The sequence below is a fragment of the Pollutimonas subterranea genome (assembly GCF_002849655.1).
Taxonomy (GTDB): domain Bacteria; phylum Pseudomonadota; class Gammaproteobacteria; order Burkholderiales; family Burkholderiaceae_B; genus Pollutimonas; species Pollutimonas subterranea.
The window spans coordinates 229,848-285,986 of the sequence record NZ_PDNW01000004.1; the positions used below are offsets into that span (position 1 = coordinate 229,848).

Consider the following 56,139-nt stretch of genomic DNA (forward strand, 5'->3'; position numbering starts at 1 on the left):
TTCTGCGTATGCATATACTGATCGAAGCTTCCTTCGGCGAACTTGAACCAAAGGTTTTGATCGGCACGGAACTTCTTGAAGTCATCGTAGACCTTCTTCCAGTTCTGGTTCTTGGCCGAAATATCATCGAAGAGACCCATGGATTCTTTGAAGCTTGCGTCCATGATGGGCTTGGAGAAGCGGTGTAGTTTGGCGCCGCCAGCGACCAACTGCTTGAGCGCATCCGGGTTTTCTGCATCGTAGACGGACTGCATGGTGATGTGTCCCACAGCCGACGCCGCTTCGATGATTGCCTTGTATTCGTCGGGAAGCTGCTCGAAGGCTGATGTATTCACGAATAGATCAACTTGCGCCGAACCTTCCCACCAGCCCGGGTAATAGTAATGAGGCGCTACCTTGTTCAGGCCTAGTTTCATATCGTCCAAGGGCCCCACCCACTCGGCAGCATCAATGGTGCCTTTCTCGAGTGACGTATAGATGTCGGACCCGGGTATCTGTTGGGGTACCGCACCGAGGCGTTGAAACACTTCCCCGGCCAAGCCTGGAATGCGAATCTTCAGCCCCTTAATGTCATCGAGCGTCTCGATCTCTTTGCGAAACCAACCTCCCATTTGGGTGCCGGTGTTGCCCATCGGAAAATTGATGATGTTATATTTCTTATAGAACTCGCGCATTAGTTTCAGTCCGTTGCCTCGGAACATCCACGCCGTCATTTGCCTGGAATTCAAGCCAAACGGAATGCCCGATCCCAGCGCGAAAGTTTCGTCTTTGCCGACGAAATAATAGGGCGCGGTAAAGCAGCACTCTACCGTTCCATTCTGCACGCCGTCCAATACACCAAACGCGGGCATAAGCTCGCCTGCGTGATGCAATGAAATTGTGAATTTTCCGCCTGACATTTCCGATACAAGCTTGGTGAACTTCTCTGCGGCAGTGTGGTGCGCTAGTAGCGAAGTGCTATAGCTTGTTGCCATCCGCCAGCGCAAGGTGGTTTGCGCCTGAACCGCTGGCGCACCGATAACCGCAGCGGATGCAATGCCCAAGCCTGCCCTCTTTATGAATGTACGTCTCTGCATGTCTTCTCCTTCCTTATGGTGGGTAACGCTATCGAATTAGTGGCCTGATCAGCCGGGTTTGGGTACCTCGAAGCCGTCCATCATGTCCATGGCCGGGGCCTCGTATCCAGACCTGTCTACGTTCAGTTCTATGCTGTTCAGATCGCCTGTCGGAGCCCGATCCAGGTTATTGGTGACCAGTTCCGGAAAAACGATGACCATAACCAGCATGACGACCTGCAACAAGATGAACACCAAGGATCCCTTGTAGATTTGCCCGGTAGTGACCTTGCCGATGCGTCGTTTGGTCACCAGGTCGGTGTAGTCAGTCTTGGGAGCAACGCTACGCAGATAGAAGAGTGCGTAGCCAAATGGGGGCGTCAGAAAAGACGTTTGGAGGTTCATCGCCAGCATGACGCCAAACCAGACCAGGTCTATGCCCATTTGCTCCGCGACAGGCGCCAGGATGGGAATGACGATGAACGCAATCTCGAAGTAATCAATGAACATGCCCAGGACAAATACAAGCAGGTTCACGGCAATCAGGAAGCCGACATATCCGCCTGGCAAGCTGTCGAACAGCTTGCCGACCACTTGTATGCCATCGACGGCATTGAAGGTAAAACTGAAGATGGTCGCTCCGATGACGATGAACATGACAAAGATCGTAAGCAGTGCGGTGTGATCCAGCGCTTGCCGTAACAGCTTCCATCCAAGGCTGCGCCGGGCCAGCGCCATCACAAGAGCACCCGTGGCGCCCATGGCGCCCCCTTCGGTGGGCGTGGCGATGCCCAGGAAAATGGTACCCAGCACAAGAAACACGAGCACCAGCGGGGGAATCAATACGAACACCACCTGTTCTGTCAGCTTCGATAGCAGTTGCGCGCGCATCAAACGATTTGTGATCGCGATGGCCAGGGCAACGACGGCCCCGATCACCATGGACGAGATAACCAAACCGGCTGGCTCCGCGACATGATCCGTTCCACTGATCACACTCATGAAAGGCTCGTGTACCAGAGACCATACGTATCCGGCGGCGCCGGCAATGCCAAGGACAACGAGCAGCGACTTATGCCCACTCGCTCCGTCGTCCTCTTTGTAAATGAGAGCCTCTGGGGGAAGTGCTGTCACCCAGTTAGCACGGAATACGGCCAAGCCGATGATGAACACGGCATATAGCAAGATCAGTAGCAGGGCTGGAATCAAGGCACCTGCATACATGTCACCAACGGGGCGGCCCAGTTGATCGGCCATCACGATCAGTACGAGCGATGGTGGCACAACCTGCGCAAGGGTGCCGGAGGCACTGATGACGCCCGTAGCGATACTTCTGTTGTACCCATAGCGCAACATGATGGGAAGGGATATCAATCCCATCGAGATCACTGCGGCGGACACGACGCCGGTCGTGGCGGCCAACAACGCCCCGACCAGTATGACGGCAATGGCAAGGCCGCCGCGAACGCGCCCGAACACCTGCCCTATCGTCTCCAATAAGTCTTCAGCCATGCCGCTGCGTTGCAGGACGATACCCATGAAAGTAAAGAAGGGAATCGCAAGCAGTGTGTCGTTGCTCATGATGCCAAATAAGCGCAGCGGCAAGGCTTGGAACAAAGAAAGCGGGAACAGGCCGATCTCGTTAGCTAGCCATCCAAACCCCAAGCCTGTCGCAGCCAGGCTAAAGGCAACAGGGAAACCCGTTAGCAGGAAAAATATCAGTCCGCAAAACATCAGCGGCACAAAGTTATTGACCAAGAACTCCATTACCTTTGCTCCCGTGTTTCATTGGCGCTTTCCGAGGCTTTGGAGTGGCCTGGCGTTTGTACTTCCGGTATATCTTCCAGTTCGGGCTCAGCGATGGGGTCCGGGATAAGGCCCATGATGAATGCGGCACGCTTGATCAGCTCTGACGCGCTCTGCAGCAGCAATAAAACCATCCCTATGGGCACCAATGAATAAACTGGCCAGCGTATAAGTCCGCCCGCATCCGGCGACATCTCTCCACTAACCCAGGCATTTACCAGCAAGGGCCAAGAGAGACCGATCAATATGCAGCAAAGCGGGACGATAACGGCCAGGATGCCGACGATGTCTATCGCTGAGCGGGTTCGAGGCGATAAGCGACCTGACACGAAGTCTATGCGCACGTGGGCATTTCTTAGAAAGGCATACCCTGCGCCGAGCAAGAAGATCCCTGAGAACAAATACCACTGGATCTCGAGCAAGCCGTTTGAGCTAATGGAGAAAGCCTTGCGCATGATTGCGTTGCCGGTGCTGATCAACACAGCCACGAGCACGAGCCACTTGACCGCAGTGCCAACCTGCTCCGAAAGCTTGTCCATCCAATGTGAGAAGATCAATAAGGAGTTCATGGGGTTTCCTATGCTTTCTTGTTCACCCAGTACTTGGGTTCTTCTCCGTTCAGTACGCGGACGATTTCAGCAACGGATTTAGTTCGCAGTTCTTCCTCCGACTCGACCGAATAGAACGCAGCGTGCGGCGTAAGCATAAGATTCCGTGTACGCGAAATAGCTTGCAGATCCTGGGGCGGCTCCTGTTCCAGCACGTCCAGCGCAGCGCCCGCGATGCGGCCTTCGTCTAACGCCTTGAGCAATGCCTTGGTATCGATCAATCCACCACGCGCGGTGTTGATCACGATGGCGCCGGGCTTTATCTGGCGCAGTGCCGCGTCGCCGATCATGTGTTGCGTGTGTTCATTAAGCGGCACGTGAAGCGAAAGCACGTCGGCTTGCGACAATAACTCTTCCAGTGCTACCTGTTTAACTTCGTGAGCGCGTGCGGCATCGGCAGAAAGAAATGGGTCATATACGATGATCTCGAATTTGAAGGTCCGCGCCCGTTTTGCCACCGCTTGCGCGATGTTTCCGAACCCTATCAAACCCAATTTGCAGCCCGCGTTACGATGAATAGGCGTAAGCCCTTTAAGATTCCACAGACCTTGCCTAGCTTGCGTGGCCCCTTGATCAATGCCGCGCCGCAAAGCCAGCATTAGCGCCAGCGTGTGGTCCGCGACCTCGTCAATGCAATAGTCCGGAACATTCGTGACCTTGATGCCTTTTTGCGTCGCCAAGCCGACAGGAACGGTGTCCACGCCTATGCCTGAACGGGCAATGATCTTGCATTTTTGCATTCCGTTAACCATGTCCTCGGAGAGCCGCGTGTAGCAGTTAAGCACTGCATCGGCATCGCGCAGCAGTTCCTGGAGTTCTTCAGGCGCTTTGCCCTGGCCGTATATGACATCGGCATGCCCATCGAGCATTGCAAGCTCTATGCTTAAATCGGCTGACACCGAGTCTGTAATGACTACCTTTGGTTTCATTGGCTTTCCTGCTGTGTATGTGTGTTTTTCATGGCGGCCTCAGGGGTCCAGATAACTGGTGCGTTCTTTGGGTGGGTGGGCCAAAAAGGCCTCTTCGCTGCGTTCGCACCACCCATCTCTTTTGGATATGCCGCCTACCAGCAGATATACCGTCAAGAGAGTGTGTTGCCGTTAGCCTATCTAAATGTTGCATGCTGTCTTGAAAAAAACAGGAAATGTGGCACAACATGCTACCGGGCCCACAATCTCCAGGCTTCCCCGTCTAACTGGCCATTAAGGCATCTTTAACGAATGCACTTGCTTGGCCTTATGCAGTGCATTCCTCGTTATTGGTAGTTCCGATCCAATATCGCCTTTGCAATGTCGGGACTCACACCTTTCAGGTATTTTTCCAGAACCGGCTTCGCAAGCACAGTCATCTTGTCAGTCTCCTCTGCGGGAAAAGTATCCACAATCAGTCCGTCCGCTTTCATTTCAGAAAGCATTTTTTCCTCACTGCCTCTGTTTGCTGTGCGCTGATAATCACGCGCCTCTACAACGGCAGTGCTGATAATTTCTTTTTCCTTCGGAGAAAGCGACTGCCACACCTTCTGGCTGCCCACAATCACATGCGCTCCATAGGCGTGTGCGGTCAGTGTCATATATTTCTGAACCTCATTCAGCTTTGCCATATGGATAGTGCCAATCGGATTCTCCTGGCCATCGACCGTATTGGTTTCCAGGGCGGTGTACAACTGGTTCCATGACATCGGAATAGCATTGGTATTCAAACTCTTCAAGAAATCCACACTGCTTGGGCTCTGTTGAACACGAACTTTCAGGCCTGCCATTTCAGCTACTGTCTGAACCCGGTGCTTATTATTGGTTAGATGTCTGAATCCGTTTTCAAAGTAGGCAAGACCAATCAATCTCTTTGTATCGAACTCCTTAAGAATTTTCTGGCCAATCGGGCCATCAAGCAGCTTGTCCGCCTCTTGAGGCGTCGTCACCACACCAGGAAAATCCAATACTTGTAAATCCCGCACAACAGAAGACATCGGTGTGCTGGACAACATGACAAAATCCTGAAGCCCGCCCTGCGTCGCACCGATCTGCTGAGCCTCACTGCCCAGTTGACCGGCAGGGTAGATTTTGATTTGAATCCGTCCGTCTGACCTTTCAGCCACAAGCTCCGCAAACTTCAGCGCGCCTTGCCCCAGCGGAGACTCATTCGTCGAAAGGTGTCCAAATTTCAGTGTGCGCTGCTTGACTTCGTCAGTCGCCGCGTACGCAGAAAAGCCAGTTGCGGTCAAGGCCGTAGTAACTAGCAAGCTCATTAAGTTTTTATAGTTCATTCCTATCTCCATTTAATTTATTACATCAACCACGAAAGGGGAACCAGCACAAGATTGGGAAAAGCAATCAACAACAGCAATACTGTTATCTCCGCAAGAAGGAAAGGAAGCACGCCACGAGCAACGCCCGTAAATTCGGCTTTGGATACTGAAGCGACGACGTTAAGAACATTACCCACAGGCGGCGTAATCAGACCAATCGAAACAGCCATGATGAACAGCACGCCGAAATAAACAGGATCAACCCCCGCCTGTTGGGCAACGGGGAGCATGATCGGTGTCAGGATGAGGACCATCGGCGTGAAGTCCAGAGCCATACCAACCACCATGACAATAACGATCATTACCAATACCAGCAGCCTCGGATGTTCCAGGAAGGGCTGCAGAAGCCCACCAAGCTGCTCAGGCAGGTTGGCAACAGTAATGAGCCAACCAGAGACAAATGCGGCAGATACCAGCAGCATTACGATGGAGGTAGTTTTAGCCGCATCAATGAGACACTGATAGAGAAGCACTAGTGTCAACTCTCGGTAAATGAATACGCCTACTGCGATGGCATACACGACAGCTACAACAGCTGCTTCCGTTGGAGTGAAAACACCGAATCGCATGCCGCCAACGATAATGACGGGCAGCAAAAGCGCCCATATACCTTGTGTCAAAGCAGACTTCACCTCGTTCAGCGACATACGCGGGACTGGAGCCTCGGTGCTCTTGCGACTCAACCACCACCACACCAGCGCCAGTGACCCACCCATCATCAAACCAGGCACAATGCCGGCCAGGAAAAGTTTGGTGATCGAAACGGTCCCCACCACCCCGAACATGATCAGTCCGATGGAAGGAGGAATAATAGGCGCAATGATGCCACCTGCAGAAACCAGCCCCGCAGCTCGCTCAAGACTGTAACCAGCGTTGCGCAACATAGGAACGAGCAGCGCCGCCAATGCCGCGCTGTCTGCTATAGCGGAGCCCGATAAGCTCGCCATGACGATGCTTGCAATGATTGCCACATAGCCGATGCCACCACGCAGATGACCAACCATCGCGATCGCCATGCCGACGATACGGCGGGAGAGGCCTCCGGCGTTCATCAACTCGCCGGCAAGTATGAAAAACGGAACAGCCAGAAAGATAAAGTTATCTATGCCGTTAATCATATTACTGGCAACAATCTGAGCATCAAATATGTCCAACTGCAACATGATGGCCACAGCTGCCAAAATGAGTGCCAGGGCAATAGGGACGCCGATCAGCATGGTCGAGAGCAATGCCCCGACAAAAATAAATATAGTCATTTAGAGACCTTTAAGGAGGGTGTGGTTTAGATCCGGAAGCAGCGTCGACAATGTTCGTACACAACAAACATTGAGCGCGTGCCTTAAACCACGCCTTCGACTACATCGCTCGGGTTACGCACAGGTCGTTTCCAGACAAGGAAAAACAAATTTTTCAGAATCACGGTCAAACATCCCATGCTACCCACGACACCTGCGACATAGATCCATGAAAGCGGATAAGGGACAGCTCCAAGCGCATACACTCCTGCATTGAGTTCAGCCTGAGCCCAACTGCCGCACAGAAGAAGGGTAAAGGCGAAGCACATCAACACATGGCTGACAATCATGCAGCTTTTTCGTGCTCTCGGACCCAGTGATTTCAACAAGATATCGGTACCAAGATGGGTGCCCTCTTGCATCGCGAGAATCGAGCCGATGAAGACCATCCAGATGAAAATGAAACGCGCAATATCCTCCGACTCCGCAATACCTGAATTAAAGCCATAGCGCAGTACAACATTCACGAACACCAGGGCAACCATGATAAACATGCTGCCCGCGAGTATCGCGTGCGTAAACAATCTGAGAGATTTAGCAGTTTTAGCTTGAGTCATGAGGTCTCCTCCAACTACTCACCGGTTCAAAGTTTTTGCCTCAGAGGCCCAGATAACCGGTGCGTTCTTTGGGTGGGTGGGCCAAAAAGGCCTCTTCATTGGGCTCGCAGCCCCAACCCGGGGTGTCGGGTACCAAAATTTCCCCGTTGCGGACTTGCGGTGCGTAATTAAACAGTTCGTCGTCCCAAGCCAGGCGGTCGATGTCGTACTCCATGATGCGCAAATTCGGCACTGCCGCCGCAAAGTGCACGTTCATCATGCTTGCAAGATGGCTATAGAAGTTGTGCGGAGCAATGTTGATATCGAACGCTTCGGCGGTATTGGCCACTTTCATCGACTGCCATACGCCGTTCCAAACGGCATCGATGATGGCGACATCCACGGATTGCTCGCGGAAGTAAGGTAGAAACTGGCGCACGCCGAACAAGGTTTCAAGTCCGCTAATGGGACAATGACTTTGCTGTCGTATATAGGCGAGCGCTTCGGGGTTATAGCTGTCCAGCTCGACCCATAGGAAGTCGAAGTCCTTCAACGCTCGTATCATGCTAACGTACCCTTCCGTTCGCGCGTTGAAGTTCAGGTCTATCATCAAGCGTACATCCGGGCCCGCGCCGTCTTGCAGCGCTTCCAGGTGCGCGCGCACACTATTGATAAGCTTCCTGTCGATCGTCAATGATGGCGCGTACGGCGCGCCAAAGCCGGTCATCCATTGCCGCACGGGGCCATCGCCGTGCATGAACATATTCGTCTTAACGGCCGAATGGCCCGCAAGGCGCGCGTCTTCACCTGCTTTTTTTACGCCGTCCAAATCTACAATCGCCGGCTTGTAATGTGTGGGATGGCTAATGCGCCACGTTGCGCAATGAGACCAGTAGATAGGTATGGCGTCCCGGTGTTTACCGCCAAGCAATTGATAGCAGGGAACGCCTAGCGACTTGGCCTTGGCATCGAGGAGCGCGTTTTCGATCGCCCCCAGCGCCTCGGCGCTTAACCCATAAGGGGCTGGCCGCATTGTCGCGGCGATGGACCCATAGAGCATCTCGTGGTCATCGACCGATTTGCCGATAAGCTGGGGTGCATAACGCTTAATGACATCACCCAAACCTGCGGGGCCGAATGCTTCATCAAATTCACTCCAGCCAACGATGCCAGTATCCGTCGTGATCTTTAGAAAATGATAATTGCGCCATCCCGCATCGCACGCCAAGGTTTCCACACGCTCGATCTTCATCCCAATGCTCTCCAATTGCTAAATCTTCTTTGGTTGTTTCGTTAACAATTAACCGTTAACTATTAACCCGAGTATGATTAACACGTTGAAAAGTGTCCACCGGGGTTTACCCGCGCTTTACTCATAGCGGTAAATCGCCTGTGTATTTACACCAAAGAACTGCCGGTCGATACAATAGCGTTGACTTAGGGTAGCGATCATGGAATCAACAGGACAAAGAGGTCATATGGCCATTGATAAAAGAAGTCTCGAACAGCAAGCGGCCGACTGGCTTCGCGACGCGATCATCGATGGCAGATTTACATCGGGAATGAAATTGACCGAGATAGGGCTTGCCACGGAGGTCGGGTTGTCGCGTTCTACTGTCCGGAGCGCTCTGCAACGGCTTGGCGCCGATAGTTTGGTCGTTCAGCGCCCTTACAGCGGCTGGGAAGTGGCGCCCTTGTCGCCCGAAGATGCCAACGAGCTTTACACTTTGCGGCATTGCCTTGAGGGGATGGCGGCGAAGCTCGCAGCGAGGAACATCGATGAGCTGGGAAAAAAGGCGCTACTAAGCGCACTCAAAGAGCTGAAGCGCGTTAGCCTTTCCAACGACCGTCGAGCTATTGCCGAGGCCGATTTAAACGTGCACAAAACTATATGCATGGTGGCCAACAACAAACGGTTGACTGCCCATCTAGAACTCTTGAACCAATCTATTCTTATCTACGTGATGTCCACGAATCTCGCGATGGCCAGCCCTGCGAAGCTGATCGACGAGCATCAAGACCTCGTCGACGCGATTGTTAGCGGCGATGTCGAGCGAGCAGAACTGCTGGCGAAAGAGCATGTCGTGAACGCAGAGGCTTACATTATCGAAAACCTGGCCAAAAAAGCAGGATAAACAAGGGGTTTAAAAAGAGCGAATAAGAAGCGGCTTATTGCGCCCTCCGATCGAGTTTCATCGGTTCGACAGCGCCCGGGTCGCGGTTGTTGCGCGCTGGCGGTATCGGGGCTTCTTTGCAGACTCCATCCTTCTTTGCCGAACTACCGAAGGCCTAGTGTAGTGCTTCATTCTATTTAGAGCTTAAGCTGCGGTTGGCACGAACGACCTTTTGAAGGATATCGCGGGCCTTGGCGGTCCAGATAAACGGCTTGGGATTTTCATTGTGATGGGCGACATAATCATCAATGGCAGCAGTCAACTGCAGCACACTGGGAAAGACGCCGCGACGCAGACGTTGAACAGTTATGTCGCGAAAGAAGCGCTCCACCACATCGAGCCAGGACGCCGAGGTCGGCGTGAAGTGGACATGAAAACGCGGACGCTTTTGCGTGGCGTAGTTATCGCACACCAGATGCAGGTCCTTGCCCTTGGGTGTTTGGCGGTTGATCCGCTTGAGAAAGTCGTTCCAGCGTCTTCTGTTCGTCGGCTGCCAGTACCAGTGTGGTTGCGCAGGTAACCCTCGCTTCCTTGCCTGTTTCGACTTACAAGCCTACCTACTAGACGGTCCCCCAAGATGGTAGAATTGTGCGCACTCAAAACCGGGATGAAAAATGAAACAAGTAAACGTCGTAATTTGGTCGGACTTTGTGTGCCCATGGTGCTGGATCGCCAAGCGAAGGTTCGAAAAAGCACTTGCCGGACTGGCCGACCAAGTTGAAGTCGTCGTCACTACAAAATCCTATCGGCTTGCGCGGGGCATAGAGCCAATGGACTACAAAGCTGCGCTCTATCAAAAGCTCGGTGGCCCCGCCGCTGCCGACAGGATGATGGCGGCGGTAAGTGACAACGGGGCCATGGAAAACTTGGCATACAACTTCACCACCATGCGTTTCGGCGACACCAGTGCGGCACACACGGCGATCAAGAGCATTCGTTCACCAGTGCTCGCTCAAGACATGACCGAGCGTGTTTACAAGGCTGTCACCACGGATGGACTGGACATCTTCGACAGGGAGGTGCTCGTCTCTTTGGCCAAAGAAGTCGGCCTCACTGACACGCGCTTTGATTTTGATTCCCCAAAAATTAGGTCCGAGATTGAGCGCAACGAACGGGAAGCGAACCAGATCACAAACGGCGTGCCGTTGTTCCTCTTCAACAACAAGCTATACCTATCTGGCGCACAAAAGGTTGCCGTGTTCGAGAAGGCGCTTCTTGAAGCGGCTACCGATGTACCGACGGTGCTGAACGCAAGCGAAGGCGAAAGCTGCGGGATTGACGGCTGCCAGCGCTAGGTCGCCGAGCAGCCAGCCAAGCCCTTGCCCCCCGTTCCAACGTTTGAATACGGGGTGCGGCAGGCGCCTTTTCAGGTTTTCTTTGGTCGCATCAAACCGATCCGGCGGCAACGAAAATACTCTGTACTACTGGGTAGATTTTTTACTGGACGATTGGCTTTCTTATCCTTTAAAAAAGAATGACCGGCATAGATACGCTTTATTCGTAAAGCGCGTGGAGTCTGCGTTCCGTAGAGAACAGAAGAGTCGGCGACAGCTTTATGCTTTAAGTTCCGGCGGGCTTATGGTTAGCGGCACACCGCCATAACGCCGATTTTTGTCAGCAAACACCGAGTTGCCGCGCCGCTCAGTCGAAGCCGCAATTGGCCAGCATGCCCTCACGCTTCATGACGACCATTCCCATACGATACGCTGTGTTCACCGTAGTTGTGGAACCAGGTGGTTCAAGGCGCAGCAGGCTACGCCGCACTTGAACGTGTGCGCCTGGCGCTACGTGATTGCGTGCCGGAGGAAGACGCTGGGTTGCAAGACACCGAAGCATCGACCACACAGTATTTCAGCTGGCCGCCGGCACACGGCAAAAAGGTTTGATACAAATCAAATGCAGGCGTTATCCGACATGAGAACATGGTTATAAGACGAGATAGTATCGTTTAACCTGATCCTTCGTGCCGCGCAATGAGTCAAAATCCCGCCCCCAACACAAGCGCGAGCTTTCCTGGTCCAGGCCAGCGCGGCGACGAGCGCCGACGTCCCGCCAAGTCCCGGCCTGTCACCTTCGCCGGCATCCGGGCCATCGGCGTCAGCTCCATCCATGACACGCTCAGCAGCCGAAGCCACTCCAAGGATTTCGCCCATGCGCGCAGCGATTATCTGCGTAGCCGCGTCCTCATCGTCGGCATAATCTTCGCGCTTCTTACACCGCTATGGGTAGCCATCGACGCCGCCGTGCTACCGTCTACGACCCTGACTTATACCGTTCCCGGCCGAATCTTCCTGATGACCGGGCTTCTCGCCACCCTGGTCTTGGCCACGTACAGCCGGGCACGGCCACTGCGGGTACGCATCTCCGCGGGACTTCTCATTGCCTTGCCGGCAGCGTTCTACGCCTTGGTGCTGATCGCCTTGCCGCCAGGCCAGGCCGGTGACCTCGTGGGATACGGCTTCATTCCCTTCCTGTTGGTGGCCACCTTAAGCATTTTCCCCTTTACGCTGGCCGAATCGGCACTGGCGGGACTCGCCTTGACGGCGCTGCATATCCTCTCGCAGTACGTAACAGGCATATGGATGACTCCTGGCGGCTGGGAGCAAATGTGGCTGTTAAGCGCATTGTTCGTCGTGTCGCTGGCGGCAAATTATTTTCACCTGGGCCTGTTGCTGCGTCTTTACCGCCAAGCCACCCACGATTCACTGACAGGCTTGCTGAACCGCGGCGCACTTTCCCATGCCTTGCAGCAGATTGACGGCGTCGATGCAAGACCGCCCATGTCGCTGCTTATGATCGATCTGGACCATTTCAAGAAAATCAACGACAAGCATGGCCATTCCGTGGGCGATCATGTCTTGCAGAAATTCGCCTCCATCTTGCGCGAAGCCGTACGTAACGCCGATTTGGTAGCCCGTTATGGCGGCGAAGAATTCGTTGCCATACTCATCGGTGCTACCAGTGAGGAATCCTTGGTCGTGGCCGAACGCATACGCGTACAGACCCAAAACGCAACAGTGCTCGATAACGACGGAACGCCCGTATCGTTCACGACCAGCATCGGCGTGGCCTGCTTCCAGGATGGCGAAACATTCGACGACGTGGCAAAACGCGCCGACGACTATCTGTATGATGCCAAAATGCTTCGGCGCAATTGCGTGGTGGGTGGCAACTGAAAGGTTTTTTCGTTCCGAGTCCCAGTATAATCGCCGCTTATGGTGACATTCTCGATCGGACAATGGCGAGCATGGGCGCCGGAAATGCGCGATGCGGAAAGCTGGATGCAGTGGGCCAATGCCCCTTACTGCCCATTGGCCGACTACGAGTCGCCCGAGCTCAATTTCCTCACTCCCATGCAGCGGCGCCGTCTAAGCCCGATGGCCCGGATGGTGTTCGATTGCGCCTGGCCATTGGCCGACCACCGCGCACCCATGCCTCTGGTCTTCGCATCACAACACGGCGAGACAACGCGCAGCTTTGCGCTGCTCCAAGCGATGGGCCGTCACGAAGGCTTGTCGCCGACATCCTTCGGGCTGTCGGTACATAACGCCGTCGTAGGAATGTGGTCAAAGATCCGCAATGACAACACAAAGTCCATTGCGCTATCGGTGAATGCCGACGGTCTTGAGCAAGCCTTTATGGAGGCCGCCTTTCTTCTGCGACGAGGCGCGCGCGCCGCCATGGTTGTGTTGGCCGAAGAGCGTCCGCCGCCTGCCTACATACCCTGGATCGTCGATGTACCATTTTCCTATGCCGTCGCCTTTCGCATAGAAAGGGGTGCCCAATGGCGTCTTGAAAAGCACCAGGACGAATCCGGCGTCCCCCAGCTTTGGCCCAACGCCCTGAATTTCGTGCGGCATCTGTGCCTGGGTTCGGCTGAATTGAAAAACACGAATGGTGACCAACACTGGCTCTGGACGCGAACTTCCTGAGCGCATCAATGATTTTGGCCATTGGCCGCACAGTCTTATCAGTATCACTCAAGGAGAATCCGTGGATCTTTTCATGCAGGCAGCAATAGAACAAGCCAGACTGGGCCTGGCCCAGGGCGGCATCCCAATCGGATCCGTCATTGTGCACGATGGCCGCATTATCGGCCGCGGACACAATAGACGCGTGCAGAAAGGCAGCGCCATCCTGCACGGCGAAATGGATGCGTTCGAGAATGCCGGGCGCCAGCCGGCGGGAATCTACCATGAGTCCGTGCTCTACACGACGCTGTCGCCCTGCGCCATGTGCAGCGGAGCCATCCTTCTGTACGGCATCCGCCAAATAGTCATTGGCGAAAACCAGACTTTCATGGGTGAAGAGGCGCTGTTGCGATCACGCGGCGTACAGGTGGACGTGCTCCAGGATGCCGACTGTATTCATATGATGCGCACATTCATCGAGGCCAGCCCGGAACTCTGGAATGAAGACATAGGCGTCGAGGACTCCGACCATCCTTTGTAGCGCTCCAGGTATTGGTCAACCTTCCAACAATTCCTCCAAGCGTCTCAAATGGAAATCCGTATCACCCAACAGAAAATCCATGTGCGTCAGGCGCTTGAAATAGTCGCCAACCTCCAGCTCGGCCGTCATGCCAATTCCGCCATGCAATTGCACGGCGCTTTGGCCAATAGAGCATCCCGCCTGGGCCACCGACACCTTGGCCAACGACAGCAATCGTCGGCGTTCGGCGGCATCGCTTTCGCCCAGCGCCGTGGCGGCAACATAGGCCATTGAGGTTGCCAACTCTTTATGCAGCAGCATGTCGGCCAGGCGATGCTGCAACACCTGGAAGTCCGCCAACGGCCGCCCGAACTGACGGCGCGTCTTCAGGTATTCGGCCGTGATCTCCACCAGGCGATCCATGGCACCGGCAGCGTGCGCGCACATTGCCGCAACACCGTGATCCATGGCGCTGGCCAAGGCGTCATCGGCTGCCTGGCCTTGAGCAATCAGCGCAGCCTCGTCTACAACAACGTGATCCAGCTCGACATCCGCGCAGCGATAGCCGTCCATGGTGGGAAAATCCTGGACGGCCATCCCTTGCGCATCGGCGGGGACCAGGAACAGCGCCGTTTCCCCATTCAGCACCGCACTGACGACCAGCTTGCCTGCGCTGGCACCTTGCCATACAAGCTTCTTCCTGCCGTTTAGCGTGTAGCTCCCGGCCTCGTGCACCGCGTGCGTCGTGGCGGGGCGGCATGCATTACGCTGGCCGGGTTCAAGATACGCGACGGAGCACACCAAAGAGCCCGACGCCATGAGGGGCAGGCATTCTGTTTTGATTTGCTCGTTGGCGCTGTTTAGCACCAGGGCCGTTGCCATCACCGCGCTGGGAATGACCGGCTCGGAAACCAGGCCTTTGCCCAATTCGAGATGAACTGCCACGAGCGTCGCCGGCGATTCGCCGAAACCTTCGTATCGCTCTGGTACCAGTAGGCCTGCGACCCCAAGGTCGGCCAGCGACTGCCAGGCCTTCTGGTCAAGCGCCGATTGTCCGGCACGCTCGCGCCGTTGCTCGACGCCCCAACTGTCGCTCACCAGTCTGCGCAGGCTGTCCGTCAGCATGCGCTGCTCGTCGTTATACGTGAAATCCATTTCTTGTTTCCTGTGGAATGTAGGAGAAACCGCTATCGATACATGGACCCGCGTGACTAAGACCCAAGGATCATCTTCGCGATAATGGTCTTTTGCACCTCGGTCGTCCCCCCATAAATACTGGTTTTACGCATATCGAAATAGCCTGCTGATGCCGCCGCGGCGAATTCGGCGCCAGGTCCGGAAAATGCAGCGTCCGCCTCCATCCAGACGGGATCGTACGGCCAGGTATCGACGCCCATCACTTCCATTTGCAGCATGGCCAGGTCCTGCTGGATTTCGGATCCTCGTATCTTCAGGATAGAGGCCTGCGGCCCGGGTCCCTGATCGCTGTTAGCGGCCACTCGCAGCAACAGCATTTCGAGCGCGACGATGTCAATTTCTATGCGCACGATTTTTTCTTTCAAGCGGGCGTTCCGAATGGCTGGCTCGCCGTCGATCAGCGTTTGGGCCGCAAGCGTCTTGAGTATCTGCAGCTCGCGATGGCAATGCCCTATGCCGGCAATTCCGGTTCTTTCATGGCCCAAGAGATATTTGGCGTAGGTCCATCCTTCGTTCTCGTTGCCGACCAGATTCTCGAAGGGCACGTTTACATCGTCAAGCCACACCTCGTTGACATCGACGCCACCGTCCAGCGTACGGATGGGACGCACGGTAACGCCAGGCTGGCGCAAGTCAATCAGCAATAGCGATATTCCCCGCTGTGGCTTGGCTTCCGTATCGGTGCGGGCAAGGCAGAACATCCAGTCGGCATACTGCCCCAGCGTCGTCCAGGTCTTCTGGCCGTTCACGACATACCCGTCGTCGGTGCGCGTGGCGCGTGTCTTCAACGAGGCGAGGTCGGACCCGGCGCCGGGTTCGGAATAGCCCTGACACCACCAGTCTTCCACCGTGAGCATTCTGGACAGGAAGCGATCCTGCAACGACTTGCTGCCGTATTTCATTAATACCGGGCCTATCATGCCCAGGCCAAACGGTAAAAGGCGAGGTGCGCCGCCCTTGGCGCATTCGATTTCAAAAATCAGCCTCTGCAGGGGATTCCAGCCTGTACCGCCAAACTCAACGGGCCAATTTGGAGCCCCCCAGCCCTTGGCGGCCAGCACACGATGCCACCGTATGTAATCGTTCTTGTCCAGTCGCTGGTGCCGGAATACTTTTGTGCGAATGTCGGCTGGCAACTCCGCCTGCACAAACTCACGAACCTCGTGCCGGAAGGCAATTTCCTGCGCGTTCCACGTCAAATCCATAGCAGATCTCCTTTTGATTGGAATCTACCAAGTTAAGTGGGTCTTCCACAATATCGCATTGCGAAAGCCTGTGTTCATCTGTCGCGAACCGACCCACTTATACGCTGGCAAAAGTCACCCTTAAGTAAAACAGAATTGCCAAGGGAAAGCTTTGCAGTGAGACTTGTTCATCCGTCGAGGCGGCTCACTGATATCGATAAAACTGGAGACAAGCCCATGAAACTGAAGTCTATTTTTTTCCTCGCCGGCGGCCTTATGGCCGTCGCCACCGCGCAAGCCCAGGCACCATGGCCCGCACAGCCCATAAAACTGATCGTCGGCTATTCTCCTGGCGGTCCGGTCGACACCAGCGCACGTACCTTTGCCAAGTATCTGGGCGACGAACTGAAGCAGCCGGTCATCGTCGAAAACCGCACCGGCGCCAGCGGTATGATTGCCGCCGAATCGACCTCACGAGCGCAGCCCGATGGCTACACCATCAACTTTGTGGCCAGTCCTACCCTGACCATCACACCGCTGATCCAGAAGAACGCCAAGCTGGATCTGGAAAAAGACTTCACGTACATCGGCAATATCGCCGATTACACCAACGTACTGGTGATCAACAAGGATGTTCCCGTAAAGAACATCCAGGAACTCGTTGCGTATGCCAAGAAAAACCCGGATGCGGTCTCCTTCGGCTCGGCCGGCGTGGGAGCCTCCAACCATCTCTCGGCCGAGTTGCTTAAGCAGAAAACCGGAACCGAGATGCTGCACGTGCCCTACCGCGGCAACTCGCCCGCCATGATCGATGTCATAGGCGGAAAGATCACCTACATGTTCGACATCACCAGCACAGCGATCCCGTATATACAAAGTGATAAAGTGCGCGCGTTGGCCGTAACTTCGCGCGAACGCAACGCCGGCCTTCCCGACGTACCCACCATGATAGAAGCTGGGGTAAAAGACTACGCGGTAACTGGCTGGTATGCCTTGATCACACCCAGCAAGCTTCCCGCCAACATCCACGAACGCCTGGAAACCGCATTGAACACTATCGCAAAAAACCCGGAGTTTGAAAAGACCATGAAGGCAGGTGGATATACGATCAACGTCAGCAATGGTGCGGACCTGCTGGCTAAAGCGAAGCGCGAATACGCCATGTGGGACGATGTGATCCAGAAAGCCAAGATCCAGACCAACTAGACGAAGTTTAGCCGGGCCTGACTAGCAGGCCCGGTTCCAGCGATCCGATTCCCCTCATTCGATCTTGATATCGGCTTCCTGGATGACCTGCGCCCATTTCTTGATCTCGTTATCCAGGAACCGGGCAAAATCCTCAGGTGTGCCGGGCATGGGCTCGGCGCCCGCAGCAGCCATGGCCGGGCCAACCGCCGGATCGTTCAAGATGGCGACCAGGTCCTGGTTGAGCTTTTTGACGATATCCTGACGCGTGCCCTTGGGCGCCATCAACCCGGTCCATGAATACGCTTCGTAGTCCGGAACGCCAGCTTCGGCAATGGTCGGCACGCCCGGGGCCAATATCGAAGGCTCTGGATTACCCACCCCGAGGGCCTTTACGTGGCCGGACTTGATGAACGGCAAGGCAGAGGGGGCATCGGCAAACATAAGCTGTACCTGGCCACCGACCAGATCCTGCATGGCCGGCGCACTGCCTCGGTACGGAATGTGCAGCAGCTTGACGCCTGCCAGTTTATTGAAAAGTTCGCCCGCCAGGTGCGTACCGCCGCCGGTTCCCGATGAGCTGAATGACACTTTGCCCGGATTCTCCTTGGCATAGCTGATCAATTCCTTGACGCTCTTCACCGGCAGCGACGGGTGCGCGACCAGGATGATGGGAAACCGTGCCACCGAACCCACCGGCTCGAAATCAGCCTGTATGTCGTAGCCCAAGTCTTTACGCAGGCTAGGCAATACAGCATGGTGGATGGCGGGAAAGAAGAAGGAATAGCCGTCCGGCTTTTCCTTGACGGCATACCTTGCCGCTACGATCCCGCCGGCGCCTGCGCGGTTGTCGACCACTGCGGACTGGCCCCACTTCTCGCCCAAGGGCTTGGTGACGAAGCGGGCCGACGTATCAACGGGGCCGCCCGCCGGGAACGGCACGATGAAATTGACGGCGCGGCCGGGCCAGGCCGCATCGGCCGCCCATGCCGCTGACATGGGCGACGCCAATGCCAGCATGCCCAGGCCCATGCCGGCCAGTATATGGCGGCGATTGAGTTTGATATTGTTCATTGATTGTCTCCTGCACTGGTTGATGAGGTCTTAGGTTGCCCGCTGCGCCAGGCCCAATTCCTCGAGTATTTCATCGGTATGCTGGCCAAGCAAAGGAGGAGCCATCCGGTACTGGATGGGCGTTTCCGAATACCGTATGGGACTGGCCGTCGTGGGCGTCGTGCCCGCCAACGGATGCGGCATGGTTCTCCAGATTTCCCGCGCCTTGACTTGCGGATTTTCAAAAACTTGCTCTATCGTGTTGATGGGGCCGCAAGGCACGCCCACTTCCTGAAGCGCGCCGATCCAGTCGTCCCGGGTGCGTGTCTGCATAATGGATTCAAGCTCCTTGATAAGCTCCACCCGATTGATCAGACGCTGGCTATTGGTGGCATAGTCAGGATGCACCGCCAGGTCGGGCCGGCCCATGGCCTGGCAATAGGCGCGGTACTGGCTATCGTTGCCCGTGGCAACGATCAGGTGGCCATCGCTGGCTGCAAAGACTTGGTAAGGGACCACATTTTGATGCGCATTTCCCGCGCGCTTGGGGGCAACCCCCGAGGTCATGTAGTTCAGGTTCTGGTTTGCCAGCATGGCCACATGACAGTCCAGCAAGGCCAGGTCGATATGCTGTCCCAGGCCGCTGCGGTTGCGTTCCTGCAGCGCGCCCAGTATGGCGACCGCGGCATACATGCCAGTGATGATGTCGGTGACGGCCACCCCCGCCTTTTGAGGACCGCCGCCTGGCAGGTCGTCGCGCTCGCCGGTGATGCTCATCAGGCCGCCCATTCCCTGGATCATGAAGTCGTAACCCGGCAGGCTGGCCAGAGGACCGGTCTGGCCGAAACCGGTAATGGAGCAATAAATCAGGCGCGGATTGATCTCCTTGATGGTTTCATAATCGAGCCCATACTTCTTGAGCCCGCCCACCTTGAAATTTTCAACCAGAATATCGCAACGCGCCGCCATTTGCCGAACCAGCTCGGCACCCTCGGGACTGGCAATATCGATGGCGATGGAACGCTTGTTTCGATTAGTGCTTAGGTAGTAAGCCGCTTCGCCGGTATCGACGCCATTGGCATCCTTCAGGTAGGGCGGCCCCCAGCCCCGGGTATCGTCGCCCATGCCTGGGCGCTCTACCTTGATGACGTCAGCGCCGAGATCGGCCAGGTTCTGACTGCACCAGGGACCCGCCAATACCCTGGACAAGTCCAGCACTTTGATGCCGTCCAGGGGTGCCAAACGTTCGTTCATTGCTTTACTCCTGCGATTCCATTGCTTAATACCACGATGTCGCGCTCTGCGACGCGGGCCTGGAAATGGACGGTACCAGAAACGCCGGGCCAGATCTCGACCTGCAAGGTTTCGCCTGGGAAAACAGGCGCCGAAAAGCGGGTGTTCATATAGAGCAGGCGATTCGGATCGTAATCGCAAAGCGTTTTTATGATGGCATGCATTGCCACGCCGTAGGTGCACAGGCCATGCAGGATCGGACGCGGGTAACCGGCGTTCCTGGCCACTTGGGGATCAACGTGCAGAGGGTTGGGGTCGGCATTAAGCCGGTATAACAGCGCGGCCTGCGGCAAGGTGGGCAAGGCGCACACGTGATCCGGCGGCGTGGCCGGCACTTTAGGTAAGGGTTCGGGTGCGGCGTCGCCCGTCCCGAAACCACCGTCGGCACGGCAAAAAGTGGTCTGCTGTACGGTGGCAAGCAGCGCGTCGTCGGCGGCATCGTGGATGTTTCGTTCCACCACCACCAGCGCCCCCTTGTCGGCGCCCTTGTCAATCACATGGGTGACCCGGCTACGCCCTATGACCTCGCCGGCAGCGGGGAAAGGCCGATGAAAAGTCATGCGCTGCTCGCCATGCACCAGCTTTACCCAATCTATACCGGCCTTGGGGTCTTGCATCCAGAAGCCCGGATAGCCCAGTACGGCCGCCATCCCGGGAAAAACCTTGAGGCCTTTTTCGTAGACGTATGCCAGCTGCGCTTCGTCCATCGGGTCGTACCCCAGTCCGACGCCCAGGGCATAGAGAATGACGTCCTTCTCGGTGTAGGCCTGGCGCACATCGGCGAACTTCCAGGCCTTGATCAGATCGTAGTCCAGTGCCATGGCCGCCCCTTAGATAGGATCCCAGCCGATGACTTCCGGCGAACGCTCCAGCTTGTAGAAATCATTCTTCATGGCGGGCACGGCAATTTCGGCGATATCTTCAGGTGTCCAGCCCGTTGACATATGCACCGAGCGCACGGGCCGCGGCTGGCTGAACAACATGATTTCATTGGCCCGCACCGCAAAGATTTGCGCCGTGACTTCGCTGGCGGCGTCGCTGCCCAGATACACCACCAGTGGCGCGATCTTGCCCGCTTCCATTTTTTGCAGCTTGAGCACACGCGCTTTTTCTTCCGGCGTGTTGGCGGGAATGGAACTTGTCATGCTGGTCCAGGCAAATGGCGCTATGCAATTGGACCGTACATTGAAGCGCGACATATCGAGCGCGATGGATTTGGACAAGCCGACAATGCCCATCTTGGCTGCGGAATAGTTCGCTTGGCCGAAATTGCCAATAAGCCCCGAAGTGGACGTCATGTGCACGTAGGCGCCGGACTCCTGCTCGCGGAAATACGGCGCCGCCGCCCGACTGACGTAAAACGAGCCATTTAAATGTACGTCCAGTACTTGCGACCATTCCTCCTCGCTCATTTTGTGGAACAACCGATCACGCAAGTTTCCGGCGTTGTTCACGATGATGTCGATCTTTCCATACAGGTCAATGGCATTCTGGACGATATGCTCGGCGCTTTCCCGCGTGGCCACGCTGTCGGTATTGGCGACAGCGTGGCCGCCCGCCGCCTTGATCTCGTCGACTACCGCCTGGGACGCCTCCGCGCTGATATCGTTAACCACGACGCGCGCACCGGCCGCCGCCAATGCCAACGCTATGCCCTTGCCTATGCCGCCGCCCGCTCCGGTCACCACCGCTACCTTGCCCGCTGCCATCTCGCTCATTTCGTTGCTGCTCCTGTGTCTGGTTTTTCCTGTCATTCACGGTAGAGGAATTCGATCGCCGCTTCAACTCTGTTTTCAGAAAGAGCGCCTTAACGGGCGGTTAAGAGCCCATAATTACTTAACGATCGCAAAACACAGGCCTAAGTAAAACGAGATTCCCGTTGTGGCCAGGCAGGCCGACAATAGACGTCCAACGTTTGGAGGAGATACAAGCATGTCGGACGCAATATCAACTCCGGCTGCAGGCGCCGATAAGCATTATCGCGAGCAGCTGGAACACGGTAACTTCCTGATTCAACGCTGCCTGTCATGCACGCAAGGAATTTTCTACCCACGCATGATCTGCCCGCATTGCGGCTCGGATCAGCTCGAATGGTTCAAGCCTTCGGGCCAGGGCGTGGTCTATTCCACGACGGTAGTGCGGCGCAAACCTGAACATGGCGGCGACTACAACGTTGCGCTGATTGATCTGGCCGAAGGACCACGCATGATGTCGCGTGTCGAAGGCTTGTCGCCCGATACCGTTTCCATCGGCATGTCGGTATCTGCCCGGATCACCGAAGGTGAGGAAGGCAAGATGGTCGTATTCACGCAAGCGGAGACAAACCAATGATAGACAAGAAACTTCGCGGTGCCGTCGCCATTGCGGGCGTGGGCCAGGCCGGCCTGGGACAGGCGCATGGCTACACCGAAATGGAAATCCTGGTTCAGGCGGCACAACGAGCCGTAGCCGACGCAGGTCTTACCATGCAGGATATCGACGGCATTGCCACCGCCAGCGTAACAGCGACCATGTGGGCCATGCCCGTCATCGAGCACCTGGGCATCAGGCCAACCTTTATCGACAGCACCATGCTGGGCGGCTCCAGCTTTGTTGCCCACCTCATGCCCGCGCTGCAGGCGCTGGAGTCCGGCCAATGCAATGCCGTATTGGTCTGCTATGGCAGCACCCAACGCACCTCCACCATCGGGCGCGCTGAAATCGCCAACGCCCGGCGCAAACTGGATCCACAGCCCTACGAAGCGCCCTACAACCCGTTGAACCCATTAAGCTCGTATGCCCTGGTGGCCGCACGCCACATGCATCAATATGGCACCCGGCGCGAACACTTGGCGGAAGTCGCAGTGGCGGCGCGCCGCTGGGCCCAAATGAATCCGGAAGCGACCCAGCGCGACCCCCTGACGATCGAGGAAGTCCTTGCGTCGCGCATGGTGTCGGACCCCTTGTCGGTACGGGACTGCTGCCTGGTCACCGATGGGGCGGGCGCCTACGTGCTGGTGCGGGCGGACAGGGCCAAAGACCTGAAGCAAAAGCCCGTCTATGTGTTGGGCAGCTCCACGGCCGTCTGGAACCGACAAATATCGTCCATGGCCGACCTAACCGTGACGGCCGCGCAGCAGTCCGGGCGCATCGCCTTCGAGATGGCCGGACTCGCGCCCAAAGACATTGACGTGGTGGAGCTCTACGATGCCTTCACCATCAACACGATCCTCTTTCTTGAAGACCTGGGCTTCTGCAAGAAAGGCGAAGGCGGCGATTTCGTGAGCAACGGCGGCATCGCGCCCGGCGGTCACCTGCCCGTGAATACCAATGGCGGCGGGCTGTCATGCATCCACCCCGGCATGTATGGCGTGTTCATCATGATTGAAGCCGTCAGGCAGCTACGCGCCAGCTGCGGTGAACGGCAAGTCGCTAATGCGAAGACCGCCGTGGTGCATGGCAATGGCGGCACGCTCTCCAGCCAATCCACGGCCATACTGGGCACACAAGCGGCACTTTGACTTGAAACCATACTTAGGACGAACAGAAATGATCCCCACCAGATTCTCGCAAGTTCTTGCCGCCCTCGCATTGGCCATTCCCTTTTCCGCGCATGCGGCATGGCCCGAGAAACCCATCACCATCATTGTTCCAGCCGCCCCTGGCGGAACAACCGATATGTCCGCCCGGCTGATCAGCGAGAAACTGGCCGAGAACCTCGGGACATCCGTCGTGATCGAGAACCGTGCCGGAGCGGCCGGCATCATCGGCTCGCAGGCCCTGGTACGAGCCAAGCCAGATGGCTACACATTGATCATGGGCAATATAGGCCCTAACGCCATCAACTACAGCATGTACAAAGACCTGCCGTATACGCCCGACGATTTCGCGCCCATTACCCTCGTCATCTCGGTCCCCAATGTACTGGTCGTTAATGCCGAATCGCCGGCGAAAAGCGTCAAGGATCTCATCAAGATCACCAAAGACGCCCCACAGGGAGGCACCTTCGGCAGCTCCGGCGTCGGCCAGTCGCCGCATTTGTCAGGCGAAATGTTCAAGCAGCGCGCCGGCATCGACGCGGCACATGTCGCGTACAAGGGCGCCGGGCCTGCCGTTACGGCATTGCTGGGCAATCAGTTCGACTTCATGATCGACAACCTGCCCAGCTCGCTTTCCTTCATCCAGGCCGGCAAGTTCCGTGCATTGGCCGTAACCAGCGATAAGCGCGTCCCGGAACTTCCGGACGTCCCTACCATGGCCGAAGCAGGCGTCTCGGACATGGTCGTCACGGCGTGGTTCGGTTTGCTGGCTCCCAAGGGTACGCCCCAGGATGTCATCGATAAAATCTACACCGGTGCCAAGGCGGCGCTGGAATCCCCCGACATCCAGGCACGCTTCAAGCAGATGGGCGGCACCGCGGGCGGCAACACCCCTGCGGAGTTCGGTGAATTCATTGCCGCTGAACGTGCTCGCTGGGAGACAACCGTCAAGGCCGCCAATTTGTCCGCAGGAAACTAATTGATGATTAACAAGATCAAATCGTCACTGGCCGAAGCCGTGCAAATCATCCCTGACGGTGCAAGCGTGCTGATCGGCGGATTCGGCGATGCCGGCATCCCTTTTGAACTCATCGATGCTTTGCTGGAGCACGACACAAAAGACCTGACCGTGGTCAGCAATAACGCGGGCGCCGGAGACCGAGGCATTGCTGCATTGATCGCGGCGGGACGCGTGCGCAAGGTCATTTGTTCGCATCCCCGCCCGCCCAAGGCCGAAGTGTTCGCCCAGGCATATCGGGCAGGAAAGGTGGAACTGGAGTGCGTGCCGCAAGGCACCCTGGCCGAGCGCATGCGTGCCGCGGGCGCCGGCTTGGGGCCATTCTTTACGCCCACAGGTTATGGAACACGGGTCGCCGAAGGTAAGGAAACGCGCGTCGTCGACGGCAAAGGGTATGTGCTCGAACAGCCATTGTCCGCCGATTTCGCACTGGTCAGGGCCTTTCAGGGCGACCGCCTGGGCAACCTTACCTACCGGCTTGCCGCCCGGAACTTCAATCCGGTCATGTGCATGGCGGCGCGTCACACCATTGCGCAGGTCGATGTCATCGTCCAGGCGGGAGACATTCCCGCCGAGCAGGTCATGACACAGGCTATCTTTGTTCAATCCGTCGTTCTGGCAGACAAGAAACATGACTGAGCTCATTTCACTGAATCGCATTCAGATTGCCCAACTGGTGGCGCAAGATATACCCGACGGCTCCACCGTCAACCTTGGCATAGGCATGCCTACCCTCGTTGCCGATTACCTGCCCGCAGACCGCGAGATCCTGATGCACAGCGAAAACGGCATACTCGGCATGGGTCCGAAAGCGGAGGACGATGACATAGATCCGGACCTGATCAATGCCAGCCGGGTTCCGGTCACACTGTTGCCCGGGGCATCCATCACCGAGCACACCATATCGTTTGCGATGATGCGCGGCGGCCACCTCGATTACTCGGTGCTCGGCGGCTTCCAGGTAGCCCCCAACGGCGACTTGGCCAACTGGATCACCGATGCGCCTGATGCCATCCCTGCCATAGGCGGGGCCATGGACCTGGCCATAGGCGCCAAGCATGTATTCGTCACCATGGATCACACCACCAAGCAAGGCGAACACCGGCTGCTTGAACAATGCTCGTACCCACTGACTGGGGTGGGCGTGGTCGACACCGTGTATACCAATCTCGCCATCGTCGATGTCCATGACGGCAAGTTCACGGTGCGGGCCATGGTCGAAGGCCTCGCGCTTGAAAATTTGCAGAAACTGACGGGTGCGCCGCTACACGCATCGCCGCAGATAAAGACGATTTCATTGACGAAAGAAGGAGTACCCACGCTTGTGTAGACCATAACAGCAAGAAGGGCCGCTACAGGCATGCCCTTCACCCACGGAGACAGGCTATGAATAAAGTGAAAACCATCCACCGTGTCGTTGCCATCGCGGCACTCGCAACTGGCGCGCGCCAAGGATAAAAGATTTTTTATCACCATCACGGTAATGCTGGAACTCGAGTGGGTACTGCGTTCCCGCTATCAATTCGACAAGCCATCGGTGACAGCAGCTCTGGACGCATTGATGACTGCGGCGGAACTCGAATTCCAACATGAATCCGCCCTAGAGAAAGCGATCTGGTTCTTCAAACAGAAGGGCTCACCCGATTTTGCGGACTGCCTGCACGTCGCCCTGGTCCGACAGGCCGCACAAGTACCTTTTCTGACTTTCGACAGGCAAGCTTCAAGCCTTGATGGCGCTACTCTTCCCGGCTGAACTAATCAGTCAGTACCGCCGCGTCCGCGCTCCAGTCCCGGTGTCTCGAAAACCGCTGCAGCTCCCGCTCCACATCGATGCCAAACGGTTCCAGGGCCTTTGCGAGCGCGTGCGCATGGCGCTTCAGGGCGTCGTCGTCCGGCAGCGGGCCCCGGCTCGCGATAATGACCCGGTTGCCCGCGCGCAAATTGAAGAAATCACCAAACACGGCGGCATAGGTAGCCGATTCCCGTTCGTACATCGTGGATCGGGTAAAGGTGTTGGCAACCAGCACGCCGTCTGGTGAAAGAATGGCATGCACCTGTTGAAAGAACTCGCGGGTGAGCAGATGGGGCGGAATGTAGTCGACGTCGAACGCGTCGAGCATCACCATATCGTAGGTCCGGCCTTCGCGACGCGCCTGTTCGATAAAGGCCCGCCCATCATCCACGAACACGCGCTGTCGCGGCCCTTGCTTATAGCCGAAGTAGCGCTCGGCCACCCGCAGGACGGCCGGGTCGATCTCCACCGTATCGATCACGGCATCGGGCAGTATCTTTTCCAGGGCAAGCGGAATGGTGGCGCCGCCCAATCCCACCATCAATACATTGCGGGGATCAGGCTTCACGAAAAGGGCGCTCGTCATCATGCGCGTGTAGTCGAACACCATTTTTTCGGGCGCGCTCAGATCGAAACAGGTTTGCCGACCCCTGTCCTTGATTTTCTCGAAGTTCATGCAGCGCTGGCCGTACTCGTCGATGACCAGGACAGGCGCGAATTCTGAGGGTTCGGTATGAACGAGCCGCGGGGCCAGCGAGCCCGATAGCGAATAGGTGACCAACACCGCGGAGCACGCGGCCAAGGCCAGCCCGAGCAAGGCGGCCCATCGAAAACGGCGGGGATCAAGTTTCATGATGTCTCCAGATCAATACCCTATCATGCCTTCGAAACTTTGATCATAGGCCAGCTACGTTTATGACTCATGTACCATGCCTAGCGGCTGGCTGAATCAGCTCGTACTTTTTGATGAACAATGAATGTGGGAAGGAACCGTCAGATGGAATTGTATGAGGACCCCGCATTTTTTATGCTGCTTACGCAAAGCTATTGTCGCCTCGTCGGGCAATCGCTGGTGCCGGAAGGAATGAACCCCATCGTGGCGGCCCGATGGCTATATGAAGACGCGCCGTTCGGTGTCCTTGCCCATACAGCGGATGCGGACCCCGTCTTCATGTACGGGCAATAAGGCTGCGCAGAAACGCTTCGAATATACCTGGCAGGAATTAATCCGCCTGCCCTCGCGCTTATCCGCTGAAGCTCCCAACCGCGAAGAAAGACAAGAATTCCTGGACCGCGTCAAGCGCGATGGCTTTGCATGCGGCTACCGCGGCGTACGCGTCACGAAGTCCGGCAAGCGATTCTTGATTGAAGACGCCACGCTTTGGCAGCTATGCAGTGAGAACGATACTTTCTACGGACAAGCCGTGATCATTCCACGTAGTACTGAAATGTGAACGTACGCTAGATAACCCACAGGCATAACCAAATATCTTTATATTCGTTTCGAATTAATCACAAGGCCATTAGACTCTATTGGAATATAAACCTGGATCAAGAAACGAAACCATGAGCCGCATCACCATTCAAACCGTAGACACCGTTCACGCCGACGCCAAGGAACGCCTGGAAGTCGCGCAGAAAAACAATGGCTTCCTGCCGAACCTGATAGGTGTGTTGGCCAATGCCCCGACAGCGCTTGAAACATACCAGGTAGTGGGCGCGATCAATGCACGCACCGGATTGTCAGGTGCCGAACGCGAAGTCATCCAGATTACCGCGGCAACGCTTAATGGTTGCGGATTTTGTGTGGCAGGCCATACCGCCATCGCGCGCAAGAAGCTCGCCATGCCCGAAGAAGCCATTCAAGCCCTTCGCAACACCCAGGCGTTGAGCGACCCGAAACTCAATGCGCTGGCACTGTTCACGGTGGCCGTCATGGAAAATAAAGGCGAGGTTTCAGACACCGAGCTGAACGATTTCCTTGCGGCCGGCTACACCCAGGCCAATGCGTTGGAAGTGGTGCTGGGCGTCAGCCTGGCAACGTTATGCAATTACGCCAACAATCTGGCGAAGACACCCATCAATGAAGAGCTGCAGGCCTACGCCTGACTGCAACAACGACCCAGCATAGAGCAAGGAATCCCGTCGTGAGCCTTACCGACCCAGCGGCAACACTAATTGAAGCCATCGCGGCGCACGTCAAGTCCGACCTCGCACCCTTAGCGAGCGCGATTGATCAAGACGGTTTGTACCCGATCGATTATCTGCGCCGCCTTGGCGACCTGGGCGGTTTCGGCGCAAGCATCCCGCGCGAACATGGCGGATCAGGCCTGAACATGGCCGCCCAGATCAGAATCACTACCGAAGTGGGGCGCGAATGCGGATCCACGGCCTTCCTAGTGTGGTGCCAATCGAGTTGCGCCGCTTATTTGCTGGCTTCGCCGAACCAGGCCGTGCGGGATCGTTATTTGACACCGGTCACTCAAGGCAGCCTATTGTCTGGCACCGGCATGTCCAATGCGGTCAAGCACTTGGCCGGCATCGAGAAGATCCACCTGGCAGCGCGTCGCGATGGCGACGACTATATTGTCAGCGGGTCATTGCCGTGGGTATCGAATGTCGGCGCCCAGCACCTGGCCATCGTAGCCGCCTCGGTTGAAGATGAAGGCTATGTGATGTTTGCCGTGCATGGCAGCGCCGATGGTTTGAGCCTGCATCCCTGCCCCGAATTTTCCGCCCTGGAAGGCACGCAAACGCTGAACCTGCGCTTCAAGAACGCCAGGATTCCCGCCGACAATGTGCTGGCCCATCCTTCCCAGTTTGCGAAATATATCGCCGGCATCAAGCCAGGCTTTATCCTGGGCCAGACCGGCATGGGCTTCGGCGTGACCGAAGCTTGCCTGAAGACCATACGCGAAAGCAACGCCACCACCGCCCACGTCAATGTGTTCCTGGACGACCAGGGGCAGGAACTGGCCGCCGAGCTGGAGACGCTCAAGGCACAGGCCGCCACACTGGGGGAACAGGCACAGACCGGCAACGCCCCCATTCTAGACGTCCTCAAGCTGCGGGCGCGGACCTCCGAACTCACGCTTGCCGCGGCCAACTCGGCCGTCCTGCATGCGGGCGCAAAAGGATACCTGATGCGTCATCCCGCTCAACGCCGTCTGCGCGAAGCGGTGTTCGTGGCCATTGTCACGCCCGCCCTAAAACACTTGCGTAAAGAGATCCATGACCTCGAGCGGGCCGCCGCCCAGAACCGAACCACGGATGTGCTCGAACAGGAACAAGCGCTTCAGGTCGAGGCCGCACAGTGAAGCAATGGATGTGCGGCCCCTGCGGCATGATTTATGACGAAACACTCGGCATGCCGGAAGAAGGCATCGCACCCGGCACGCTGTTCGAGGACATCCCCGACGACTGGGCATGCCCTGACTGCGGCGTGACCAAGGCCGACTTCTTCGTGATACCTGACTAGGACAGACCCTTGACTATTTCCACGGCAGTGGACAGGCCCATTGTCCTGAACGCCCACGACATTGCGCTCAGCTATAAGCGCCCCGACCAGGCGCCCAACACGGTCCTCCAAAACTTCTCGCTGCAACTCGCAGCCGGAGAAGTCGTGGCTATCCTGGGTCCCAGCGGCGTCGGCAAGTCATCGTTGCTGCGAGTGCTTGCCGGGCTGCAGACCTCCGACCGCGGCATGGTCCATATCAACGGCGAGCCGCTACGCGGACCGCATCCGCGTTTAAGCTTCGTCTTTCAGGACCCAAGCCTACTGCCCTGGCTGACGCTGGAAGAAAATGTGGCCTTCGGCCTGGATTTCAAGCACCAGCCGGCACTCGGCAAGGAAGACAGGAAAATGAGAGTGCGTGCTGCCATTGAGGAAGTGGACCTGCAAGGGGCGCGCGAGCGCTACCCCGCCGAACTATCAGGCGGCATGGCGCAACGCACCGCCCTGGCACGCAGCCTGGCGCGCCAGCCCGAAATGCTGCTGCTGGATGAACCCTTCAGTGCGTTGGACGAAGTCACTCGCAGCGAAATGCAAGCGCTTTTGCTGCAGATCATCGCCAGGCACCAGGCCTCGGCCATTCTTGTCACCCATGACATAGACGAAGCCCTGGTTTTGGCCGATCGCATCCTGCTTATAGGGCAGTACCCGGGTCGCCTGATTGGAGAGTGGTCCATAGCGCTGCCGCATCCCCGCGATGCGTTGACGCCGTCCCTCACCCGCATACGTATCGAAATCATGCAGTCGCTGCGCGACGCGCGCAGCGCCCACTAAGTTAAAGAACCTCGTTTGGAATAAAATCTTGAAAAAATCCGATACGCATGACGCTTCATTGGAAGCGCGCCGCCAGTTCATCAAGCTCTCCACATTGTTCACGGCCATGGGCGCCCTGCCTTTACTGAACATGCACAACGTTGCCAGGGCGGCCGAGCCCGATGCCCCTGTCCGTATCGGCTACCTGGCCATCACCGATGCCACACCCTTGCTGGTGGCACACCACAATGAACTGTTCCAGGCGCAAGGACTGCCGGTTGAAAAGCCCCGTTTATTCCGTAGCTGGGCGCAAATCGTCGAAGCATTCCTGGCGGGACAAGTCAACGTCATCCACCTGCTTTCACCCATGACCGTATGGGCGCGCTACGGAAGCCAGTCGCGCGCCAAAGTCGTTGCCTGGAACCACATGTCCGGATCAGGCCTGACCGTGCAGCACGACATCAACGACATCGCGGACCTGGGCGGCAAGACCGTCGCCATTCCATTCTGGTATTCCTTGCACAATATCGTGCTCCAGCACCTGTTGAAGAGCAAAGGCCTGGAGCCGATCAGCGACGGCGATGCGGGGCCCGGCCAGGTAAAACTGGTGGTCATGTCGCCCTCGGACATGGTGCCCGCACTGGCCAACAAGCAGATCGCCGGATATACCGTCGCGGAGCCGTTCAATGCCTCGGCGGAAGTGCTGAAGATCGGCAAAATTTTGCGCTTCACAGGCGATGTGTGGAAAGACCACGCGTGCTGCGTCGTGCTGATGCATGAGCAGGACCTGGAACAGCGGCCCGAGTGGTCACAGAAAGTCGTCAATGGAATCGTCCAGGCGCAGGTGTGGATCCAGGACCACCGCCAGGAAACGGCCCGGATTCTGGCCAGGGACAATCCCCAGCGCTACACGCCCCATTCATACGAGGCATTGGCACAAGTGCTGATGCCCGAACTGATGGACACCGCGCAGTACGAGGCGTCGGGCGCTATCGTGAATACCGGCTGGAAAGAAAAACGTATCGATTTCCAGCCCTACCCCTTCCCGAGCTATACGGAAGAACTGATCCGGAAACTCAAGACCACGCTTGTGTCCGGCAAAAACGACTTCCTGCAAGACCTGGATCCCGCATTCGTGGCACGCGACCTCGTTGACGACCGGTATGTAAAAAGAGCCATTGCCGACAATGGCGGCATGGCTGCGTTCGGCCTGCCTGATTCGTTTACCCGTCAAGAAACCATCACGACCTGAAAACAGGCCCGCGAGCCGGGCCCATTTCAAAAAGCCCAATCATGAAAGCACTGAAACAGACGCCACTGAGTACACGAGCCGTTCTAGGCCTGGGAGGCCTGCTGGCGGTCATTGCGCTATGGGCGTTCGGAACGCACTGGCTTCAAGGGAGCATCGCGCTGGCCGGCCTGCTTAGCCCGGGCGAAACGTTCAAAAGCTTGTACGAGCTGTTGGTGCAGAACCAGTTGACCCTGCACACGCTGACCAGCATGAAGCGCGTGCTTATCGGCCTGGGCCTGGCACTGATGCTGGGTGTACCCATAGGACTTGCCATCGGAACCTCGCGCGCGCTGGAGAACTGCACAGGCAGCGCATTCCAGTTTCTGCGCATGATTTCACCGCTGTCATGGATGCCTATTGCCGTCATGGTATTTGGCATCGGCGATGCACCGATCTATTTCCTGCTTACCTTCGCCGCGGTCTGGCCGATTATCCTGAATACCGCAGCCGGCGTGCGCCAATTGGATCCCAAATGGCTGATGCTGGCGAAAAGCCTTAGCGCGACGCGCCGGGAAGTCCTGTTCAAGATAGTGCTGCCCGGCGTACTGGGCCATATCCTGACGGGGGTACGCCTTGCCATAGGCATCATCTGGATCGTGCTGGTACCGTGCGAAATGCTGGGTGTCAGTTCAGGTTTAGGCTATTTCATCCTGGACACCCGCGACCGCCTGGCGTATTCGGAATTGATGGCAGTGATCGTGCTGATCGGTGCGCTGGGGTTCATGCTCGATGGCCTGGCCCAGAAACTTCATCAGTATTGGACCCATAGCAAGTGAAGGGCCCCTGACGGTCGCAGGCTAGGGGTAACGAACAGGCTTGCCCGGAAGATCGGGCAAGGGAATGAATTCGGTTTCGCCGGGTACCTTATCAAAGCGCTGGGCGATCCAGTCTTCTTTTGCCTGCTCGATACGGTCCGCCGAGCTGGAGACAAAATTCCAGGTAATGTAGCGCGGCCCGTCCATCGGTTCGCCGCCCAACAGCATAAACCTTGCAGGCTCAGCGCCCCAGGCACTGAGCGTAACGCCAGCGCCCGGCTTCAATACCAGCAAGCGGCCGGATTCAAAAAGCCCGTCCTTGCCCAGGTCGAGCGTGCCTTGCACCACATAGATAGCCTGCTCGGGGTAGTCAGCGGGAACATCCAGCTTGGCGCCCGGCGCCATACAGACGTCGACCTGAAAGAGGTCCGATAAGGTCGGCACCGGCGAACCGCGTCCGAAAAAACTTCCAGCGATAATGCGTGCCGATACGCCGTCGCCCTCTTCCATCGGCAGCTCGTCCTTGCCGGCATGCAGGAAGTCCGGCTCTTTTTCTTCGTGCGCTTCCGGCAAAGCCACCCAGCACTGCAATCCGAACAACGACGACTCTTCCTGGCGCAGCTCATGTGAGGTACGTTCAGAGTGGACGATGCCGCGGCCCGCCGTCATCCAGTTGACCTCGCCCGGCCGTATGGCTTGCACGGTGCCCAGGCTGTCGCGATGCATGATCTCGCCATCAAACAAGTACGTGACGGTGGCCAGGCCGATATGAGGATGCGGCCTGACGTCAAGCCCTCGCCGTGGCGAGAAAACGTGAGGCCCCATCTGGTCGAGGAAGACAAAGGGTCCGACCATGCGTCGCTCCCGGGATGGCAGCGCGCGCCTGACTTCAAAATTATCCCCCAGGTCGTGGCTGCGAGGAACGACAACGACCTCCAACGGACTGTCGGGAAGTAGCGGATCTGACATGGCGTCGCCTCCTGGATGCGATGGGACAGATCCAACAATCATACGCCTCTTGATCCTCATGCATCTCCAGCCATGCTGTCGATCGCACAGACAATCTGGACACCAGAGCGCTCCCGACACAACTGGCTACAGTGGCACGTTGACGTGGCACGTCAGCCTTCTATATCATCGGGCTCTAGTAATTACTTTTGGAGCACCGCCGTGAAAGGATTTGTAGACAACATCGAAAAGCTCACAACGGATAACGACAATTTTCGAAAGGTGCTGTACACAGGCCAGTACATGCAGCTAGTGCTCATGACCCTTAAGCCGGGTGAAGAAATAGGCGCGGAAGTTCACGAAGACCACGATCAGTTCTTCAGGGTCGAAGAAGGCAGCGGCGAAGTCATCATCGACGGCCAAAGCCGCGCCATCAAGGACGACGACGCGGTCATCGTGCCGGCCGGTGCGCGTCATAACGTGGTCAACAACGGCGACCAGCCACTTAAACTCTACACAATCTACGGGCCGCCCGAACACCGCGATGGCGTTGTCCATGCCACCAAGGCGCAAGCCGATGCGTCGGACGAACACTTCGACGGAAAAACGACCGAGTAATTCAACAAGGTTGCAGGAACGTTACAGCTGAAAGGCCGGGCCCCCATGGTGCCCGGCCTTTTAACGTGGCAACCAAGGATTGATAAGCGTAAGACCCAGGCCATCGAAATCCTTGATGTTGCGCGTAACAAGCACCAGGTCATGTTCCAGCGCGGTGGCCGCCAGCAGGCTGTCAATGGCGGGCAATGGGCGCCCTGCCGCTGCCACCATCCGACCCCACCGATCAGCCACGGCAATATTCACAGGTAGAACGCGCCCAATGAAGAAGGCCGTGAGTTCAGTCTCGAGCCAATCCACCAGCAGCTGACGCCGCTCGATATGAGAAACGCCTTCAATCCCTTTCCGGATCTCACCGAACGTCAGGGCACTAAGATACAGCGTCGACGCTGGCCTGGCTGTAAACCATGCGAGTACGTCCGGGTTTGGCGCCTTACGTTTAAGTTCGGAGAGCACATTGGTGTCTACGAGATAGCTCAAAGCTCCACCTCGCGCGTGAGGCTCTTGTCACGCTCAAACTCCAAATCGTCCATCCCATGCATGGGCGAGCGGCGCATGAAGTCGACAAGCGAGCCATCCATCTGAGTCAAGCGATCAAATGTCGCACGGGAAATAACGACCGCCACTGACTTACCATGCGAGGTAATCTCTTGCGGCTGCCCTTGGGCCCGCTTGATCACCTCGGACATTTTTGCTTTCGCTTCCTGTATTTGCCAGCTCTGCATGACGGCACCCCCCTAATCTGACTACTCTGGTCATATTATACGATGTGTGTGACGCTTAATAGGATGCTTCAGGCAACGACCGCAACAGCCTTGACCTGGACCCATATTGGCGCTCCCGACTGCACACCAAGCCCGTCCACCGCCTTCCTGGTGACCCTCGCCAGGATGATCGCGTTTCCGCACTTGATCCTGACGATGTTTTGAGAGGGATGGCTGTCCTGGACGACACACTCGACAATACCGTGCAAGTGGTTCTGTATGCTGCTGCGCTGCGGTTCATCGGTAGTCAGGCTGACATCCCTGGCAAGCACGCGTACCCTGACGCTGGTATTCAGCGGCAAACCGTTATCGCCGGCCCAAAGCCTTCCGCCGTCGAATGTCACACAGAGTAGATTCCAGCGCTCGTCGCGTTCGGTGATACGGGCATTCAGCAATACGCTCACATCGTCGCCCATGGTGATGGGACTATTCGCCGAGGCCAATACTGCCGCCGTTTCTCCCGCCATGCTGACCTTCCCATGATCCATGAGCACAAGGTGATCGGCAAGACGTACGATTTCATCCGCCGAATGCGTGACGTAAAGCATGGGTGTACCCAGTTCATCCCGAATTCTCTCCAACCAGGGCAAAACCTCCTGGCGCCGGGCAACATCCAGTGCGGACAACGGCTCATCCAGCAGAAGCAGGCGGGGCTGGGTGGCCAGCGCGCGAGCGATCGCAACGCGCTGGCGCTCGCCTCCGGACAGTACTTCGGGCCGGCGCGTCATCAGTGCACGAATCCCCAGCAGATCGATTGAATCCTCCAGGCTTTTCCTGGCATCAGGGTTCTTGATACGTTTCAGCCCGTACTCCAGGTTTTCCTTTACATTCAAGTGTTCGAAAAGGCTTGCCTCCTGGAAGACATATCCAAGAGGTCTCTGCCAAGTGGGCTTGAAGATCGCACCATCGCTATCCTGCCAGGTCTCTCCTGCAATACGCACGACGCCATGGCCGGCTCGCTCCAGGCCCGCAACACAGCGCAGCACCGTGGTTTTGCCGGAGCCTGACGGCCCGGACAGCATGGTTATGCCCTGGTCAGGAAAAGAAATATCCACGGACAAGGTAAAGCCGATCCTGGACACTTGCAGCGCGATATGGTTCGAGTGTGCGCTCATGGCATGACCCTGCCAACCCGGCGTTTAAGAAGCGAAAGGCTAAGAAGCACGAAAAACGAGAAAATCACCATGCCGCCGGCCAGCCAGTGCGCCTGCACATACTCCATCGCCTCAACATGGCTATAAATTTCAGTGGACACGACCCTTGTCTTGCCCGGAATATTCCCCCCTATCATCAGCACCACGCCAAACTCCCCCACCGTATGAGCAAAGCTCAGGATAGCGGCGGTAATCAGGCCGGGACGCGCCAACGGCAACGCGATGGTGAAGAACGCAACGATCGGACGCGCGCGCAAGGTCGCGGCGACCTCCATGGGCCGGCGCCCGATCGACTCGAAAGCGTGCTGGATCGGCTGCACCGCGAAGGGCAACGAGAAAAATATGGAGCCGATCAGTAAGCCTGTGAAGGTGAATGACCACAAGCCCAGCCCCATCGCCAGAGTGAGTTGACCCAGCGGACCATTCGGCCCCATTGCCACCAGCAAATAGAAACCGAGTACCGTAGGGGGCAACACCAATGGCAGTGTCACCAACGCGCCGATGGGAGCACGCCAGCGTGATCGAGTCTGCGATAGCCACCACGCCAGGGGCGTCGCAATGATCAACAGCAAAACTGTCGTGAGCGTGGCCAGCTCTATGGTCAACGTAATGGCGCCCCAGGTTTGTTCGTCGAGAGGGAAATCCATGTCAACGCTCATAGCCGAAAGAGCGGATGATGCCTGCTGCCTTTTCGCCGCGCAGGAAGTCCATAAGCGCCTTCGCCGCCGGGTTGCCGTTGCCGCCGGTCAGGAGGACGGCATCCTGCCGGATGGGCGCATGCATTTCGGCGGGCACAATCCATGCGGAACCCTCGGTAACCTTGCCATCGGCGAATACCTGGGATAGTGCGACGAATCCGAGTTGCGCATTTTCTGTCGCCACGAACTGGTAGGTCTGGGCGATGTTCTCGCCTGTCACGATCTTGGGCGTCAGCGCTTCGATCAGCCCGAGTTTGTTGAGCGTTTCAATGGCGGCCGCGCCATACGGCGCAAGCTTGGGATCGGCCAATGCGAGGCGGTCGAATTTTTCGGTGTGCAGGACCTGGCCCTTGGCATCGACCACACCCGGCTGCTTGCTCCAGAGAGCCAGTTTCCCGATCGCATAGGTGAACCGTGTTCCAGCTACGCCCAAACCTTCATTCTCCAGTTTGGCTGGTGTCGCCGCATCGGCGGCCAACAATACCTGAAATGGCGCGCCATTCTTGATCTGGGCGTAAAACTTGCCCGTTGCGCCAAATGAAAGTGCGGCCTTGTGGCCCGTATCCTTCTCAAACTGTGCTGAAATCTCCTTCATGGGAGCCGTGAAATTGGCAGCTACCGCAACGCTTACTTCCGCTGCCTGGATCGACGCGCTGAATGCTAACGTGACCGCCACTATCAAGAATCTTGTTGCCATTTCAGCTCCGCTATTCTATAAACGAATAGCGAATATATCATGCGCTATTCGTTTATAGAATAGCGAACGTGGGCCCCAGATCTATGTTTGAAAAAATCAATGCATGAAAAGTAAACCTGTCCATTTTGCACAAGCCCTGGGTAGCGAGGTCGCGGACAAGAGAATCGACATTCTGCGACGCATCGGTGAGGCCGGCTCGATTTCCGAAGCAGCTCGCGGCGCGGGTGTCAGCTACAAAGCCGCATGGCAAGCGATCGAGACACTGACTAATCTGGCCGGTGCTCCGCTGGTTGAAAAAGTGGTTGGCGGCAGCGGCGGAGGCGGCGCGCAGCTCACCAAGGCGGGACAGCGCTTATTGCATGCCTCTGAACTTCTGGATGCCGCAAGGGGTGAGGTCCTGGCCAGGCTGGGCAGCGATTCCGTCGACGAGACGCCCATGTCTGCAATTGCCTCTCTTGGACTGCGCACCAGCATGCGTAACCAGCTGCCCTGCATCATCAAGGCCATACGCAAGAACGCCCCGTCAATCCAGGTAGAGTTGGAGCTTGGCGATGGCCAGTCCATTTTCTCCAGGATCACGCGCGAAAGCATCGACCTCCTGGGCTTGCTGCCCGGGCAGAGCGTGCTGGCGCTAATGAAAGCAACTGCCGTTCACATCGCAACGACGATAGTCAAGCAAGACGGTTTGAACCTGCTGCACGGAACCGTAGCTCGGACTTCCTCCACATCGACGGGTTCCGAAATCGGGATCGTGCTGCCATCCGGGCTGCAGCTGGTCGGCTTCGCCGCGCCAAAACATGGCCTGAAGCGTGGCAGCCCTGCCATGGCGGCTTTGGACGAGTCCGCGGTTGTGATTGCTGTGACTGGATGAGTGCAAAAGCTGAAACTTACTTGTCGGCCCCCGCGCCAGGCAATGGGGCTTCACCGCGCAACCCATGTCCGACCGCATAAACGGCCACCTGCACCCGGCTGGAAAGGTTCAGCTTCTTCAGGATATTCTGTATGTGTATCTTGACCGTGCTTTCAGCAACGTTCAAATTGCGCGCAATGACCTTGTTGCTTTCGCCCCTGGCCAGGCATTGGACAATCTCGCGCTCGCGAGCCGTCAGCCGGGCACGCTCCGCGTCGGCGGACGAATCTGACGGCGTATGCGAGCGAAACTGGGCCACCAGCTTGGCGGTCATGCTTTCAGTGATGACCGCCTCTCCAGCGGCCACCCGACGTATCGCCGCCGTGAGTGCATCGGCATCAATATTCTTCAGCAAATAGCCGGCGGCGCCATCGCGCAGCGCCTGACCAAGTTCTTCGGCCTCTTCGGAAACCGTCAGGATCAGCACGGCGCAATCAGGCACATCCTGCACCAGGAGTTGTAAGGTTTCCAGACCCGACAACCCCGGCATATTGAGATCGAGCAGGATCACGTCTGGCATGAGGGCCTTGGCGCGCTTGATGCCCTCCAGCCCGTCCGCGGCTTCACCGACCATGTCGAAATCAGGCTGGCGTTGCAACAGCAAGCGTACGCCCGAACGGAACAGGCTGTGATCGTCAATGAGGAGGATGCGAATAGCCATGGGATTGGTCGCTAGAAAGAGGAAATGATCGTCCGGTCACGCTGCCTGCCGCGCACTCGCTGGTAACAAAAGAGTAACAGAAGCGCCGCCACCAGGCCTGGCCTGCAACTCCAGGGATGCCTGCATGCGTTGCGCACGCTCGTGCATGATGCGCCGTCCGAAGTGTTCATCTGTGCGGCTGGCCACCTCTTCCGGATCGTAGCCCACCCCATCGTCGGATACATACAGCCGGAAATCATGCCGGTTCTCGATCTTTATCTCCACCCTGCTGGCGTGTGAGTGCTTGCGCACATTGGACAGTGCCTCCTGCAAAATGAACAGCACCTGCAACTGCTGCTCGGGCGGCAGCGGCGCGCCGGCCAGGCCATCCGTTATCAACATCATTTCAATGCCGCTTTGGCGCCTGAAGCGTGAAACCGTGGCTTCGACCGCGCTCAGTAAATCGCCCTGCCCCAGGCGGCTGCGGAAGTTGCCCAACAACTCGCGCACATCCTGATAGCTCTCGTCTACGCCGGCGCGCAACAGCGGCACCAGCCCATTGATCTCGGCCAGATCGCTGCGCGCAGCCGCCTGATCAAGCAGCTGCAGCTGCAGGTTCAGGAAATTCAGGCTTTGGGCGATGCTGTCATGCAGGCCCTGAGCCATCAAGCTGCGCTCTTGCACCATGGCCAATTGACGCGCCTGCGCGCTTAAACGGCGGTTCTCCAGGGCGACGCCAAGGTGCTGCCCAAGTGTTTCCAACAAATGCCGCTCGTCGGCGCTGAACGCCAGCTTATGGACAAAGTGCAAAGAATAGGAACCCAGCACTTCTTTTTGGGCCTGAATGCGAAATACCGCCAAGCCGCGAAACCCTTCTTCGGAGCACTGGAATTGGTCCGGAACCGGGATGTTGTGCACATCCTGAATAAACAGCCCGCCACTGCGCGTGGCGGCGCCACAAAAACAGCCGTCAGCCTTCATGCAATGCTCAGCACGGCCATGGGCATCCGACAGGCCGCGCGACACCACCATATTCAGGTTCTCGCCCGTAGGATCCAGTGTGCGAATGGTTCCCCCGCCTGCATTGAACTGCCGCATGACCCGGTCAAGAAATCCGCGGCACATTTCTTCGATCTCGTTAGGCTGGTTCAAGAATGCCGCCATGTCGTAGAGGGCCCCCAGCTCCCGGTTCTGTGCCGCAAGCTGCGCCGTTTTCTCCACGACCCGTGCTTCAAGATCGCCGTACAAGCCCTCGAGTTCATCAGCCATCTTGTTGAATCCTGTCGCCAGCGCGCCAAACTCGTCGTGAGTATCGACGGGCAGCCTCACGCGGAACTCGCGAGCTGCCATGCGACGCAGGCCCTCGCCAAGACGCAGCACCGGAAAGATGATCCACAGGTACAACAGGTAGATCATGGTCAGCGTACCGATGCAGGCGATCACGATAAGTACGCTCTGCGATAAACGCAGCAACGATGTCTTGCTGGAGCTATCGGCCTCTATCATACGCACCAGCTTATCGGCCTGGAACACAAACTCCGGCAGCACCCGTAGATAGGCATCGCTGCCGGCGCCCTCGATGGCTTTCAGGGCCGTCGGCGTCATGTCCTGGCGCCAGATACGCAGCACCTCATCCATTTGTGCAAGCACCGCTGGATCAGCCGGAAGGAATAATGGCCGTGCCGGATTTCCGCGCGCCAGTTGCGCCAGGATACCGTCCTGAATAGTGATTTGATCGCGTGCGCGCTGGGCGTGCACCCCACCGGGCAGAACGTGCATCTTGGCCAGTTCCACGGCAACCAGATTGGCCCGCATGCGCAGGCTGCCCGCATCGTTGATGGCGCCGCCGGCGCCTTCCAGTTGCCAGGACAGCCATAGCGTCCACACTATCATGGACAGCACGACGACCAGCGCCACCACCGAGCTGGCGATGATACGGGTGGAGAGCCGGTCGCGCACTGCTGGCCGTTCGGATAGCGGTATGGTCTCGTTCATAACAGCGGTATTAAAGCACTGTCCAGTGCTCAGGCAACCCTATGCCCCTTCAGCTCGGAGATAAAGGGACATACCAGCGGCAGAAAGGCATCCGCGCGCGATGAATAAGCCAGCAGCGTCCCCGCGTCCATGTCGAAATACCAGCCGTGCAATGAAATCGCCATGTGGTCCAGGCGCTGGCGCACACAGGAAAAGCTTTCGAGGTTCTTCAGCGATACAAGAATGGACGCCAGTTCGCAGGCGCGCCTTTGCTGGCGGATATCCGCTAGCGGCAACTGCTGCATGACCTGCGCGCGCCGGTGCGGCAATACTTAACCAGCGCCCTATCACCCCCGCCTCGTCATCAGTCGAAAATTCCTGTTCGACCAGCGCCCGAATACCGCCGCACTGGCTATGTCCAAGCACAATGATGCGGCCGACCTGCAATTGTTCCACCGCAAATTGTATGGCGGCCAGCACGCCTTGATGCGCCGCTCCACCGCCATAAGGCGGCACAAGGTTGGCAACGTTGCGCACGGTGAAAATATCGCCGGGGTCGCAGCCCAGCAGCAAGGCGGGATCCACACGGGAATCGCAGCAGCCGATCAGCAAGGTCCGGGGCTGCTGCCCGTCGCGAAGTACCTTGTACAAGGATGGCTGCTGATGAAAGTAGCGTGCCTGGAATTTCTTGAAGCCATCGATAAAGCGCTCAATATCGTGCATATACGGTTACTCATTGCACCAGAAGACTATCGGTGCCTTCCATCTCTATGCCTTCGATGCGGGCACGACCCACCAGCAGCTTTATATATTGCTTCCAGGCCGTATCGCGGCTGGCCGCCGCCAAGGCATGGGCAATGCTTGCCGCCACCGCTACGTAGGGTTGCAGCCGGCCCTCGATACGGCGATTCACCTTGACGATATGCAGGCCATAACGGGTTTCGAGCAGGCGTGGCAGCAGCCCTGGCGCTTGCATGGCGAATATGGCGCGCTCGAATTCGGGCGCCGTATCGCCACGCGCCACTTGGCCAAGACTGCCGCCGACAGCGCCGGACGGACAATTGGACAAGGTACGCGCCTGTTCGGCGAAGGTGGAAGGATCGGCCATGAGCGTCGTCAGGGTGTCTTGCGCCAGGCTGCGTAGCGCAACCAGGTCGACGTGCGGCGTTACCTGGAACAGGATGTGATCCGCCTCCAGTAGCTGGCCCACCGTGAATCGGTCCTGATGCTGCTCGTAGTAACGCCGGCAGGTCTGATCGTCGGGCGTTGGCACCTGTACTTCTTTTTCAAGCAAGGCCTCTATCGTCGCCTCGTGGTCGGGGCCGATAATTTCCAGCCTGGCCGCCTCGTCGAGTAAGATCCGGCGCAACACCAGGGCGGTCATCGCGCGCTGGACCGGGTTCTCGGCCTCTGCATGCAATGGTAATTCCTCTGCCATCTCGGCATCCGTCAATTCAACATCATTCACTATTACAGCCATGCTGGACCCCACAACAATACAGTGCAAGAAAAGGCTAGCGGGAACGCACGAGCTGCCAGGCGCGGCCCAGGTAGCCTACCGAGGCAAAGCCGCTCCAGACGTGCACCAGGCGGGTGAATGGAAAGATCAGGAACAGCGTGATACCCATGAACAGATGCGCCTTGAACAGGACCGGGGCATCTGCCACATAGCCGGCGGCATCGCCACGGAAGGTGACAATATGCTGGGCCCAGTTCATGAGTTGCACCATCATGCCCCCGTCCATGTGGCCAGCCGATACGGCGATCGTTGACAAGCCCAGCAGCAAGGTGGCCAGTATCCAGGCCAACAGGATTTTGTCGCCGGTGCCGGTACGCGCGGCAATACGCGGGTCGATCAGGCGCCGATGCAGCAAGATCAGCAAGCCGGCCAGGCACACCGCGCCCATGACGCCACCCGCCGCCATCGCGACAGCCTGCTTGAGGCTGTGTGAAACACCCAGTGTGTCCCAGACGATTCCCGGTGTCAGCAGGCCAACCAGGTGTCCGAAGAACAGGCCAATGATGCCGATGTGGAAAAGAATGTTCCCCAAACGCAGATTGCCGCGATACAGCAATTGCGAGCTGTCGCTTTTCCAGGTGTATTGCTCTCGTTCAAATCTCAGCAAGCTGCCCAGCAGGAATATCGACAGGGCTATGTATGGATAAATACCAAAAATGAATTGATGAAGCGTGTTCATATTGCTTTCCTTGATGATCAGCCGGCTGCGGCGCGGGGATAAAATCGCAGGGTGTGCTCGCCCATGGCCGGCTTCCGTAGTAAAGGCTCGACCCCATCGGTGCCAACGCCGAAGGTCTCCATGGCTTCGTCCATATCGCGCACCGGCGGTTCGGCCTGCGCTCGCGGCTCGACACTGGTCAAGCTGCGCAACACCACGAAAACCGCTGCATACGGACTGTCGTTGCGTCCCAGCCGGTCGCCGATCGCTGCCAGCACATGAATGGCTTCGTCCAGCAACGCCTCGGCGGCGTCTGTCTCGAGCAAGCTCAAGTACTCCAGGAATAGCGGCACGTGATCGGGCAGTTCCGCCTCCTTGGGTTCGAAGCCGCCACGGCGATATTCATCCAGAAGGTCAACCATTGCCTGCCCGCGATCACGGCTTTCGCCATGCACGTGCTCGAACAAATGCAGGGAGTGAGCGGGATTGCGATCAAAGGTGGCCACATAGTTTTCCTGGGCGGCGATAAGATCGCCGGCACCCAGAAATTCGGTCAGGGGTTCAAGCGACCGGGCCGCTTCGGGCCAAGCGGCCAGCGCTTGCTCGATTTCCGGCAAGGCATCGACCATATCCTGCTGGGGGTAATCCAGCAGTGCGGAAAGTATCCGGTAAAGACGCATCATCAACTCCTGATTTACCTGGCGACCACAGTCGGTTTCTTGCGCGACTTGGGCATTTCAATAAAGATCTTGCTACCTTCGGGCTTCCGGCCAAAAAGGCCGGTCTCGGACACGCCGCCGGAGCATCCATTGCCGAAGGTGAAACCGCAGCTGCCCTTTTCATTGAAGCTGTCTTCCACCATTTCCTTGTGGCTGGAAGGGACCACGAACCGGTCTTCGTAGTTCGCGATAGCCATGATCTGGTACATATCTTCGACGGTTGCGGCATCAAGCCCGACCGATTCCAGCACCGCGGTGTCGGTTTCACCGTGCACCGTCTCGGACCGCTTATAGGCCCGCATGGCCAGCATGCGCTTGAGGGCATGCACCACAGGCGCCTCCTTGCCCGCGGTCAGCAAGTTGGCCAAGTAGCGCACGGGTATGCGCAGGCTTTCCACATCGGGAATCACGCCGTTGGTGCCAAACGTGGTGTGCGGCATACGGCCTGCTTCAGCTGCCGACTGTATAGGCGATAGCGGCGGGATATACCAAACCATGGGCAAGGTGCGGTATTCAGGGTGCAGCGGAAATGCCACCTTCCATTCGCACGCCATCTTGTAGACCGGTGATTTACGCGCGGCGGCCAGCCAGGTTTCAGGAATGCCCTGCTTTCGCGCTTCGGCGATCACTTCGGGCGAGTGCGGGTCGAGAAAGACGCTTAACTGCTCTTCGTACAAGTCCTGCTCGTTGGGTGTGGACGCCGCACGCTCGATCTGGTCGGCGTCGTACAGCATGACGCCCAGGTAGCGGATACGGCCCACGCAGGTTTCGGAACATACCGTAGGCTGGCCGGCCTCGATACGCGGATAACAGAAGGTGCATTTTTCGGCCTTGCCGCTTTCCCAGTTGTAATAGATCTTCTTGTACGGGCATCCGGAAATACACATGCGCCAGCCCCGGCATTTGTCCTGATCCACCAGGACGATGCCGTCGTCTTCGCGCTTGTAGATGGAACCCGAAGGGCAACTGGCCACGCAAGTCGGGTTCAGGCAGTGCTCGCACAACCGGGGCAGGTACATCATGAAGGTGTTCTCGAAGGTGGAATACATTTCCTTCTGCACGCCTTCAAACAGGGCGTCCTTGCTGCGCGCGCTGAATTCGCCGCCCAGGTCGTCCTCCCAGTTGGGACCCCACTCTATTTTCTCCATCTTCTTGCCGGTCAGCACAGAGATCGGACGCGCGGTGGGAGGCGTCTGGCTTAGCGGCGCATTCTGCAGGTGTTCGTAATCGTAGGTGAACGGTTCGTAGTAGTCGTCGATTTGCGGCAGATTGGGATTGGCAAACAGATTGGCCAATATGCGCAGTTTGCCGCCCTGGCGGGGCTGCAGCTTGCCCGCGCTGGTGCGCGTCCAGCCACCATTCCACTTCGCCTGGTTTTCCCATTCTTTCGGGTAGCCGATGCCGGGCTTTGTTTCTACATTATTGAACCAGGCGTATTCAACGCCGTCGCGGCTGGTCCAGACATTCTTGCAGGTAACCGAACAGGTATGGCAGCCTATGCATTTATCCAGGTTCAGCACCATGCCGATTTGCGCACGGATTCTCATTTTACGGCTCCTTCGTTCGTCGCTTCCTGTTCGAGCGGGCCTTCCAGCCAGTCGATTTTCGTCATTTTTCGCAGCACCACGAATTCGTCGCGATTACTGCCCACCGTGCCGTAGTAGTTAAAGCCGTAGGCCTGCTGGGCATACCCGCCTATCATGTGGGTCGGCTTGAGCACCGCCCGGGTCACCGAGTTATGGATGCCGCCGCGTTTGCCGCTGGTTTGTGCGCCAGGCACGTTCACGATCTTTTCCTGGGCGTGGTACATCAGGCACATGCCCACCGGCACCCGCTGGCTGACCACCAACCGGGCCGTCACCACGCCATTGATGTTGAAGACTTCCACCCAGTCGTTGTCGACCAGCCCCGCCTGTTTAGCTTCGGTCTCGGAGATCCACACATGCGGCCCGCCGCGGCTGAGCGTCAGCATGCGAAGATTGTCGGAATAGGTGCTGTGTATGCCCCATTTCTGGTGCGGCGTAATCCAGTTGAGGACCAGTTCGTGTTCACCATTGGAGTAGCGGTTCAGCATGGGCTTTACCGTCTTGGTGTCCACCGCCGGCTTGTAGACACAAAAGCCCTCGCCAAAATCGAGCATCCAGCGGTGGTCCTGGTAGAACTGCTGGCGGCCGGTAAGGGTGCGCCATGGAATCAGTTCATGCACATTGGTGTACCCGGCGTTATAGCTGACCTCTTCGCTTTCCACGCCGGACCAGGTCGGCGAAGAAATAATCTTGCGCGGCTGCGCCTGAATATCGCGGAAACGGATCTTGTCGTGCTCGCGGCCCAGGGCCAGATGATCATGATCGCGCCCGGTAATTTTAGATAGCGCCCGCCACGCCTTGAGCGACACGTGGCCATTGGTTTCTGGAGCGAAGGTCAATATCATTTCCGCCGCATCAATGGCGGTGTCCAGCCGTGGGCGGCCTTGACTGACACCGGGTTCGAGCACCCGCTTATTGATGCCGCCCAGTTCCTTCACCTCGTGCTCGGTATTCCAATTGATGCCTTTGCCCCCGTTACCCAGCTTGTCGAGCAAGGGGCCGACCGAGGTGAACTTGCGGTAAATATCGCGATAGTCGCGCTGGACCACCGTCATGGACGGCGCGGTCTTGCCGGGAATCAGTTCACATTCGCCATGCTTCCAGTCTTTCGGTTCAAACGGCTGGCCGAGTTCGCCGGGCGTGTCGTGCATGAGCGGAGTAAGGACGATATCTTTGCGCACGCCCAAATGAGGGCCGCCAATTTCACTGAACTTCTGTGCCAGGAGCTTGTAGATTTCCCAGTCGGTCTTGCTTTCCCACAAGGGCTGCACCGCCTCGCTGAGCGGGTGTATGAAAGGATGCATGTCGGACGTATTCAAGTCGTCCTTTTCATACCAGGTTGCCGTGGGCAACACAATGTCGCCATACAGGCAGGTGGTGCTCATGCGGAAATCCAGGACCGTCAGCAGATCGAGCTTGCCTTCGCCGGCCTCTTTCCGGAACCGGACCTCGGACGGCTTGATGGCGTCGTTTTCATCGCTGAACACGGCATTTTGAGTACCCAGCAGATACTTCAGCAGGTATTCGTGTCCCTTGCCGCTGGAGCCCAGCAAGTTGGATCGCCATACGAATAGATTGCGAGGAAAGTTGGCCGGATTATCGGGATCATCGCAGCTCATGTTGAGCTTGCCGCTTTTCAGGCCGTCCACGGTGTAGGTGATCGGATCGACGCCTTGCGCTTCCGCCTGCGCGACTATGTCCAGCGGGTTGGTTTCAAGCTGCGGCGCCGAGGGCAGCCAGCCCATGCGTTCCGATTTTGCATTCAGGTCGATCAGGCTGAGCTTTTCATAGCTGGCATGGTTGCCGGTTGGCGCCAGGACCTCATTGACTGCCAACTGCTCATGCCGCCATTGATTGCTGTGTGCGTAGAAAAACGAGGTACCGTTCATTTGACGGGGCGGACGCGACCAGTCCAGCCCAAATGCCAGGGGCGCCCAGCCTGTTTGGGGACGCAGTTTTTCCTGGCCCACATAATGCGCCCAGCCACCGCCGCTTTGGCCCACGCAACCGCACATGACCAGCATATTGATAATGCCGCGATACGCCATGTCCATGTGATACCAGTGATTCAGGCCGGCCCCCACAATGACCATGGACTTTCCATGCGTGTCGTGGGCGTTCTGCGCAAATTCACGCGCCACCTGAATGACCCGCTCACGCGGCACAGTGGTGTGCTTTTCCTGCCAGGCGGGCGTATAAGGTACGTCGTCATCGTAATCGGCAGCCACATTGGGGCCGCCCAAGCCGGCATCCACCCCATAGTTCGCCATCTGGAGGTCATAGACCGTGGCGACAAGGGCGGTGGCGCCATCGGCCAGCGACAGCTTCCTGACTGGAACACGACGAAGCAGGACATCGTCGTGCTCGCCGCCAAAATAGGGAAAGGCGACGTCAGCGACGGCATCGTAAGCGTTCGCGAGGCTAAGCCGCGGCACGATCGCTTGGCCGTTGGCCGCATCCTTGAGCTCAAGATTCCAGCGCCCTGCCTTGCCACCCGACTCGGCACTCTCTTCGCCCCAACGCAAGCCGATGGAACCGTTAGGGACGACCAGTTCGCCCGTAAGCTCGTCGATCAGCAGTGTTTTCCATTCGGGGTTGTTGTCCTGGCCCAGCGCGTTATCCAGGTTCGAAGCCCGCAGGAAATGATCCGGCACCAGCTTGCCGTCGCGCTCCTTGAGCATGACCAGCAGCGGCATGTCCGTGTACTGCCGGGCGTAATCGCGGAAGTAATCCGACTTGCCCGACAGGTGGAATTCCTTGAGGATGACATGGCCCATCGCCATTGCCAACGCGGCGTCCGTGCCCTGCTTGGGAGCCAGCCAGATATCGCCAAACTTGACCATTTCGCCGAAATCGCTGGATACGGCAACGGTCTTTGTGCCCTTGTAGCGAACCTCGGTGTAAAAATGCGCATCCGGCGTGCGCGTTTGGGGCACGTTCGAGCCCCAAACCATCAGATAGGTCGAGTTGTACCAGTCAGCCGACTCGGCAACGTCGGTCTGCTCACCCCACACCTGCGGGCTGGCCGGCGGCAGGTCGCAATACCAATCGTAGAAGCTCAGGCACACGCCGCCGATCAGGCTAAGGTAGCGCGAGCCGGCGGCATAACTGACCATGCTCATGGCCGGAATGGGGGAAAAGCCTATGACACGGTCGGGGCCGAACTTGCCGATGGTGTAGGCATTGGCAGCGGCGATGATCTCCATCGACGTGTCCCAGTCGGCACGCACGAAGCCGCCCAGGCCGCGCACCGATTTGTAGTGGCGCGCCTTCGCCGGATCCTGGCTGATTGATTCCCAGGCGCTGATGGGGTCCATGGTTTTACGGGCCTCGCGCCACATTTTCATGAGACGCCCTCGCATCATCGGGTACTTGACGCGCTGCGCCGAATACACGTACCAGCTATACGAAGCACCGCGCGGGCAGCCGCGAGGCTCGTGATTGGGAAGATCGGGCCGGGTGCGCGGGTAGTCGGTTTGCTGCGTTTCCCAGGTGATAAGGCCATTCTTGACGTAGATCTTCCAGGAACAGGACCCGGTGCAGTTCACGCCGTGCGTCGAACGCACCACCTTGTCATGCTGCCAACGGCTGCGGTAGGCGTTTTCCCATTGGCGGTCTTCGTTGACAACTTCACCATGTCCTTCAGAAAAGGTGGATACGACGCGCGACATGAATTTCAGTCGGTCGAGGAAGTGGCTCATTCATTTCTCCATACTGCCGAAGAGCTCGGCGCTGTGGCGTTTGTGTATACAAGTACTTTAAAGACCGACTGCGATACCGGCTATTCATCTCTATGAGAAGAAGGCGACGGCAGTGGTAGTAGTCGATCTAGTTCGGATGGACTAGTTCTTCACCGTGGGCTCAACATGGCATCGCGGCATTTTTGCGGGCGTAGAACCACCAGGTAATGCCCACGCAGCTCATGTAGAACACAATAAAGAACAGCAGCGCGGCAGACGCACCGCCTGTCAGCTCGATAGACGTACCGAAGCTACGGGGAACGAAGAAACCGCCATAGGCCCCGATCGCGCCGGAGAACCCGAGCACGGCGGCGGACTCTTTGCTGGCGTCGACCACGGCTTGCCGCTCCGCCTTCACGCCCTTGCCCGCGGCCTTACGCTGGCGCTCTGTCAGGAAGATGACGGGGATCATGCGGAATGTAGAGCCATTGCCTATACCTGTCAGCGCGAACAGCACAATGAACAAGCCCAGGAAGCCGGTGAAACTGCCCACCTGACCCTCTGCGGGAATAAACGCCAAGACACCAAGGACGGCGGCAATCATGCCGATAAAGGTGTATAGCGTGACCCGTGCGCCGCCCAGCTTGTCGGACACCCAACCACCGAATGGCCGCGTCAGCGAACCGACCAGGGGCCCGAGAAAGGCGTAAGTCATGGGGTTCACCTCGGGAAACAGCGTCTTGGTCAACATGGCGAACCCGGCGGAGAACCCAATAAACGAACCAAACGTGCCAACATACAGCCAGCACATCAACCAATTGTGTTTGCGCTTGAAAATGATCGCCTGATCAGCAAATGAAGCCCGTGCATCCGCAATGTCGTTCATGCCGAACCATGCCGCCACCGATGCCACGATGATTATCGGCACCCAGATGAAGCCCGCGTTCTGCAGCCACAGATTGCGCTCCACGCCGTCAGCCATATACTGCTGGGGCTCGCCCCCAAAGGCACCAAACAAGCCTATCGATATCACCAGCGGCACAACGAATTGCACGACCGATACTCCCAGGTTGCCCACGCCGGCATTCAAGCCGGTCGCCAAGCCCTTCTTTGACTTGGGAAAAAAGAAACTGATGTTCGCCATGCTCGAGCTGAAATTGCCGCCGCCCAGGCCGCACAACAGGGCCAAGGCCAACAGCGTGGGGTAAGAGGTGGTGGGATCGCGCAATGCAAGGCCCATACCCAGGGCGGGTATCAGCAATGTTGCCGTAGAGATCGCTGTCCAGCGGCGCCCGCCAAAAATCGGCACGAGGAATGAATAAAAAATCCGCAAGGTGGCGCCGGACAAGGCCGGCAAGGCGGTCAGCCAGAACAACTGGTTTTTCGAGAACTGGAAACCTGCGCGATCCAGGTTCACCACCACGACGCTCCATAACATCCAGATGCTGAACGCCAGCATCAAGGCGGGAATCGATATCCAGAGGTTACGGTTCGCGACCCGCGATCCGGTGTCCTTCCAGAACGCCGCGTTCTCGGGCTCCCAACGGGTCAAAACTTGACTGGTCATGTCTACGCTCACTGAAAAATATACGAGGGCCGGTCGCCATGTAGCGACCGGTGAAATCAGGCGGCACTGCCTACTGCGGCAGTGGCGGCGCGCTTGCGCTGGGCGGGACGGAAACTGAAGTGCATCCACACCAACGACACGCAAACCGTGCCGTACAGCAACATGAAGCAACTGGAACGGACCCCGGTCAGATCCAGCAGGAAGCCAAACATGATGGGCAGTACGAAGCCCCCCAGCCCGCCGGCCAGGCCGACCACGCCGGAGACGGCGCCGATGTTGTCGTCGAAATCGTCGGAAATGAACTTGAATACCGAGGCTTTGCCGATCGCCGTGGCGATGCCCACCACAAACATCAGCACGGTGAACAGGGTTGAATTGAGCGCTATATGGAATGTCTGCGGGCCGCTGGCGGTCTGGATAGTGAACTCAGTCTGGGGATAACTGAGGATGAAAAATGCCACCCAGCACACCCACATCACCCACCAAGTGGTCTTGTACGCACCATAGCGATCGGAGAGCCATCCACCCGCGGCACGCAACACACCGCCAGGCAACGAGAAGCAGGCGGCCAGGAATGCCGCGACCTGTATGTCGAAGCCATACTCGCCGATGTAGTACTTGGTCATCCACAGCGCCAGGGCCACATAGCCGCCGAACACGACCGAGTAATACTGGCAATAGCGCCATACCCGTGGATCCTTGAGAACCTTCATCTGTTTCTTGAACCCGACGCTCTTGCCCGTGTTGTGCGACGGGTCGGACGCGGAGAACACCCAGAACAACAAGGCCGTCACCAACAAGGCCACTGCATAGACTTTCGGAACCACCGTCCACGCGCCGCCCGCAGCGATAATCAGCGCCGGAGCAACAAACTTGGTTATGGCCGAGCCCGAATTGCCGGCCCCGAACACGCCCATGGCAAAGCCTTGCTTATTGCGCGGAAACCAGCGCGCCACATAAGGCGTCCCGACCGAGAATGATCCGCCGACCAAGCCTACGAAAAGCGCCAGCACGAGGAAATGCCAGTAGGCGGTGGCGTAGGCCATCAGCCATATCGGCACGACGGCAACCAGCATGGTCAGGAAAAACACAATGCGCCCGCCGTAGCGGTCGGTCCAGATTCCCAGCGGAACCCGCACCAGCGAGCCGGTCAACACTGGCATGGCCGCCAGCAAACCAAATTCGGTTTCAGACAAATCAAGTTGCGCTTTGATTGGGATGCCGAGTACGGCAAACATCATCCACACCGCAAAGCAAACGGTGAAGGCGAAGGTGCTGGAAATGAGGACGGAAGTTGCTTTGCCGGAACCGGCGCTGGGGGAGCTGCTCATGGTCTTTCGCTGCCTTTCTGATCGAGTGATCGTTACAGGCTCAAGCTTAGGGAGCTGGCTCTCTACGGACTATTCCCCACTAGAACAGCATGGGGACTGCAATGTGACTAGTTATTCAAGACCACTGTCGTTGACATACTAATATATTAGTGTTTCAATTTATCGGCTGATCGACTTGCACCGCCCGGGCTTTCGAGTGTCGGCCGGAATGGGTGAGGATCGTAAACGGGGTAGGCGCCGGACCCGACCGGTAGCCAGCTTGGCCATACATACAGCAAGATAAATACAATCAAGGAGAGACAAAACCATGAAGACTCAACGCCGTATAGTGCTCAACACCTTATTGGCCGGCAGTTTGCTCGGCATCGTGGCTGTGCCCGCGCAGGCCGCCGACTGGCCGGCGGCAAAGCCGATTTCCTATGTGGTTCCTTTCACCGTCGGCGGTTCGACTGACGTGGTTGGGCGCATGCTGGCCAGGAAGCTGGCGGAACGCCTGAACCAGAATGTAATCGTGGAGAACAAGCCCGGCGCGGCCGGTGCCATCGGCGCCGGCTATGTTGCCAGTGCGGCACCCGACGGCTACACCCTGTTTGGCGGCACCATCAGCACGCATGCCATCAATGCCAGCCTGTACAAGAACCTCAAGTACGATCCCGTCAAGGATTTCGAGCCTGTATCGCTGATTGCCTATCTCCCCAATGTGCTGCTGGTGGATCCCAACCTGGGCGTGAATACGGTCGGGGAACTGATCGAATTGCTGAAACGCAGTCCGGACAAGCGCACCTTCGCATCGTCGGGTGCGGGTACCTCTACCCATCTGACCGGCGAGCTGTTCGCCAACGCGATCGGCGTGCCGTTGACCCACGTGCCGTACAAGGGTACGCCACCGGCCATGGTCGATGTGTCGTCGGGCCAAGTCACGTTCATGTTCGACCAAATGACAGCGGCCCTGCCGCTGCTGCAGGCCGGCAAGTTGAAGCTGCTTGCCGTCACCACCAAGGATCGTATCGCGCTGTCGCCAAAGACCCCCACCATGGAAGAAGCCGGCGTGGCCGGCTTCAATGTGGCATCTTGGCAAGCCGTTTATGCACCCAAGGGTACGCCCAAGCCCATCCTGGATCGTCTGGCCCAGGAGCTGGCCGTGATCGTAAAAGATCCAGAAGTGCAGGAGCAGTTGGGCAAGACCATGGGGATGCAATTGGTAGGCAGCACGCCCGAGGGATTACGCGACTTGATGGCCCTGGAAATCCCGCGCTGGGCCGAGGTGGTGGAGAAGTCCGGGGCCAGCATTAACTGAGCGGATTATCTTGGATCAACGGCCGAGCGCTTTTGCGCTCTTGCCGCCAATGCCAACATTGATCTTTGGCATGTCATGCAGTAACACGCGGACGCTTTCCCCGAACACACCCAAGCTTTCCGCAGTCGCTTTGGTCAAGCCGTCGATAAGGTCCGCCTTTTGCAACTCGGTACGCCCCTCCATCATGAATACCTCAATAATGGTGAGTGGAGCGTCGATCACGCCGGCAACTCCCGATGCCCCAGGCGGCAACTCCTCGAGCATCACGCGGATGGTGGGCAAGGGCATGCCCAACGTCTTGGCGATCGCATCCGTGTAGGCACCGATAAGCACGGCTTTTTGTTCTCGAGTATGGCCACTTTGAATGTGTGCCTTCATCATTGGCATAGCTAAAGCTCCTGAAAAATTTGCTGCGGATCAACGTTGAGCCGCCGAAAGCACGGATTCCCATAGATTCTTCTCTTTCTCTATGCGTGCAGTGACGTCTTCAGCGCCGCCAGTAAACATCTCGTAGCCGGACAACTTCATCTGTTTCTGAAAGTCCGCGTTGTTGCGCACTGCGATCAGGGCTTTGCTCAGGGTTTCGGAGACACTTGCAGGGATCGCTTTAGGCGCAAAGAGTCCAAACCAGCTTGTTACTTCGTAATCCGGATAACCAAGTTCTGCGACACTGGGCACATCAGGGAACATGGCATTTCTATGCTTGGACGTAACCGCCAGAGGTTTGACCTTGCCACCTTTGACATGAGCTTGCGCCGTTGCCGTGACATCAAAGAACATCGAGATTTGCCCGCCGATTACGTCCATCATCGCCGGTGCAGCACCCCTGTACGGAACGTGTGTCATAGGCGCGCCGGTAAGCTGCCTGAAATATTCCCCCGACAAGTGGCTGGATGAACCAATCCCGGAGCTGCCATACGTCACAGCCTCGGGATTGGTCTTGGAGTACGTAATAAGCTCCTCCAGATTACTGACCGGCACCGTATCGTTTACAAGCAGGATATTGGTGTAATCGACGATGCCGCCTATAGGCGCCAGCTCCTCCAGCGACTTCACCTCGGCATCCCGATTAATGGTCGGCATGACGGTAAAGGTTGCGCCCACAGCGAAGTAGAGCGTATAGCCATCCGGCGCCGACTTTGCCGTACCGGAGGCCGCAATCAAGCCGGATGCGCCGCTTCGGTTCTCTACTACGACTGTTTGGTTCATTTCTTCGCCCAGGTGCTTGGCAAATACGCGAGCGGCCAGATCCACCGAACCACCCGTCGCATACCCGCTAATCAACCTGATCGGCTTTGCGGGATATTCCGCCGCCATGGCTGGAGCCATGGCACACATCAAGGCCGTCAAAACAAAATATCTCTTCATACCAAATGTCCCCTTAAACCTGTTTATCTGAGTCGGCACCACAATCGGTATGACCCTTCGTTAGTTAGCCGTTCACGATCAACGCAGCACATCGTCGGCTCGGAAAGCTCTGCATCCGGGCCATGCCGCGCGCGTTGGATCCCTGCCAGCCAGTCTATGGATGAGCAATGCAAGTAGCAATAATGGCGAGCGGAGATTCCACGGTATGGAATAGCCTGTCAGCACGAAGTCGGCGGGACTGAACATCCGTCGAACTTAAAGTGAAATGTGATGAAGGGAAGGGCGCCTAGCCATCAATGGCATCCGTTGCCAAAGCGGTGTTTGCAATCAAGACTAAAGACGTGCGCTTGAAGCTATTGCCTCAGGAAAGAAGATCCGTTTCCTGTTCCCACACCTGACCTATCTGATCGGCTGTTTTTCTAAGCTCAGGCAAAAACTTCTTGATCAGGTCGTTGTCCAGCATGCGTGAGAACGTGGAATAAGCCATGGTCCCAACAATATTCCCGCCGGCCATGATCGGCACGGCAAGCGCGCTGCTGTCCGAATCTTTATCGCCACGTCGAAGACCATAGCCTTGGGTGCGCGTTTGCGTGACCATCCGGCGCATGGAGATGAAGTTGGGAGGGCTGGTATCCGGGTGGCCCAGGCAGTACAGGTCATACAGGATGCGCCGCTCGCCAGCATCGCAAAAAGAGAAGTAAGCGCGACCCAACGCAGACTCAAACAGCGTATATCGGCGGCCGTAGCTGCTGGGACGAATCGCGTAGGGGCTGTAGGGCATCGTGCAAAAGTTCACCCTCAGGTCACAGCCGTCAACCACTCCGATCGAAAGAGGCCATTTAATTCGCTTGGTAGTCGCAATAAGGATGGGTGCTGCAGCGTCGACCAGTCGACTTTGCTGCACCACGCCGTGGCTGAGCTCGTTTACCGCACCGGTCAACTGATAGTAGCCGTACATCCCTTCATGACTTCGTACATACCCTTCTTCCCGTAGCGCAGCCAGCGACCTGTGCAATGTCGACTTTGGCAGCCCTGTGCGGTCGCCGAGTTCCTGCAACGACCATACCGGCTTTTCGTTCATGATTCGGAGCACGTGAAATGCTCTGTGGACGGAACGGATGACTGTCATTTCTTCTCCCAGCCGGTTTTGAATAGCTCGACCCAATATTCCAGCATGTGGAATCTGCCGTCGCGCGCATTGAAGTATAGCCGGCTGCTTACCTACAATCGAACGCACATGGAGACAAGGCGCCT

Annotated in this window: 54 protein-coding genes and 3 pseudogenes (1 of these 57 cut by a window edge); 22 read left to right on the top strand and 35 right to left on the bottom strand. The window is 57.4% G+C overall.

Annotated elements, in window-relative coordinates; genetic code table 11:
* The 8 genes from CR159_RS06960 to CR159_RS06995 form a co-directional block, all read right to left on the bottom strand.
* Positions 1 to 1,076 carry the 5' portion of a TRAP transporter substrate-binding protein gene (locus CR159_RS06960; protein ID WP_102073275.1) on the bottom strand. 7 nt of this gene lie to the left of the window's left edge, so only the first 1,076 of its 1,083 coding nucleotides appear in the window; it begins with the start codon at positions 1,074 to 1,076; the stop codon falls past the left edge of the window.
* A gap of 48 nt (positions 1,077 to 1,124) precedes the next feature.
* A complete protein-coding gene (locus tag CR159_RS06965) occupies positions 1,125 to 2,822 on the bottom strand; it encodes a TRAP transporter large permease (protein ID WP_102073276.1) in 1,698 nt (565 codons plus the stop codon).
* Positions 2,822 to 3,430 carry a TRAP transporter small permease subunit gene (locus CR159_RS06970; protein WP_102073277.1) on the bottom strand — a complete coding sequence of 203 codons (609 nt, stop codon included), beginning with the start codon at positions 3,428 to 3,430 and terminating at the stop codon, positions 2,822 to 2,824. Before CR159_RS06970 ends, CR159_RS06965 begins: the two co-directional genes overlap by 1 nt.
* Positions 3,431 to 3,438: 8 nt before the next feature.
* Complete coding sequence (locus CR159_RS06975; RefSeq protein WP_102073278.1) at positions 3,439 to 4,398, bottom strand: C-terminal binding protein; 960 nt, start codon at positions 4,396 to 4,398, stop codon at positions 3,439 to 3,441.
* A 326-nt stretch (positions 4,399 to 4,724) separates the two neighbouring features.
* Positions 4,725 to 5,732: a DctP family TRAP transporter solute-binding subunit gene (locus tag CR159_RS06980; protein ID WP_158238516.1), complete on the bottom strand. Its 1,008-nt coding sequence runs from the start codon at positions 5,730 to 5,732 to the stop codon at positions 4,725 to 4,727.
* A 20-nt stretch (positions 5,733 to 5,752) separates the two neighbouring features.
* Positions 5,753 to 7,030: a TRAP transporter large permease subunit gene (locus CR159_RS06985; protein ID WP_102073280.1), complete on the bottom strand. Its 1,278-nt coding sequence runs from the start codon at positions 7,028 to 7,030 to the stop codon at positions 5,753 to 5,755.
* Positions 7,031 to 7,113: 83 nt separating this feature from the next.
* Positions 7,114 to 7,626, bottom strand: a complete 513-nt coding sequence (locus CR159_RS06990) for a TRAP transporter small permease (protein WP_102073281.1) — start codon at positions 7,624 to 7,626, stop codon at positions 7,114 to 7,116.
* Positions 7,627 to 7,666: 40 nt separating this feature from the next.
* Positions 7,667 to 8,857 (bottom strand): mandelate racemase/muconate lactonizing enzyme family protein, encoded by a 1,191-nt coding sequence (locus CR159_RS06995; RefSeq protein WP_102073282.1) that lies wholly within the window; start codon positions 8,855 to 8,857, stop codon positions 7,667 to 7,669.
* A gap of 226 nt (positions 8,858 to 9,083) precedes the next feature.
* On the opposite strand from CR159_RS06995, the gene CR159_RS07000 reads away from it, so the two are divergent.
* A complete protein-coding gene (locus tag CR159_RS07000) occupies positions 9,084 to 9,740 on the top strand; it encodes a GntR family transcriptional regulator (protein WP_102073283.1) in 657 nt (218 codons plus the stop codon).
* A gap of 172 nt (positions 9,741 to 9,912) precedes the next feature.
* On the opposite strand, the pseudogene CR159_RS07005 reads toward CR159_RS07000, so the two are convergent.
* Positions 9,913 to 10,257 (bottom strand): annotated as a pseudogene (locus CR159_RS07005) (IS630 family transposase); the annotation flags it as partial.
* A gap of 136 nt (positions 10,258 to 10,393) precedes the next feature.
* Here CR159_RS07005 and CR159_RS07010 point away from each other — a divergent pair.
* The 4 genes from CR159_RS07010 to CR159_RS07025 all read left to right on the top strand — a co-directional run bounded on the left by CR159_RS07010 (position 10,394) and on the right by CR159_RS07025 (position 14,231).
* A complete protein-coding gene (locus tag CR159_RS07010) occupies positions 10,394 to 11,074 on the top strand; it encodes a DsbA family oxidoreductase (protein ID WP_102073284.1) in 681 nt (226 codons plus the stop codon).
* A 678-nt stretch (positions 11,075 to 11,752) separates the two neighbouring features.
* Positions 11,753 to 12,955, top strand: coding sequence for a GGDEF domain-containing protein (locus CR159_RS07015; protein ID WP_102073285.1), 1,203 nt, complete (start codon positions 11,753 to 11,755; stop codon positions 12,953 to 12,955).
* 39 nt (positions 12,956 to 12,994) lie between these two features.
* Positions 12,995 to 13,711 (top strand): beta-ketoacyl synthase chain length factor, encoded by a 717-nt coding sequence (locus CR159_RS07020; protein ID WP_102073286.1) that lies wholly within the window; start codon positions 12,995 to 12,997, stop codon positions 13,709 to 13,711.
* 61 nt (positions 13,712 to 13,772) lie between these two features.
* Complete coding sequence (locus CR159_RS07025; protein ID WP_102073372.1) at positions 13,773 to 14,231, top strand: nucleoside deaminase; 459 nt, start codon at positions 13,773 to 13,775, stop codon at positions 14,229 to 14,231.
* A gap of 15 nt (positions 14,232 to 14,246) precedes the next feature.
* Here the strand turns inward: CR159_RS07025 and CR159_RS07030 are convergent, their stop codons facing one another.
* Positions 14,247 to 15,365: an acyl-CoA dehydrogenase family protein gene (locus CR159_RS07030; RefSeq protein WP_102073287.1), complete on the bottom strand. Its 1,119-nt coding sequence runs from the start codon at positions 15,363 to 15,365 to the stop codon at positions 14,247 to 14,249.
* Between the two features lie 56 nt (positions 15,366 to 15,421).
* The gene (locus CR159_RS07035; protein WP_102073288.1) at positions 15,422 to 16,612 is read right to left on the bottom strand and encodes an acyl-CoA dehydrogenase family protein; all 1,191 of its coding nucleotides are present in this window, start codon (positions 16,610 to 16,612) and stop codon (positions 15,422 to 15,424) included.
* 216 nt (positions 16,613 to 16,828) lie between these two features.
* Between CR159_RS07035 and CR159_RS07040 the strand changes: the two genes are divergently transcribed.
* On the top strand, positions 16,829 to 17,797 hold the full coding sequence (locus CR159_RS07040; protein ID WP_102073289.1) for a Bug family tripartite tricarboxylate transporter substrate binding protein: 969 nt from the start codon (positions 16,829 to 16,831) through the stop codon (positions 17,795 to 17,797).
* A gap of 54 nt (positions 17,798 to 17,851) precedes the next feature.
* Here CR159_RS07040 and CR159_RS07045 read toward each other — a convergent pair whose 3' ends face one another.
* From CR159_RS07045 to CR159_RS07060, 4 genes are read right to left on the bottom strand one after another with little or no spacing between them, the layout of a single operon-like run.
* On the bottom strand, positions 17,852 to 18,850 hold the full coding sequence (locus CR159_RS07045) for a Bug family tripartite tricarboxylate transporter substrate binding protein (protein WP_102073290.1): 999 nt from the start codon (positions 18,848 to 18,850) through the stop codon (positions 17,852 to 17,854).
* Positions 18,851 to 18,880: 30 nt separating this feature from the next.
* The gene (locus CR159_RS07050) at positions 18,881 to 20,083 is read right to left on the bottom strand and encodes a CaiB/BaiF CoA transferase family protein (protein WP_102073291.1); all 1,203 of its coding nucleotides are present in this window, start codon (positions 20,081 to 20,083) and stop codon (positions 18,881 to 18,883) included.
* Positions 20,080 to 20,943 carry a MaoC/PaaZ C-terminal domain-containing protein gene (locus CR159_RS07055; protein WP_102073292.1) on the bottom strand — a complete coding sequence of 288 codons (864 nt, stop codon included), beginning with the start codon at positions 20,941 to 20,943 and terminating at the stop codon, positions 20,080 to 20,082. Before CR159_RS07055 ends, CR159_RS07050 begins: the two co-directional genes overlap by 4 nt.
* A 9-nt stretch (positions 20,944 to 20,952) precedes the next feature.
* Positions 20,953 to 21,840, bottom strand: a complete 888-nt coding sequence (locus CR159_RS07060; RefSeq protein WP_102073293.1) for an SDR family NAD(P)-dependent oxidoreductase — start codon at positions 21,838 to 21,840, stop codon at positions 20,953 to 20,955.
* 214 nt (positions 21,841 to 22,054) lie between these two features.
* Between CR159_RS07060 and CR159_RS07065 the strand changes: the two genes are divergently transcribed.
* The 6 genes from CR159_RS07065 (at position 22,055) to CR159_RS07090 (ending at position 26,411) form a co-directional block, all read left to right on the top strand.
* Entirely contained in the window at positions 22,055 to 22,453 is a 399-nt protein-coding gene (locus CR159_RS07065) for a Zn-ribbon domain-containing OB-fold protein (RefSeq protein ID WP_102073294.1), read from the top strand.
* Positions 22,450 to 23,622 carry a thiolase family protein gene (locus CR159_RS07070; protein ID WP_102073295.1) on the top strand — a complete coding sequence of 391 codons (1,173 nt, stop codon included), beginning with the start codon at positions 22,450 to 22,452 and terminating at the stop codon, positions 23,620 to 23,622. Before CR159_RS07065 ends, CR159_RS07070 begins: the two co-directional genes overlap by 4 nt.
* 28 nt (positions 23,623 to 23,650) lie before the next feature.
* Positions 23,651 to 24,619 (top strand): Bug family tripartite tricarboxylate transporter substrate binding protein, encoded by a 969-nt coding sequence (locus CR159_RS07075; protein ID WP_102073296.1) that lies wholly within the window; start codon positions 23,651 to 23,653, stop codon positions 24,617 to 24,619.
* 3 nt (positions 24,620 to 24,622) lie between these two features.
* On the top strand, positions 24,623 to 25,297 hold the full coding sequence (locus CR159_RS07080; protein ID WP_102073297.1) for a 3-oxoacid CoA-transferase subunit A: 675 nt from the start codon (positions 24,623 to 24,625) through the stop codon (positions 25,295 to 25,297).
* Positions 25,290 to 25,988 carry a 3-oxoacid CoA-transferase subunit B gene (locus CR159_RS07085; RefSeq protein ID WP_102073298.1) on the top strand — a complete coding sequence of 233 codons (699 nt, stop codon included), beginning with the start codon at positions 25,290 to 25,292 and terminating at the stop codon, positions 25,986 to 25,988. The genes CR159_RS07080 and CR159_RS07085 overlap by 8 nt, the downstream gene beginning before the upstream one ends.
* Positions 25,989 to 26,069: 81 nt before the next feature.
* A complete protein-coding gene (locus tag CR159_RS07090) occupies positions 26,070 to 26,411 on the top strand; it encodes a type II toxin-antitoxin system VapC family toxin (RefSeq protein WP_102073299.1) in 342 nt (113 codons plus the stop codon).
* 1 nt (position 26,412) lies between these two features.
* Here the strand turns inward: CR159_RS07090 and CR159_RS07095 are convergent, their stop codons facing one another.
* Positions 26,413 to 27,303 carry a spermidine synthase gene (locus tag CR159_RS07095; protein ID WP_102073300.1) on the bottom strand — a complete coding sequence of 297 codons (891 nt, stop codon included), beginning with the start codon at positions 27,301 to 27,303 and terminating at the stop codon, positions 26,413 to 26,415.
* A gap of 144 nt (positions 27,304 to 27,447) precedes the next feature.
* Here CR159_RS07095 and CR159_RS07100 point away from each other — a divergent pair.
* The 7 genes and pseudogenes from CR159_RS07100 to CR159_RS07130 all read left to right on the top strand — a co-directional run bounded on the left by CR159_RS07100 (position 27,448) and on the right by CR159_RS07130 (position 32,781).
* Positions 27,448 to 27,904, top strand: a pseudogene (locus CR159_RS07100) (MEKHLA domain-containing protein).
* A gap of 112 nt (positions 27,905 to 28,016) precedes the next feature.
* Positions 28,017 to 28,559, top strand: coding sequence for a carboxymuconolactone decarboxylase family protein (locus tag CR159_RS07105; protein ID WP_102073301.1), 543 nt, complete (start codon positions 28,017 to 28,019; stop codon positions 28,557 to 28,559).
* A 38-nt stretch (positions 28,560 to 28,597) separates the two neighbouring features.
* Positions 28,598 to 29,767, top strand: coding sequence for an acyl-CoA dehydrogenase family protein (locus tag CR159_RS07110; protein ID WP_102073302.1), 1,170 nt, complete (start codon positions 28,598 to 28,600; stop codon positions 29,765 to 29,767).
* An 8-nt stretch (positions 29,768 to 29,775) separates the two neighbouring features.
* Complete coding sequence (locus tag CR159_RS07115) at positions 29,776 to 29,928, top strand: rubredoxin (protein WP_439650498.1); 153 nt, start codon at positions 29,776 to 29,778, stop codon at positions 29,926 to 29,928.
* A 9-nt stretch (positions 29,929 to 29,937) separates the two neighbouring features.
* Positions 29,938 to 30,735, top strand: a complete 798-nt coding sequence (locus CR159_RS07120; protein WP_199173256.1) for an ABC transporter ATP-binding protein — start codon at positions 29,938 to 29,940, stop codon at positions 30,733 to 30,735.
* Positions 30,736 to 30,841: 106 nt separating this feature from the next.
* A complete protein-coding gene (locus tag CR159_RS07125; protein ID WP_102073374.1) occupies positions 30,842 to 31,966 on the top strand; it encodes an ABC transporter substrate-binding protein in 1,125 nt (374 codons plus the stop codon).
* A 41-nt stretch (positions 31,967 to 32,007) separates the two neighbouring features.
* Positions 32,008 to 32,781: an ABC transporter permease gene (locus CR159_RS07130; RefSeq protein ID WP_102073304.1), complete on the top strand. Its 774-nt coding sequence runs from the start codon at positions 32,008 to 32,010 to the stop codon at positions 32,779 to 32,781.
* Positions 32,782 to 32,802: 21 nt separating this feature from the next.
* Here CR159_RS07130 and CR159_RS07135 read toward each other — a convergent pair whose 3' ends face one another.
* On the bottom strand, positions 32,803 to 33,729 hold the full coding sequence (locus tag CR159_RS07135) for a pirin family protein (RefSeq protein WP_102073305.1): 927 nt from the start codon (positions 33,727 to 33,729) through the stop codon (positions 32,803 to 32,805).
* Between the two features lie 201 nt (positions 33,730 to 33,930).
* Here CR159_RS07135 and CR159_RS07140 point away from each other — a divergent pair, with 201 nt between their 5' ends.
* Positions 33,931 to 34,326 carry a cupin domain-containing protein gene (locus tag CR159_RS07140; protein WP_102073306.1) on the top strand — a complete coding sequence of 132 codons (396 nt, stop codon included), beginning with the start codon at positions 33,931 to 33,933 and terminating at the stop codon, positions 34,324 to 34,326.
* Positions 34,327 to 34,386: 60 nt separating this feature from the next.
* On the opposite strand, the gene CR159_RS07145 is transcribed toward CR159_RS07140, so the two are convergent.
* The 5 genes from CR159_RS07145 to modA form a co-directional block, all read right to left on the bottom strand.
* A complete protein-coding gene (locus CR159_RS07145) occupies positions 34,387 to 34,803 on the bottom strand; it encodes a type II toxin-antitoxin system VapC family toxin (RefSeq protein ID WP_102073307.1) in 417 nt (138 codons plus the stop codon).
* Positions 34,800 to 35,048, bottom strand: coding sequence for a type II toxin-antitoxin system Phd/YefM family antitoxin (locus tag CR159_RS07150; protein WP_102073308.1), 249 nt, complete (start codon positions 35,046 to 35,048; stop codon positions 34,800 to 34,802). Before CR159_RS07150 ends, CR159_RS07145 begins: the two co-directional genes overlap by 4 nt.
* A gap of 68 nt (positions 35,049 to 35,116) precedes the next feature.
* The gene (gene modC, locus CR159_RS07155; RefSeq protein ID WP_102073309.1) at positions 35,117 to 36,202 is read right to left on the bottom strand and encodes a molybdenum ABC transporter ATP-binding protein; all 1,086 of its coding nucleotides are present in this window, start codon (positions 36,200 to 36,202) and stop codon (positions 35,117 to 35,119) included.
* Positions 36,199 to 36,888 (bottom strand): molybdate ABC transporter permease subunit, encoded by a 690-nt coding sequence (gene modB / locus CR159_RS07160; RefSeq protein WP_102073375.1) that lies wholly within the window; start codon positions 36,886 to 36,888, stop codon positions 36,199 to 36,201. Before modB ends, modC begins: the two co-directional genes overlap by 4 nt.
* Position 36,889: 1 nt before the next feature.
* Positions 36,890 to 37,636, bottom strand: coding sequence for a molybdate ABC transporter substrate-binding protein (gene modA, locus CR159_RS07165; RefSeq protein ID WP_102073310.1), 747 nt, complete (start codon positions 37,634 to 37,636; stop codon positions 36,890 to 36,892).
* A 103-nt stretch (positions 37,637 to 37,739) separates the two neighbouring features.
* On the opposite strand from modA, the gene CR159_RS07170 reads away from it, so the two are divergent.
* Positions 37,740 to 38,507 (top strand): TOBE domain-containing protein, encoded by a 768-nt coding sequence (locus tag CR159_RS07170; protein ID WP_102073311.1) that lies wholly within the window; start codon positions 37,740 to 37,742, stop codon positions 38,505 to 38,507.
* Between the two features lie 16 nt (positions 38,508 to 38,523).
* Here CR159_RS07170 and CR159_RS07175 read toward each other — a convergent pair whose 3' ends face one another.
* The 10 genes and pseudogenes from CR159_RS07175 to CR159_RS07220 all read right to left on the bottom strand — a co-directional run bounded on the left by CR159_RS07175 (position 38,524) and on the right by CR159_RS07220 (position 52,220).
* Positions 38,524 to 39,207: a response regulator gene (locus tag CR159_RS07175; RefSeq protein WP_102073312.1), complete on the bottom strand. Its 684-nt coding sequence runs from the start codon at positions 39,205 to 39,207 to the stop codon at positions 38,524 to 38,526.
* 36 nt (positions 39,208 to 39,243) lie between these two features.
* Positions 39,244 to 41,181 carry a type IV pili methyl-accepting chemotaxis transducer N-terminal domain-containing protein gene (locus tag CR159_RS07180; protein ID WP_102073313.1) on the bottom strand — a complete coding sequence of 646 codons (1,938 nt, stop codon included), beginning with the start codon at positions 41,179 to 41,181 and terminating at the stop codon, positions 39,244 to 39,246.
* Between the two features lie 29 nt (positions 41,182 to 41,210).
* A pseudogene (locus tag CR159_RS07185) lies at positions 41,211 to 41,883 on the bottom strand (carbonic anhydrase).
* Positions 41,884 to 41,893: 10 nt separating this feature from the next.
* Complete coding sequence (locus CR159_RS07190) at positions 41,894 to 42,640, bottom strand: peptidylprolyl isomerase (protein WP_102073314.1); 747 nt, start codon at positions 42,638 to 42,640, stop codon at positions 41,894 to 41,896.
* Positions 42,641 to 42,674: 34 nt separating this feature from the next.
* On the bottom strand, positions 42,675 to 43,358 hold the full coding sequence (gene narI, locus CR159_RS07195) for a respiratory nitrate reductase subunit gamma (RefSeq protein ID WP_102073315.1): 684 nt from the start codon (positions 43,356 to 43,358) through the stop codon (positions 42,675 to 42,677).
* Positions 43,359 to 43,375: 17 nt separating this feature from the next.
* Positions 43,376 to 44,017: a nitrate reductase molybdenum cofactor assembly chaperone gene (gene narJ, locus CR159_RS07200; RefSeq protein WP_102073316.1), complete on the bottom strand. Its 642-nt coding sequence runs from the start codon at positions 44,015 to 44,017 to the stop codon at positions 43,376 to 43,378.
* A 14-nt stretch (positions 44,018 to 44,031) separates the two neighbouring features.
* Positions 44,032 to 45,603: a nitrate reductase subunit beta gene (gene narH / locus CR159_RS07205; RefSeq protein ID WP_102073317.1), complete on the bottom strand. Its 1,572-nt coding sequence runs from the start codon at positions 45,601 to 45,603 to the stop codon at positions 44,032 to 44,034.
* On the bottom strand, positions 45,600 to 49,343 hold the full coding sequence (locus tag CR159_RS07210) for a nitrate reductase subunit alpha (RefSeq protein WP_102073318.1): 3,744 nt from the start codon (positions 49,341 to 49,343) through the stop codon (positions 45,600 to 45,602). The genes narH and CR159_RS07210 overlap by 4 nt, the downstream gene beginning before the upstream one ends.
* Before the next feature lie 160 nt (positions 49,344 to 49,503).
* A complete protein-coding gene (locus CR159_RS07215; protein ID WP_102073319.1) occupies positions 49,504 to 50,889 on the bottom strand; it encodes a NarK family nitrate/nitrite MFS transporter in 1,386 nt (461 codons plus the stop codon).
* Between the two features lie 56 nt (positions 50,890 to 50,945).
* On the bottom strand, positions 50,946 to 52,220 hold the full coding sequence (locus CR159_RS07220) for an MFS transporter (RefSeq protein WP_102073320.1): 1,275 nt from the start codon (positions 52,218 to 52,220) through the stop codon (positions 50,946 to 50,948).
* A 307-nt stretch (positions 52,221 to 52,527) separates the two neighbouring features.
* Here CR159_RS07220 and CR159_RS07225 point away from each other — a divergent pair, with 307 nt between their 5' ends.
* Complete coding sequence (locus CR159_RS07225; protein WP_102073321.1) at positions 52,528 to 53,517, top strand: Bug family tripartite tricarboxylate transporter substrate binding protein; 990 nt, start codon at positions 52,528 to 52,530, stop codon at positions 53,515 to 53,517.
* A gap of 15 nt (positions 53,518 to 53,532) precedes the next feature.
* Here CR159_RS07225 and CR159_RS07230 read toward each other — a convergent pair whose 3' ends face one another.
* The 3 genes from CR159_RS07230 to CR159_RS07240 all read right to left on the bottom strand — a co-directional run bounded on the left by CR159_RS07230 (position 53,533) and on the right by CR159_RS07240 (position 56,014).
* Entirely contained in the window at positions 53,533 to 53,904 is a 372-nt protein-coding gene (locus CR159_RS07230; RefSeq protein ID WP_102073322.1) for a tautomerase family protein, read from the bottom strand.
* 30 nt (positions 53,905 to 53,934) lie between these two features.
* On the bottom strand, positions 53,935 to 54,885 hold the full coding sequence (locus CR159_RS07235; protein ID WP_102073323.1) for a Bug family tripartite tricarboxylate transporter substrate binding protein: 951 nt from the start codon (positions 54,883 to 54,885) through the stop codon (positions 53,935 to 53,937).
* A gap of 361 nt (positions 54,886 to 55,246) precedes the next feature.
* Positions 55,247 to 56,014, bottom strand: coding sequence for a helix-turn-helix domain-containing protein (locus CR159_RS07240; protein ID WP_102073324.1), 768 nt, complete (start codon positions 56,012 to 56,014; stop codon positions 55,247 to 55,249).
* Positions 56,015 to 56,139 lie beyond the last annotated feature (125 nt).

Excerpts from the sequence above, each read along its gene's own strand:
- CR159_RS06965 (WP_102073276.1), bottom strand. The coding sequence starts at position 2,822 with ATGGAGTTCTTGGTCAATAACTTTGTGCCGCTGATGTTTTGCGGACTG.
- CR159_RS06970 (WP_102073277.1), bottom strand. The coding sequence starts at position 3,430 with ATGAACTCCTTATTGATCTTCTCACATTGGATGGACAAGCTTTCGGAG.
- CR159_RS06975 (WP_102073278.1), bottom strand. The coding sequence starts at position 4,398 with ATGAAACCAAAGGTAGTCATTACAGACTCGGTGTCAGCCGATTTAAGC.
- CR159_RS06980 (WP_158238516.1), bottom strand. The coding sequence starts at position 5,732 with ATGAACTATAAAAACTTAATGAGCTTGCTAGTTACTACGGCCTTGACC.
- CR159_RS06985 (WP_102073280.1), bottom strand. The coding sequence starts at position 7,030 with ATGACTATATTTATTTTTGTCGGGGCATTGCTCTCGACCATGCTGATC.
- CR159_RS06990 (WP_102073281.1), bottom strand. The coding sequence starts at position 7,626 with ATGACTCAAGCTAAAACTGCTAAATCTCTCAGATTGTTTACGCACGCG.
- CR159_RS06995 (WP_102073282.1), bottom strand. The coding sequence starts at position 8,857 with ATGAAGATCGAGCGTGTGGAAACCTTGGCGTGCGATGCGGGATGGCGC.
- CR159_RS07000 (WP_102073283.1), top strand. The coding sequence starts at position 9,084 with ATGGCCATTGATAAAAGAAGTCTCGAACAGCAAGCGGCCGACTGGCTT.
- CR159_RS07010 (WP_102073284.1), top strand. The coding sequence starts at position 10,394 with ATGAAACAAGTAAACGTCGTAATTTGGTCGGACTTTGTGTGCCCATGG.
- CR159_RS07015 (WP_102073285.1), top strand. The coding sequence starts at position 11,753 with ATGAGTCAAAATCCCGCCCCCAACACAAGCGCGAGCTTTCCTGGTCCA.
- CR159_RS07020 (WP_102073286.1), top strand. The coding sequence starts at position 12,995 with ATGGTGACATTCTCGATCGGACAATGGCGAGCATGGGCGCCGGAAATG.
- CR159_RS07030 (WP_102073287.1), bottom strand. The coding sequence starts at position 15,365 with ATGGATTTCACGTATAACGACGAGCAGCGCATGCTGACGGACAGCCTG.
- CR159_RS07035 (WP_102073288.1), bottom strand. The coding sequence starts at position 16,612 with ATGGATTTGACGTGGAACGCGCAGGAAATTGCCTTCCGGCACGAGGTT.
- CR159_RS07040 (WP_102073289.1), top strand. The coding sequence starts at position 16,829 with ATGAAACTGAAGTCTATTTTTTTCCTCGCCGGCGGCCTTATGGCCGTC.
- CR159_RS07045 (WP_102073290.1), bottom strand. The coding sequence starts at position 18,850 with ATGAACAATATCAAACTCAATCGCCGCCATATACTGGCCGGCATGGGC.
- CR159_RS07050 (WP_102073291.1), bottom strand. The coding sequence starts at position 20,083 with ATGAACGAACGTTTGGCACCCCTGGACGGCATCAAAGTGCTGGACTTG.
- CR159_RS07055 (WP_102073292.1), bottom strand. The coding sequence starts at position 20,943 with ATGGCACTGGACTACGATCTGATCAAGGCCTGGAAGTTCGCCGATGTG.
- CR159_RS07060 (WP_102073293.1), bottom strand. The coding sequence starts at position 21,840 with ATGAGCGAGATGGCAGCGGGCAAGGTAGCGGTGGTGACCGGAGCGGGC.
- CR159_RS07065 (WP_102073294.1), top strand. The coding sequence starts at position 22,055 with ATGTCGGACGCAATATCAACTCCGGCTGCAGGCGCCGATAAGCATTAT.
- CR159_RS07070 (WP_102073295.1), top strand. The coding sequence starts at position 22,450 with ATGATAGACAAGAAACTTCGCGGTGCCGTCGCCATTGCGGGCGTGGGC.
- CR159_RS07075 (WP_102073296.1), top strand. The coding sequence starts at position 23,651 with ATGATCCCCACCAGATTCTCGCAAGTTCTTGCCGCCCTCGCATTGGCC.
- CR159_RS07080 (WP_102073297.1), top strand. The coding sequence starts at position 24,623 with ATGATTAACAAGATCAAATCGTCACTGGCCGAAGCCGTGCAAATCATC.
- CR159_RS07085 (WP_102073298.1), top strand. The coding sequence starts at position 25,290 with ATGACTGAGCTCATTTCACTGAATCGCATTCAGATTGCCCAACTGGTG.
- CR159_RS07095 (WP_102073300.1), bottom strand. The coding sequence starts at position 27,303 with ATGAAACTTGATCCCCGCCGTTTTCGATGGGCCGCCTTGCTCGGGCTG.
- CR159_RS07105 (WP_102073301.1), top strand. The coding sequence starts at position 28,017 with ATGAGCCGCATCACCATTCAAACCGTAGACACCGTTCACGCCGACGCC.
- CR159_RS07115 (WP_439650498.1), top strand. The coding sequence starts at position 29,776 with ATGTGCGGCCCCTGCGGCATGATTTATGACGAAACACTCGGCATGCCG.
- CR159_RS07125 (WP_102073374.1), top strand. The coding sequence starts at position 30,842 with ATGGGCGCCCTGCCTTTACTGAACATGCACAACGTTGCCAGGGCGGCC.
- CR159_RS07130 (WP_102073304.1), top strand. The coding sequence starts at position 32,008 with ATGAAAGCACTGAAACAGACGCCACTGAGTACACGAGCCGTTCTAGGC.
- CR159_RS07135 (WP_102073305.1), bottom strand. The coding sequence starts at position 33,729 with ATGTCAGATCCGCTACTTCCCGACAGTCCGTTGGAGGTCGTTGTCGTT.
- CR159_RS07150 (WP_102073308.1), bottom strand. The coding sequence starts at position 35,048 with ATGCAGAGCTGGCAAATACAGGAAGCGAAAGCAAAAATGTCCGAGGTG.
- modC (WP_102073309.1), bottom strand. The coding sequence starts at position 36,202 with ATGAGCGCACACTCGAACCATATCGCGCTGCAAGTGTCCAGGATCGGC.
- modB (WP_102073375.1), bottom strand. The coding sequence starts at position 36,888 with ATGGATTTCCCTCTCGACGAACAAACCTGGGGCGCCATTACGTTGACC.
- modA (WP_102073310.1), bottom strand. The coding sequence starts at position 37,636 with ATGGCAACAAGATTCTTGATAGTGGCGGTCACGTTAGCATTCAGCGCG.
- CR159_RS07170 (WP_102073311.1), top strand. The coding sequence starts at position 37,740 with ATGAAAAGTAAACCTGTCCATTTTGCACAAGCCCTGGGTAGCGAGGTC.
- CR159_RS07175 (WP_102073312.1), bottom strand. The coding sequence starts at position 39,207 with ATGGCTATTCGCATCCTCCTCATTGACGATCACAGCCTGTTCCGTTCG.
- CR159_RS07180 (WP_102073313.1), bottom strand. The coding sequence starts at position 41,181 with ATGAACGAGACCATACCGCTATCCGAACGGCCAGCAGTGCGCGACCGG.
- CR159_RS07190 (WP_102073314.1), bottom strand. The coding sequence starts at position 42,640 with ATGGCTGTAATAGTGAATGATGTTGAATTGACGGATGCCGAGATGGCA.
- narI (WP_102073315.1), bottom strand. The coding sequence starts at position 43,358 with ATGAACACGCTTCATCAATTCATTTTTGGTATTTATCCATACATAGCC.
- narJ (WP_102073316.1), bottom strand. The coding sequence starts at position 44,017 with ATGCGTCTTTACCGGATACTTTCCGCACTGCTGGATTACCCCCAGCAG.
- narH (WP_102073317.1), bottom strand. The coding sequence starts at position 45,603 with ATGAGAATCCGTGCGCAAATCGGCATGGTGCTGAACCTGGATAAATGC.
- CR159_RS07210 (WP_102073318.1), bottom strand. The coding sequence starts at position 49,343 with ATGAGCCACTTCCTCGACCGACTGAAATTCATGTCGCGCGTCGTATCC.
- CR159_RS07215 (WP_102073319.1), bottom strand. The coding sequence starts at position 50,889 with ATGACCAGTCAAGTTTTGACCCGTTGGGAGCCCGAGAACGCGGCGTTC.
- CR159_RS07220 (WP_102073320.1), bottom strand. The coding sequence starts at position 52,220 with ATGAGCAGCTCCCCCAGCGCCGGTTCCGGCAAAGCAACTTCCGTCCTC.
- CR159_RS07225 (WP_102073321.1), top strand. The coding sequence starts at position 52,528 with ATGAAGACTCAACGCCGTATAGTGCTCAACACCTTATTGGCCGGCAGT.
- CR159_RS07230 (WP_102073322.1), bottom strand. The coding sequence starts at position 53,904 with ATGCCAATGATGAAGGCACACATTCAAAGTGGCCATACTCGAGAACAA.
- CR159_RS07235 (WP_102073323.1), bottom strand. The coding sequence starts at position 54,885 with ATGAAGAGATATTTTGTTTTGACGGCCTTGATGTGTGCCATGGCTCCA.
- CR159_RS07240 (WP_102073324.1), bottom strand. The coding sequence starts at position 56,014 with ATGACAGTCATCCGTTCCGTCCACAGAGCATTTCACGTGCTCCGAATC.